The sequence below is a fragment of the Chryseobacterium sp. JUb7 genome (assembly GCF_024806495.1).
Taxonomy (GTDB): domain Bacteria; phylum Bacteroidota; class Bacteroidia; order Flavobacteriales; family Weeksellaceae; genus Chryseobacterium.
The window spans coordinates 115,344-173,014 of sequence record NZ_JANUFF010000008.1 but is presented as its reverse complement, the minus strand read 5'-3'; the positions used below and the strand labels follow the sequence as shown (position 1 = coordinate 173,014).

41 protein-coding genes and 1 CRISPR repeat array (2 of these 42 cut by a window edge) are annotated in these 57,671 nt (G+C 35.7%); of the genes, 20 read left to right on the top strand and 21 right to left on the bottom strand.

Annotated features, from left to right (window positions below; genetic code table 11):
* A protein-coding gene (locus M2373_RS15420; protein WP_259111940.1) for a type 1 glutamine amidotransferase domain-containing protein crosses the window boundary here: on the bottom strand, window positions 1-274 show its beginning. Its footprint begins 275 nt before the window's first position; the window shows 274 of its 549 coding nt (coding positions 1-274); its start codon is at window positions 272-274; its stop codon lies beyond the left edge, outside the window.
* Between the two features lie 246 nt (window positions 275-520).
* Window positions 521-796 (bottom strand): DUF1294 domain-containing protein, encoded by a 276-nt coding sequence (locus M2373_RS15415; RefSeq protein ID WP_259111939.1) that lies wholly within the window; start codon window positions 794-796, stop codon window positions 521-523.
* Between the two features lie 56 nt (window positions 797-852).
* Between M2373_RS15415 and M2373_RS15410 the strand changes: the two genes are divergently transcribed.
* Window positions 853-1,209 carry a hypothetical protein gene (locus tag M2373_RS15410; RefSeq protein WP_259111938.1) on the top strand — a complete coding sequence of 119 codons (357 nt, stop codon included), beginning with the start codon at window positions 853-855 and terminating at the stop codon, window positions 1,207-1,209.
* A 109-nt stretch (window positions 1,210-1,318) separates the two neighbouring features.
* Here M2373_RS15410 and M2373_RS15405 read toward each other — a convergent pair whose 3' ends face one another.
* Window positions 1,319-1,999: a YceI family protein gene (locus M2373_RS15405; protein WP_259111937.1), complete on the bottom strand. Its 681-nt coding sequence runs from the start codon at window positions 1,997-1,999 to the stop codon at window positions 1,319-1,321.
* Between the two features lie 322 nt (window positions 2,000-2,321).
* Here M2373_RS15405 and M2373_RS15400 point away from each other — a divergent pair, with 322 nt between their 5' ends.
* The gene (locus M2373_RS15400) at window positions 2,322-4,709 is read left to right on the top strand and encodes a hypothetical protein (RefSeq protein ID WP_259111936.1); all 2,388 of its coding nucleotides are present in this window, start codon (window positions 2,322-2,324) and stop codon (window positions 4,707-4,709) included.
* 138 nt (window positions 4,710-4,847) lie between these two features.
* A CRISPR array of direct repeats spans window positions 4,848-7,743; the repeat unit is 47 nt; unit sequence GTTGTGAATTGCTTTCAAATTTTATTATCTTCGTGATAACACACAAC.
* A gap of 57 nt (window positions 7,744-7,800) precedes the next feature.
* Here M2373_RS15400 and cas2 read toward each other — a convergent pair.
* The 4 genes from cas2 to cas9 are packed head-to-tail and all read right to left on the bottom strand — an operon-like array spanning window position 7,801 to window position 13,814.
* The gene (cas2, locus tag M2373_RS15395) at window positions 7,801-8,139 is read right to left on the bottom strand and encodes a CRISPR-associated endonuclease Cas2 (RefSeq protein WP_259111935.1); all 339 of its coding nucleotides are present in this window, start codon (window positions 8,137-8,139) and stop codon (window positions 7,801-7,803) included.
* Window positions 8,136-9,029 carry a type II CRISPR-associated endonuclease Cas1 gene (gene cas1 / locus M2373_RS15390; protein WP_259111934.1) on the bottom strand — a complete coding sequence of 298 codons (894 nt, stop codon included), beginning with the start codon at window positions 9,027-9,029 and terminating at the stop codon, window positions 8,136-8,138. The genes cas2 and cas1 overlap by 4 nt, the downstream gene beginning before the upstream one ends.
* On the bottom strand, window positions 9,026-9,436 hold the full coding sequence (locus M2373_RS15385; RefSeq protein ID WP_259111933.1) for a PIN domain-containing protein: 411 nt from the start codon (window positions 9,434-9,436) through the stop codon (window positions 9,026-9,028). Before M2373_RS15385 ends, cas1 begins: the two co-directional genes overlap by 4 nt.
* Window positions 9,423-13,814 (bottom strand): type II CRISPR RNA-guided endonuclease Cas9, encoded by a 4,392-nt coding sequence (gene cas9, locus M2373_RS15380; protein WP_259111966.1) that lies wholly within the window; start codon window positions 13,812-13,814, stop codon window positions 9,423-9,425. The genes M2373_RS15385 and cas9 overlap by 14 nt, the downstream gene beginning before the upstream one ends.
* A gap of 308 nt (window positions 13,815-14,122) precedes the next feature.
* Here cas9 and M2373_RS15375 point away from each other — a divergent pair, with 308 nt between their 5' ends.
* A complete protein-coding gene (locus tag M2373_RS15375; protein ID WP_259111932.1) occupies window positions 14,123-16,246 on the top strand; it encodes a Tex family protein in 2,124 nt (707 codons plus the stop codon).
* 10 nt (window positions 16,247-16,256) lie between these two features.
* Window positions 16,257-16,835, top strand: a complete 579-nt coding sequence (locus M2373_RS15370; protein ID WP_259111931.1) for an RDD family protein — start codon at window positions 16,257-16,259, stop codon at window positions 16,833-16,835.
* Between the two features lie 17 nt (window positions 16,836-16,852).
* Here M2373_RS15370 and M2373_RS15365 read toward each other — a convergent pair whose 3' ends face one another.
* Window positions 16,853-18,421, bottom strand: coding sequence for a M20/M25/M40 family metallo-hydrolase (locus tag M2373_RS15365; protein WP_259111930.1), 1,569 nt, complete (start codon window positions 18,419-18,421; stop codon window positions 16,853-16,855).
* Between the two features lie 139 nt (window positions 18,422-18,560).
* A complete protein-coding gene (locus M2373_RS15360; protein ID WP_042720556.1) occupies window positions 18,561-18,737 on the bottom strand; it encodes a histone H1 in 177 nt (58 codons plus the stop codon).
* A gap of 235 nt (window positions 18,738-18,972) precedes the next feature.
* Between M2373_RS15360 and M2373_RS15355 the strand changes: the two genes are divergently transcribed.
* Window positions 18,973-20,460, top strand: a complete 1,488-nt coding sequence (locus tag M2373_RS15355; RefSeq protein ID WP_259111929.1) for a M1 family aminopeptidase — start codon at window positions 18,973-18,975, stop codon at window positions 20,458-20,460.
* A 26-nt stretch (window positions 20,461-20,486) separates the two neighbouring features.
* On the opposite strand, the gene M2373_RS15350 is transcribed toward M2373_RS15355, so the two are convergent.
* Window positions 20,487-21,908: a PLP-dependent aminotransferase family protein gene (locus tag M2373_RS15350; protein WP_259111928.1), complete on the bottom strand. Its 1,422-nt coding sequence runs from the start codon at window positions 21,906-21,908 to the stop codon at window positions 20,487-20,489.
* Between the two features lie 116 nt (window positions 21,909-22,024).
* Here M2373_RS15350 and M2373_RS15345 point away from each other — a divergent pair, with 116 nt between their 5' ends.
* The 7 genes from M2373_RS15345 (at window position 22,025) to M2373_RS15315 (ending at window position 30,185) form a co-directional block, all read left to right on the top strand.
* Window positions 22,025-22,537, top strand: a complete 513-nt coding sequence (locus tag M2373_RS15345; protein ID WP_259111927.1) for a hypothetical protein — start codon at window positions 22,025-22,027, stop codon at window positions 22,535-22,537.
* A gap of 361 nt (window positions 22,538-22,898) precedes the next feature.
* Window positions 22,899-24,374, top strand: coding sequence for a response regulator (locus M2373_RS15340; RefSeq protein WP_259111926.1), 1,476 nt, complete (start codon window positions 22,899-22,901; stop codon window positions 24,372-24,374).
* A 5-nt stretch (window positions 24,375-24,379) separates the two neighbouring features.
* On the top strand, window positions 24,380-27,988 hold the full coding sequence (locus tag M2373_RS15335; RefSeq protein ID WP_259111925.1) for a response regulator: 3,609 nt from the start codon (window positions 24,380-24,382) through the stop codon (window positions 27,986-27,988).
* 15 nt (window positions 27,989-28,003) lie between these two features.
* Entirely contained in the window at window positions 28,004-28,369 is a 366-nt protein-coding gene (locus M2373_RS15330; protein ID WP_259111924.1) for a response regulator, read from the top strand.
* Window positions 28,370-29,200, top strand: a complete 831-nt coding sequence (locus tag M2373_RS15325; protein WP_259111923.1) for a protein-glutamate O-methyltransferase CheR — start codon at window positions 28,370-28,372, stop codon at window positions 29,198-29,200.
* A gap of 9 nt (window positions 29,201-29,209) precedes the next feature.
* Window positions 29,210-29,782, top strand: coding sequence for a chemotaxis protein CheB (locus M2373_RS15320; RefSeq protein ID WP_259111922.1), 573 nt, complete (start codon window positions 29,210-29,212; stop codon window positions 29,780-29,782).
* Between the two features lie 40 nt (window positions 29,783-29,822).
* Window positions 29,823-30,185 carry a response regulator gene (locus M2373_RS15315; RefSeq protein ID WP_259111921.1) on the top strand — a complete coding sequence of 121 codons (363 nt, stop codon included), beginning with the start codon at window positions 29,823-29,825 and terminating at the stop codon, window positions 30,183-30,185.
* 70 nt (window positions 30,186-30,255) lie between these two features.
* Here M2373_RS15315 and M2373_RS15310 read toward each other — a convergent pair whose 3' ends face one another.
* From M2373_RS15310 to egtD, 5 genes are all read right to left on the bottom strand, one after another.
* Complete coding sequence (locus M2373_RS15310; protein WP_259111920.1) at window positions 30,256-30,561, bottom strand: hypothetical protein; 306 nt, start codon at window positions 30,559-30,561, stop codon at window positions 30,256-30,258.
* A gap of 240 nt (window positions 30,562-30,801) precedes the next feature.
* On the bottom strand, window positions 30,802-32,358 hold the full coding sequence (locus tag M2373_RS15305; RefSeq protein WP_259111919.1) for an ABC transporter permease/substrate-binding protein: 1,557 nt from the start codon (window positions 32,356-32,358) through the stop codon (window positions 30,802-30,804).
* Window positions 32,355-33,275, bottom strand: a complete 921-nt coding sequence (locus M2373_RS15300; protein ID WP_259111918.1) for an ABC transporter ATP-binding protein — start codon at window positions 33,273-33,275, stop codon at window positions 32,355-32,357. Before M2373_RS15300 ends, M2373_RS15305 begins: the two co-directional genes overlap by 4 nt.
* A gap of 7 nt (window positions 33,276-33,282) precedes the next feature.
* Window positions 33,283-34,455: an ergothioneine biosynthesis protein EgtB gene (gene egtB / locus M2373_RS15295; RefSeq protein ID WP_259111917.1), complete on the bottom strand. Its 1,173-nt coding sequence runs from the start codon at window positions 34,453-34,455 to the stop codon at window positions 33,283-33,285.
* Between the two features lie 20 nt (window positions 34,456-34,475).
* Window positions 34,476-35,459 carry an L-histidine N(alpha)-methyltransferase gene (gene egtD, locus M2373_RS15290; protein ID WP_259111916.1) on the bottom strand — a complete coding sequence of 328 codons (984 nt, stop codon included), beginning with the start codon at window positions 35,457-35,459 and terminating at the stop codon, window positions 34,476-34,478.
* Window positions 35,460-35,842: 383 nt separating this feature from the next.
* Here egtD and M2373_RS15285 point away from each other — a divergent pair, with 383 nt between their 5' ends.
* Window positions 35,843-39,025 (top strand): TonB-dependent receptor, encoded by a 3,183-nt coding sequence (locus M2373_RS15285; RefSeq protein ID WP_259111915.1) that lies wholly within the window; start codon window positions 35,843-35,845, stop codon window positions 39,023-39,025.
* 162 nt (window positions 39,026-39,187) lie between these two features.
* Here the strand turns inward: M2373_RS15285 and M2373_RS15280 are convergent, their stop codons facing one another.
* Window positions 39,188-41,128, bottom strand: coding sequence for an oleate hydratase (locus tag M2373_RS15280; protein WP_259111914.1), 1,941 nt, complete (start codon window positions 41,126-41,128; stop codon window positions 39,188-39,190).
* Between the two features lie 87 nt (window positions 41,129-41,215).
* Complete coding sequence (locus M2373_RS15275; RefSeq protein WP_259111913.1) at window positions 41,216-42,091, bottom strand: AraC family transcriptional regulator; 876 nt, start codon at window positions 42,089-42,091, stop codon at window positions 41,216-41,218.
* Window positions 42,092-42,521: 430 nt separating this feature from the next.
* On the opposite strand from M2373_RS15275, the gene M2373_RS15270 reads away from it, so the two are divergent.
* Entirely contained in the window at window positions 42,522-43,115 is a 594-nt protein-coding gene (locus M2373_RS15270) for a DUF4468 domain-containing protein (protein WP_259111912.1), read from the top strand.
* A 308-nt stretch (window positions 43,116-43,423) separates the two neighbouring features.
* Here the strand turns inward: M2373_RS15270 and M2373_RS15265 are convergent, their stop codons facing one another.
* A complete protein-coding gene (locus tag M2373_RS15265) occupies window positions 43,424-44,167 on the bottom strand; it encodes a LuxR C-terminal-related transcriptional regulator (protein ID WP_259111911.1) in 744 nt (247 codons plus the stop codon).
* 520 nt (window positions 44,168-44,687) lie between these two features.
* Here M2373_RS15265 and M2373_RS15260 point away from each other — a divergent pair.
* Window positions 44,688-49,193: a fibronectin type III domain-containing protein gene (locus M2373_RS15260; protein WP_259111910.1), complete on the top strand. Its 4,506-nt coding sequence runs from the start codon at window positions 44,688-44,690 to the stop codon at window positions 49,191-49,193.
* Between the two features lie 27 nt (window positions 49,194-49,220).
* Here the strand turns inward: M2373_RS15260 and M2373_RS15255 are convergent, their stop codons facing one another.
* Both M2373_RS15255 and M2373_RS15250 read right to left on the bottom strand, forming a co-directional pair.
* Window positions 49,221-50,654: an MFS transporter gene (locus M2373_RS15255; protein ID WP_259111909.1), complete on the bottom strand. Its 1,434-nt coding sequence runs from the start codon at window positions 50,652-50,654 to the stop codon at window positions 49,221-49,223.
* Between the two features lie 36 nt (window positions 50,655-50,690).
* The gene (locus M2373_RS15250) at window positions 50,691-51,257 is read right to left on the bottom strand and encodes a TetR/AcrR family transcriptional regulator (protein WP_259111908.1); all 567 of its coding nucleotides are present in this window, start codon (window positions 51,255-51,257) and stop codon (window positions 50,691-50,693) included.
* Between the two features lie 200 nt (window positions 51,258-51,457).
* On the opposite strand from M2373_RS15250, the gene M2373_RS15245 reads away from it, so the two are divergent.
* On the top strand, window positions 51,458-51,868 hold the full coding sequence (locus M2373_RS15245) for a VOC family protein (RefSeq protein ID WP_259111907.1): 411 nt from the start codon (window positions 51,458-51,460) through the stop codon (window positions 51,866-51,868).
* 325 nt (window positions 51,869-52,193) lie between these two features.
* A complete protein-coding gene (locus M2373_RS15240) occupies window positions 52,194-52,415 on the top strand; it encodes a hypothetical protein (RefSeq protein ID WP_259111906.1) in 222 nt (73 codons plus the stop codon).
* Between the two features lie 73 nt (window positions 52,416-52,488).
* On the opposite strand, the gene M2373_RS15235 is transcribed toward M2373_RS15240, so the two are convergent.
* Window positions 52,489-53,622, bottom strand: coding sequence for a 1-acyl-sn-glycerol-3-phosphate acyltransferase (locus M2373_RS15235; RefSeq protein WP_259111905.1), 1,134 nt, complete (start codon window positions 53,620-53,622; stop codon window positions 52,489-52,491).
* Between the two features lie 208 nt (window positions 53,623-53,830).
* Here M2373_RS15235 and M2373_RS15230 point away from each other — a divergent pair, with 208 nt between their 5' ends.
* The 3 genes from M2373_RS15230 to M2373_RS15220 form a co-directional block, all read left to right on the top strand.
* A complete protein-coding gene (locus M2373_RS15230) occupies window positions 53,831-54,091 on the top strand; it encodes an SWEET family sugar transporter (RefSeq protein WP_259111904.1) in 261 nt (86 codons plus the stop codon).
* 644 nt (window positions 54,092-54,735) lie between these two features.
* Window positions 54,736-57,069, top strand: a complete 2,334-nt coding sequence (locus M2373_RS15225) for a TonB-dependent siderophore receptor (RefSeq protein ID WP_259111903.1) — start codon at window positions 54,736-54,738, stop codon at window positions 57,067-57,069.
* Window positions 57,070-57,072: 3 nt separating this feature from the next.
* Window positions 57,073-57,671: the beginning of a DUF3526 domain-containing protein gene (locus M2373_RS15220; protein WP_259111902.1), read on the top strand. Its footprint extends 847 nt past the window's final position; only the first 599 of its 1,446 coding nucleotides appear in the window; its start codon is at window positions 57,073-57,075; the stop codon falls past the right edge of the window.

Sequence of the window (57,671 nt, the reverse complement as noted above, 5' to 3'; positions counted from 1 at the left end):
AATCCAATGCTTTTTCGTTGGTTCTCAACTGGTCTGGGTTGATTACTCCACCCGGCAAAACCAATGCATGATATTCAGAAGCTGAAACTTCGTCTAATGTTTTGTCTACGTTGTAGTCTTTGCCCCAGTCTTTTTCGGTCCAAGCTTTAATCGTTCCTGATTCCGGACTGATGATATGTGCTGTCCAGCCCTGCTGCTCCAGATACTCTTTTGGTGATGATAATTCACTTTCTTCGAAACCGTGTGTTGCCAGAATGGCGATTTTTTTTGACATAATATTGATATTTTGGTGTTTCTAAGTATTATCAAAAGAAAATATGATGCCGAGCGAGTTTAATGTGGTATATAAATTTTGTTAAATACTCAAAAAGTCGTCAATCTCAAACTTCGTAAGTTCGGGTAGAAATTGGCTGCAATATGGCTGAAAAGAATTTTGCATCGAGAAACCAGGCATCTTAACGATAGGATACGCTACGCTACCCGAATCTATAAACAGGCAACCTTCTCAGACTCATAAATTTCAAAGAAAAGAACTTATTTTGAACTTCTCTTTTAGAAAATAAAAAACAACAAGCTGTATCAAAATAACCACCCCAAATTTCCACAAAAAAGATTTTTTCGATACTTTATGCCTGAAAATAAGCATTGCCAAAACAGCTCCAAATGTCCCTCCAAGAAATGTCACCGTCAATAAAAATGACTCTGAAATTCTTCTCTGATGTTGGATGGCTTTTCTTTTGTCTAAACCAAAAATGATAAAACTGATAAGATTGACTACAATTAATAAATAAAACATATGAACAAATCTAAAACAAGATTCCATAACTTTGCAAATTCATTAAAATAAAATCAATGACAGTACAGGATCTGGCAGGAAGCTATTCTATTCAGGGCAGCAATCAGGAAGAAGGAGACTATATTTCTTATCATGGGATATTAACTTTATCTCTCGATGAAAATAACCGTATTATCGCACAATGGATAATCGGTGATCACTTGCAAAACGGCACCGGATTTTACAAAGACCAGATTTTAGTCCTTAACTTTAACTATGAAGGTGATGATCACAAAGTCTATAAAGGCGTAGCTGTATATCGATGTTTAAATAAGGATATTCTGGATGGATTCTGGTCTGAAAAGCATGGTAATCCTTTGTATTTAGGGAGCGAATATTGTGTAAGGGTGAAAGGGACGGAGTTTTTGAATTGAGATTTAAATTATTAAATCTAAAGATTATATGAATAAAAAACACATCTGTTGCATGAAAAAAGCTGCCTTCAAAAGAAAGCAGCCCTGTAGATTAGTTATAATCTAACAATTATTTTTTAGCTTTTACATCTACTGCAATTTCGATGTCTTTGCTGATCATCCATTCTGCAGGATCTGTTTCGTCAGTTCCGAATTTGATTCCCCAGTCGGCTCTGTTTACGGTAAATTTAGCCTGAATAGCAGCCGAGTTTTCTGTAACATCTACTTTTGCAGGGAAAGTTACATTTACTGTTTTTCCTGATAATGTTAAGTTTCCGCTTACTGTTTTATTGGCTCCTGCAATTGCGCCCTCTTTTGGTGCATCTTTAAGATCAGTAACACTTGTAATCTTGAAATCAGAAGTTGGATTTTTTGCTACGTCAAAGAAGTCTGGATTTTTAAGGTGAGCCTCAAGATCTGCCGGTTTTTTATCTTTTTCAGTAACTGAAGCAGGATCTACTTTAATAGATGTCATATCAATAACGAAGCTTCCTGCAGAAAGTTGTCCACCTTCAACATTTAAATCTCCGGATTTAACATTGATGGTTCCCCAACGTGGTGCAAAACCTCCTTTATGGAAAGCTTTCCAGTTAACAACAGAAGCAGCTACATCTACCGGTAAAACTTCACCTTTACCTTCTGCAACAGTCTGCTCTGAAGATGTTGCAGCTGTATCTGCAGATTTTTCTTTGTTACATGATGCTGCCAATAATCCTACAGCCACTAACGCAATTACACTAAGTTTTTTCATATTTTTTGAATTGTAAAAAGTTTATTAATTCAATCTAAGATATTGAAATTTTAATAAAAACATCAATATCTCAGGTTTTCGACAGGTCAAAAGTAAAAAAATTAATAGTCTACCAACTTAACATAGATCAAGAAAATAAAAAGTCTTTCAGGTTTATTTTTTAAACTATTTTCAACTAATACCTCGTAATGTCCTTAAATTTTCAACACAACACCACTTAATACCCCTAAATATGTAACTATACAGCATAAACAGTTGTTATGATTAGTCTAAAAATGTATTTTTGCCCTTTCAAATTTTAAAACACAATTTCTAAACTACCATGTCAAAAAAACTCATTCTATTATTTGTTTTAGGCTGTCTTACATCTTTTAATGCCCAGGAGAAAGCTGAACAGGCTCTTAAAACATTTGAACAAAAGTACCCGCAGGAAAAAATACATTTGCTGTTTAATAAAAATAATTTTGTAGCAGGAGAAAACTTATGGTTTAAATCTTTTGTATTCGAAGGCTACAGTTCATCAACGATTTCAACATCTTTATTTGTTGAATTATATGACAGTAACAAAAAACAAATCGGGAAAAAAATAGTTCCTCTTCTTAACGGTGAAGGAAGCGGAAGCATCAGTCTTCCGGAAACATTAAAAGAAGACGTTTATTACGTGAGAGCTTACACCACCTGGATGACTAATTTTAGTGAAGATTTTCAGGTGATAAAACCTATTGCAGTGTACAATCCTTCATCACCACAAAAGTTAATTATTGACACTTCTGCAAACTGGAGCGCTGCCGTATATCCGGAAAGCGGTTCATTTATAGACGGTATTAACACAAAATTTGCCGTACGTTTACAGTCAAAAGGCGCTACTCCGTCAATTTGGGATGGATATATAGTCGATTCGGAAAATCCTGACACAAAAATTGCCACCTTTAAAGGATATGATCAAAATGCAGGATCATTCAGTATTACTCCAAAAACAGGTAAGAAATACAAACTGATCGTTCAGGATGATAAAGGACAGAAACAAAATATTGATCTGCCTGAAGTTTCAGCCTCAGGTATAAACCTTCAGGTAACAAGTAACCCTGATCATATTAAATACACACTTAAAACGAATAATTTACCACAAGGATCTCCGTCTTATAAAATATTAGGAACGATAAACAATCAGCTTGTTTACAAAGCCCGGGTCGCTAAGATTAATAACGACACTTCTTATTCTATTCCAAATAACCAACTGGTTAACGGCATCCTCCAACTGACTGTTTTTGATGATAAAGAAAATATCGTTGTTCAAAGGCTCTCTTTTGTTCAACCACAATCTCTGCAAATAAAACAGCCAAATTTACAGCCTTTATCTATTAATGATATTCCAAGAGGACAAAATTCATTTACCATTACCAAAGACCCTAACTATTCAGACTATACTGTTGTCGTGATGGACGCCAATACAGAAAGTACGGAAGATCAGGAAAGTCTTTTAAGCTCGTTATGGCTTACCGGCGATATTACATCTCAAATTGTAAATCCCGCACAGTATTTTGTTAAAAACAGAAATATAGAGGCATTAGATGCCATTCTTATTTCAGAAAAATGGAAACGTTTCGAATGGAAAACAATAATGTCGGGAAACTACCCTATGATCAGAAATACACCGGTAAATTATCTCTCTTATAAAGGAAAAGTCAATATCAAAGGACAACCCGCTCCCAACACAGATCTTAATCTGATCTTTGATTCCGGTTCAGGAACTAAGTTTTTTCAGGTGAAAACGGATAGTAATGGATTTTTTGCTTTAAATAATCTATTATTTGAAGATTCTATGAAATTTTCTTATCAATTAAACTCTGATCAAAAAGGATTAAAAAATGAATCATCTGTTTTTTTTCAGCCTAATTTTGATTTTATACCCTATAGAAAAGCTTTACCTACAAGTATTTTTAAGCTTACTGAACGTACATCCGAGGATAAGATCCCTACAGAAGTTTCCCGTTCACTCACTACAATCAGTACTCAAAAAATCATTAATGATAAGCTGACCGATATTGAGGAAATAAAACTGAAAGGAGAACGAAAAAACAGTACAAAAAAATTAAATGCTCAGCTAAGCAGCGCACTATTCAGAAGTGCCAATGAAGAAGTTTTTGATTTTGTGAATAATCCTCAGGCATTAGGCTCGTCCAATGTTCTACAATGGCTGCAGGGAAGAGTTGCCGGACTACAGGTGCGATTGCAAGACGGAACTTATACCCCTTATTTGAGAGGCGATAAAGTAGGGTTATATCTTGATGAAATGCCAGCTGATGCTAATCAGATTTCAAGTATTTCCATTTCAGATATTGCCATGGTCAAAGTGATTAAAGGAATTTTTGCCGGAGGCGGTGGAAACGGAGCTATCGCTATTTACACCCGCAGAGGTGGAGGAACTGTATCCGACACCAGCAAGCCTTCTCAATTAAGACAAATAACACTGAATGGTTACGATAAAGAAGTTCCTTTCAACAATCCTTCTTACGATAACGAAAGCTTTAAAGCACTCCCTAGCGACACCCGCAGTGTTTTATATTGGAATCCATACTTAGAAGTGCAACCCAATGAACCGACAAAAGTAGAATTCTTCAATAATGATGATGCCAAACATTATAAAATAATTATTATGGGATATGACAGAAATAACGATACTCCTCTTTATTATTATGAAATCAAATAATTATTAATAAAATACATTTATCAGCACAGTCAACCGATTGTGCTGATTTCATTTTAAAAGAGGATAATATTCCCTCTAATTATTGATAATCTTGAATAACTGCAACTTCAGAAAATTTCAATATAATTTCTACTTTCTTATCTTAATTGTTTTCAAATTTTGTTATCTTCGTGATAACACACAACTTTTATGTCTGAATATGGAGATTATTATTTGTTGTGAATTGCTTTCAAATTTTATTATCTTCGTGATAACACACAACTTTGTACTATTATCCGCTTTTGTTACAGTAGTTGTGAATTGCTTTCAAATTTTATTATCTTCGTGATAACACACAACAGCCGGATTATCTTTTCTGTCATAGAGTCTGTTGTGAATTGCTTTCAAATTTTATTATCTTCGTGATAACACACAACATTTTTTTTTATGTGATGGTAGTCGTTATTGTTGTGAATTGCTTTCAAATTTTATTATCTTCGTGATAACACACAACATGATAAAACATAAGTTACACGAAGCTTACGTTGTGAATTGCTTTCAAATTTTATTATCTTCGTGATAACACACAACCCACCAGAATTACATCCTGAACCTGTGCCGGTTGTGAATTGCTTTCAAATTTTATTATCTTCGTGATAACACACAACATTCAATGAACGGTAACCCGTTAAGCTTAGGTTGTGAATTGCTTTCAAATTTTATTATCTTCGTGATAACACACAACATTGTGCATTCAATAATGATAAGTCCTCGTGTTGTGAATTGCTTTCAAATTTTATTATCTTCGTGATAACACACAACAAAGATATTACAAGGCATTTATTAAAATGCGTTGTGAATTGCTTTCAAATTTTATTATCTTCGTGATAACACACAACCGCAAGCAAAGGCGAGACTTCAGATAGCTTGTTGTGAATTGCTTTCAAATTTTATTATCTTCGTGATAACACACAACCGAAAATTATCTATTACTAAATGATATTCCGTTGTGAATTGCTTTCAAATTTTATTATCTTCGTGATAACACACAACCGGGTCTATCGAAGACAACGTAGTAGAGCAGTTGTGAATTGCTTTCAAATTTTATTATCTTCGTGATAACACACAACACCAGTTTTTTATTCCATTGACATAATCACGTTGTGAATTGCTTTCAAATTTTATTATCTTCGTGATAACACACAACTGGGAAAATGGAAGCCCTCCATTCACATGCGTTGTGAATTGCTTTCAAATTTTATTATCTTCGTGATAACACACAACAGTTGCGTTCTCAAGTTATAGCAAGAATTGGTTGTGAATTGCTTTCAAATTTTATTATCTTCGTGATAACACACAACTGTACAGGCACCTTTACCCTTCCAAGGGCAGTTGTGAATTGCTTTCAAATTTTATTATCTTCGTGATAACACACAACGATGGATAATGATAATTATATTTTGCTTTAGTTGTGAATTGCTTTCAAATTTTATTATCTTCGTGATAACACACAACAAGGCCTTCCAAAGCCGTTGACCGAAAACCGTTGTGAATTGCTTTCAAATTTTATTATCTTCGTGATAACACACAACTAAAAAATAATACATAACAAATGTTATATAGTTGTGAATTGCTTTCAAATTTTATTATCTTCGTGATAACACACAACTACTTTTGTTTTGATCCAAAACCTGCTGTAGTTGTGAATTGCTTTCAAATTTTATTATCTTCGTGATAACACACAACGACGCGTAAACCGATAGATTTAGCCTATCCGTTGTGAATTGCTTTCAAATTTTATTATCTTCGTGATAACACACAACTCGTAAAGCGGAATTAATGCGCTCGCATTAGTTGTGAATTGCTTTCAAATTTTATTATCTTCGTGATAACACACAACGTAAAAGCTTACGCCGACATCGAGGCTCTTGTTGTGAATTGCTTTCAAATTTTATTATCTTCGTGATAACACACAACGTTTAAGTTATTTGATAAAGTGGAACTTTAGTTGTGAATTGCTTTCAAATTTTATTATCTTCGTGATAACACACAACAAAGATCGTGTAAACATTCAGGCAGAATTTGTTGTGAATTGCTTTCAAATTTTATTATCTTCGTGATAACACACAACATGATTTTAAACAAAGAAGTTGAGGTATCAGTTGTGAATTGCTTTCAAATTTTATTATCTTCGTGATAACACACAACGACGGCTTTAACACGGCGCTCGGCTTTAACGTTGTGAATTGCTTTCAAATTTTATTATCTTCGTGATAACACACAACTAGGGGGCTTTAAGAATGCTAAGGGAGGTAGTTGTGAATTGCTTTCAAATTTTATTATCTTCGTGATAACACACAACAAATAGGAAGAGATAGTGCAACGGGAAACAGTTGTGAATTGCTTTCAAATTTTATTATCTTCGTGATAACACACAACGCCAAATGCCTCCTAAAGGAGATAAAGGCGGTTGTGAATTGCTTTCAAATTTTATTATCTTCGTGATAACACACAACATTCCGACACACCAACTTTAAACTGGTATCGTTGTGAATTGCTTTCAAATTTTATTATCTTCGTGATAACACACAACGAGAAAAGGCAATTCAATTACTTTCCGAGTGTTGTGAATTGCTTTCAAATTTTATTATCTTCGTGATAACACACAACGTCCGAAAGGCGACACTGGATTAACTGGCGGTTGTGAATTGCTTTCAAATTTTATTATCTTCGTGATAACACACAACACTTGAAACTAATAACAGACCATATCAAGAGTTGTGAATTGCTTTCAAATTTTATTATCTTCGTGATAACACACAACTTTAGTTATAGACATTGCTTTTTCTAATATGTTGTGAATTGCTTTCAAATTTTATTATCTTCGTGATAACACACAACTCTCAGGAAATGTATCAGGTGTAGCTATGCGTTGTGAATTGCTTTCAAATTTTATTATCTTCGTGATAACACACAACACGATCCTAAATTAAGATTGCGTGTTTTTAGTTGTGAATTGCTTTCAAATTTTATTATCTTCGTGATAACACACAACCTCAAAAAATAATCTACTGGTTTTCAGTAGATTATTTTTGTATTTAGAATTGAAAAATTAGAATAATTCAAGCTGCTGGAATGTGGGTGGAGGCTCTTCTCTATTTCTGGCAAAGAAAATTTCAATATCTCCAAACTGCTTGTCGGTAATACACATAATGGCTACTTTCCCGGCTTTGGGAAGCATAAATTTCACTCTTTTAATATGAACCTCAGCATTTTCACGACTTGGGCAATGTCTTACATACATGGAAAATTGAAACAGAGTAAATCCGTCATCAATCAAACTTTTGCGAAAACGATTGGCATCCTTCATGTTCGCCTTCGTTTCAGTCGGTAAATCATATAGTACTAAAACCCACATAATCCGGTATGCATTAAACCTTTCGGCATTCATATCAGTTCAGGATAAGAAATCAACCTTTTTTCACCGGTATAACATTTATACAGAGAAGTTACCGTTGTTTTTACGGCAACCAGTAACGGTCTCGTTTTATCATCAATTCTTACATCTCTAGTAGCTATCTGAAGGATATGTGCTTTAAATTCTTTAGTAAGTTCTTCAGAAACGGGATTTTCAGACAGCCACTGCATCACCAAAAGATCTACAAACGGTCGATAAGGCTCCATAAGGTCATCTGCCAGGCAGTAAGGATTGTATTTGTTTTTATGAAAAATACCGAGTACCGGGAGCAATCCCGTTTCTACAATTGCTCTTGCTACAATACTTCGAAGTACCGCATAACCGAAATTGAAAAACTGATTCGGTGAGTCTCCAAAACGTTGCCTGAGAAAATCTAAACTGATAAGATATTTCCAGTAATGCTGAGCCGCAATACCTTCCATATTGGTAATATCACCACTTTTTACATTATTTTGATAATCAATCATGGGTTCATAGTAATTCCCCAACCTCATCAATACATTTTTTTGATTTTCAATTTTGCATTCTATGGTCTGTTTCCAAAGTTGTTTTTTTAGAGGTTCACTTGCTTCCAGCTGATCTTTTATCCGGTCAGAATGCTCCGTATGCCCGTAAAGTGGCAACATGATTCCGTGTGGTAAATGTTGTGCATCACAGCTAATCATTACGACATTATTTCCCATCATTTTCTGAATAAGGTTATGTGAAATGGTAATCTGAAAATGATCTAACATCAGTAAGCCCAAATCTTCCACTGGAATACTTCCCTTTTCCGATTTGGTTTCCGGGCATAGGATTTTCATCTGCTCATCTTTTAGTTTGAGGTAAGCTGGATTGCCAATGTAGATGGAGCGGGTGATCATAAAAAGGGATTAACAATTTTCAATTTTTTGTCTACAACCATTCCGTCACACATATCTTCTGATAGCAAAACAGAACAGTTATTAAGTATTGAATCTGAAAGTATTAAAATATCACTTAACCCATAGTTATATCTTCGAACTAAAAAGTGAGCATAATTATGAATATCACTGTGTTGAACAAGTGGATAAACTAATTCCTCAAGCACTTTTAGAGTAAGTTTCATAATATCTTTTTTGTCCATTTTAAATTTTCTTTCAAGAACTTTTATAAATTCGAAAATAACTAATTGACTAGCAAATGGTTTTTGGAGCAATATCTCTATAGCTTTATCTTGCTTGTTTATATTACTATTATCATAAGCATATAAAAGTACATTTGCATCAATTGCTATTTTATCTGTATTCATCAAACATTTTTTTTACTTTTTCTTTTGTTAAAAAACTGATATTTCCTAACCTGTCACAATTTATTTTCAGGCATACATCTGCAATTTTAATTCTATCATCTGTCATAGTTACCTGTAATTTATTTTGACTTTCTAATTCTCCAATTTTTGTTTTCGAATCATACTGTTTTATTAAATAAGCAATATCTTGACGAACAAAATAACATTCAGTTCCAGAAGTTTTTTCAACTTTATAAATTCTACTGATTTGCTCTTTGTTCAAAATAGATAATGTAAAATTATTGTCTATACTCTCATCTGCTTCTGGTACATAAACTAAATCATTTGGAGATAAATCAAATAATAATTGGTTACCCTTTTCATTGTCTAATGGGACAGATGTTAATCCCTGCTTTTGCCTTTCAACCACTTCATTTAAAGGAATAGTCTCATAACTTCTCTTCCCATTTTTATCTTCATAAATTGCAAAAAACAAATTAGTTCCTTTTGCAGCTTCTACATATTTATCTTTTTTGTTTCCAGATTGACCCACCTGAAATTTACTCCCCAATTCAAAAACCCTAACTTTTGTTATTGGTTGGTGAGGTTTATTATCATTAAATTTCTCGATATTTTTATTCATATCTTCGATTCCTTCAGGAGAAAAAGCCAACTCAGGACTGCCTTTAAATTCCAAATAATTTCTAAGAATTTTCTGGATTCCCGTGTCAGTAATAGAATTTATTGACTTTAGATCGAAAGATGCATCAAGACTTTTTCTAGTTGCTGTCAGTATTTTTCCTTTCGGAACTTTTAGCCAAGGTAAATCTACTTTACCAGAAACAGTATCTTTGTGCATAGATTTTCTTATCGCCCAATTCATTCCGGTCTGCTCTACCCTTTCTTTTCTTTTCAATCCATCTCTCTCTACATATTTTTCATAGTAATTGGTAGCCTTATTAATAACACGAAGGTTTTGTTTAAAACTGACAATAATCTTCTCTAAACTATTTTTTGCATCTAATGTGAAATTATCCCAAGGTTTTAAAAATTGTTTTGGAACTTCTCTTTCAATTGTATCGCCAGAGTGTGAATGCTTATAGACTACCTTCTCAAACTTCATCAATTTCTTTTTCAAATCATACCGTTTCGTTTCTGACTTTGCAGATTGATTATTCAGTAAATTTATATGGTCTTTTGTTGCACAGGCAATCACAAGAGCATCTAAAGCATGATGGCGATGGTCTATTCTTTTTTTTGAAAATCCTTTTGAAAATTCAATAGGTACGGTAGGCAAAAATTTTTGATAGTTTTCATTCCAAGTAGTGAAATCTGTTGAACCGGTTAGTTGATTCATTCTTTCAAAACGTGGAAGTATTAAATCATTCCAAACATCATTCATTCCCCAATCCTGCTTAAGTTGTGTTGTTATTTTTCCGTTTCCGGGAACAATATTTTTAGAATTAATGCCTTCATCTGTTCCGTCTTCTACTCTCACTATATTAGAAAGTACTCCGGAAATATATTTACTTATATGTCTGGTATCATTCAACTGTCGCTCAATCATTTTTTCAGGAATTTCTTCCAAAAGGAGTTTATTTCTTTTGCCTCGATTATTAGCATACGTTTTTTTTATAAAATCTTCGTATTCATCTTGTTTTAAAACAGCTAAAGGTTTTTGATTTCCTCGTTCTATAATTGTTCCTCCGAATTTTTTAATAAATTCAAGACCAATATAATTGTCCTTCAATTTATTTACTGCGGATTCACAAATGATTTTATTACTGAAACTATCATCAAAGTAACGGCTTTGAGGGATAATATGTTCTATTTCATATTCTGGTGTAAATAATTTATTTAACGGAATAATTTGCCCCGTATAAGGTGACTTATATTTCTGTTCCAACCAAAGTTTATATCTTTTTAAGTCTGATGGAGAAGGCTGAGCTGTTTTGCTGATTTTAAGAATATCATCTTCAATTTCTATGTCAGATTTTAAAATTCCATCTTCGTAAATTTTCAAAATTTCCTGTTGCATTGGAGAATATGGACGAACATTCTCTACCGCAGCATCATTTATCATTTCAGCCAATAAAGCTTTGATACGCAAATTGGTATTTTCATTTTCAGAAATCTTGCGAGTAAGGTCTTCTCTTTCTTGGGCAGGAAGCTTCATTTCTCTTCCTAATTCAATATGAATTTCATTGAAAAAATCTTTAGCACCATTTCCATATTTAAGCCAAATATCTTTTACAACACGAAGTGTTTCTGTTATAACTTGCTCCACAATAGGATTACGTAAAGAATGTTGCTTAAAGCCTTTCAAAAACTCTTCCAGATCATCAGCAGAATTCCATTTACCAATCATGGATGCTTCTGAATGTCTACCATAAATAATATATTGAGCCAACCACAATTGCAGTCCTTGAAAATCATTTTCGGACGTGAAATGTATTGCTTTGTCTCTTACTTTGTCTTTGATATTTTCATCATATTCTCCGGTAATAATTTTTTGAATCCTTTCTTTTGAATCTTGAATGATATCTTTATAACTCCAATATCTTCCTATTCTCATCAAAGGCAGTATTTTTTTAATAGCTTTTTCAGAGAAAGAACCATATTCACTTTTGAACGGTGGGAATTTTTTGAAAGCTTCAAAAAAAGAGTTTTCATTCAGATTATTTTTATGGGCAAAAGATTTTAATGCTTTTTCATATTCAATTTTATCATTTACAGAATAGATAATATGCCAAATATTTTGCTCAACTTCTCTCGTCAGAAATTCATCAGAAATTCCTTCGACTTTATCTAATCTTGATGAAATCATTGTTTTGGTTTCGTTACAAGGATATTTTTTATCTTCAATGAAATTCCAGCGGAATTTTTCAGCTTCAGCATTTAAAAATTTTCCTTTAAAATCTTTTTGCTCTAAAAGAAATTTGATTAACTGCTTTTGCTCAACATCTTTTCTGTTATTTAAAAATTCAAACAGATTTTCGAAATCTTTCGTACTGCCTAAAAATTCTTTGGTAACGTTCTCATCACTATCTTTTTTATAGATATTAAGATTAAAAATCCATTGCCAAATCCTAAATTCCTGATAATAAGGATTTGATTTTGGAATCGCTTTTAAATATTGAATATGCTCTACCCCATTTTCATCCTTATATTTTCTAAATTCCAAAGTACAATTTGAAATAGAGGATTTCTGACTTCTCAACGGCCTTTGATAGAAAATTATATCATCCATAAAAAGATGAACAATATCTTTTTTGCTTAAGGTTAATTGATGCGCTTCATTATTTCGATACAGTTCACGAACACAATCAATATACAGATCATCATTCTGCAATTCAGAATGAAATTTTTTCTGTTTTTCTAAGATTTGCTTTAACTCCTCTTTATAAAACTTTCTTTCAATGGTACGAACCAGCTTTCCTTTGATTTTTTGTTTCGGATTTTGAAGAAGCGTTTCATAAATGTAAGCTCCTACCGTTTTATGAGATTTTTCAACTTCCTGCTCTGTTTTTTTCTTTACAAGAGTCCAATCATTCTCGCTTGGAGAACGGAAACTTCTTTTCTCATTTCCTTCCTTATCGATTTTAATACTTCCATCATCATTCAAATCAGTAGTTACAATAAAGTCTTTTATTTTATCTTTCCAATCAAATAAAGGCGTTTTGCTGGAACGTCTGTAGATCCAACCATTTTCTAAAATTAAAGAATACCAAATATCAGATTTTCCTTTTTGAAGCTCATCTGCCAAAACATTAACAATTTTTAATGAATAAAATTCCACTAATTTGTTTGGGTTCTCTTCTTCCTCTTCTCCACGCAATTGATAATAACCACGTTTTTGATTAAAATTCAAAATAAGCCAAGCCAACTCTTCTTTCTCTATTTTTTGAGTTAAAGCTTTTTTACGCAGATAATATATGGTCCAATCATAAGGAATTTTTTTATCATTTTCTAAAAGCTGAGGCTGATGATTCTTAAAATCGGAAATCATTTCTTGAAAAGGCTTTTTAAAAATAAATTCACCATTATGATAAACCAACTTTGGCTCTGTTTCAGTCTTAAACTTTCCAAATCTTTTTTCAAAATCTATTTGAGAAGCATAATGTTCTGGAAGAAAATTTAAAACATTTAAAATCCTGTGAAGTCTTTCTCTTCGTAATAAAAATCTTTCACGAAGCCTCCTTACACTTCTATAATCCGTTCTTGCAGCAGTCTGGGATACAGAATTTCCTTTTCCAAAATCACCCAGAATATCCTGAGACATTGGGATAATTCTACTTCCCATTCCTAGAATAACACCCTGCTTATTTTGAAAATCCTGCTGTATTAATGCCCAGCCAATAGAATTCGTTCCTAAATCTAATCCTAAAATATTTTTCATCATGATTATCCGTTTTTTGAAATTACTCTAAAAATAGAAAGAAAAAAATAATGTAAAATACGGTTTCCCTTATTTCGTATAAAAAAATAATTTCTATCTTTGAAAACGAAAGCAATTCACAATAAGGATTATTCCGTTGTGAAAACATTTGGGTCACCTCTTGTCCATAATCAGGAGGTTTTTTTATGTCCAAATGTTTCGTGAATTTTTTTTAAGCAGATAAAAATTAATGTACAAAACATTTAAGGCGGGGCAACTCATCTTTTTTTTATTTCAAAACACTATTTTAGCACTTCCAAAAAAATTCAATGAACACCATTAGCTATATCAAGCAAACCCTCCATATATCTGAAAAAAGCATTCAGGCAACGCTGGAATTACTTTCTGAAGACTGTACGATTCCTTTTATTTCCCGTTACCGAAAAGATAGAACCGGAAATTTGGATGAAATTCAGATCGAACAGATTTCAAAGCTTAACAAACAGTTTGAGGACATTGTAAAAAGAAAAGAATCTATTGTAAAATCTATAGAAGAGCAAAATTCTTTAACTCCCGAATTGAAACAGAGAATTGAAGAAAGCTTCGATATTCAGGAGCTTGAAGATTTATATCTACCTTTTAAAAAACGAAGAAAAACAAAAGCAGACACCGCAAAAGAAAAAGGATTGGAACCTTTGGCCAAAATCATCATGAGTCAGAAAGCTCAAGATATGCAGTTTTTGGCCTCAAAATATCTGAATGATCAGGTTCCCAGTGAAGAAGAGGCACTACAGGGAGCACGCGATATCATGGCAGAATGGGTCAACGAAAATATGTATGTCAGAAAAAATCTTCGCCGTTTGTTCCAGAGAAAAGCCGTCGTAACTTCAAAAGTGGTAAAAGCAAAAAAAGAGGAAGAAGCCGCTCAGAAATTCTCTCAGTATTTTGAATGGGAAGAAAGCCTGAACCGAACTCCATCCCACAGGCTTTTAGCGATGTTGAGAGCTGAAGCTGAAGGCTTTGTAAAAACAAGTATTGACATCAGCAAAGAAGAAGCCATCGACTTTATCGAAAATGCAATTATCAAATCAAATAATGAGTCGGCAGAACAGATTTCATTGGCTATAAAAGACAGCTACAAAAGATTATTGGAGCCTGCTATTTCAAACGAAACATTACAGGAAGCCAAAGAAAAAGCAGATAAAAAAGCAATAGAAATCTTTTCCGAGAATTTAAGCCAGCTGCTGCTTGCTCCACCTTTGGGTGAAAAGAGAATTCTGGCCATCGATCCCGGCTATAAAAGCGGTTGTAAAATTGTGTGTCTCGATGAAAAAGGAGATTTACTTCACAACGAAACCATTTATCCTCATGCGCCACAAAATGAATCGGGAATGGCCATGAAGAAAATCCGTTCTATGGTGAATGCATATAGCATAGAAGCTATTTCTATTGGAAACGGAACTGCGAGTCGTGAAACTGAGTTTTTTATTAAAAAAATTGCATTTGATAAGCCGTTACAGGTTTTTGTGGTTTCGGAAGCCGGAGCTTCGGTATATTCTGCAAGCAAAATTGCAAGAGATGAATTCCCAAGTTATGATGTAACTGTTCGTGGCGCCGTTTCCATCGGAAGAAGACTAGCTGATCCTCTGGCAGAATTGGTTAAAATTGATGCCAAATCAATCGGAGTCGGACAGTATCAGCATGATGTTGACCAGACACAGCTGAAAAACGAGCTGGATTCCACCGTGATGAAATGTGTAAATTCTGTGGGAATTAACCTGAACACAGCAAGCAAATCATTATTAAGCTATGTTTCCGGAATCGGAGAAAAGATGGCTGAAAACATTGTTAATTACCGTGCTGAAAACGGAGCTTTCGAAGACCGTAAACAGTTAAAAAAAGTTCCGAGACTTGGTGAAAAGGCTTTTCAGCAGGCTGCAGCATTTATCAGAATCACCAATAGCAAAAATCCATTGGACAATTCAGCAGTTCATCCTGAAGCCTATGGAATTATTGAAAAAATGGTTAAAGACCTGGGCATAAAAACCAATGAACTGATCGCCAATAAAGAAAAAATAGCTCAGATAGATCCCGAAAAATATATTACGGAAGATATTGGAATTTTAAGCATCAGAGATATTTTAAAAGAACTTGAAAAACCTGGCTTAGATCCCCGAAAGGCAGCAAAAGTTTTCGAATTTGATCCAAATGTAAAAAAGATCACCGACTTGAAAACAGGAATGATTTTACCGGGAATCGTGAATAATATTACAGCTTTCGGATGCTTTGTTGATTTAGGAATAAAAGAAAGCGGACTGGTGCACATTTCCCAGTTGAAAGATGGTTTTGTATCCGATGTCAATGAAGTGGTAAAATTACATCAGCATGTTCAGGTGAGAGTAACTGAGGTGGATGAAGCAAGAAAAAGAGTGCAGCTGAGTATGATTCTTTAAAAAAATTATCTTGAAAATATCAGAAATTAAAGAAAGAAAAATCATTCACAGACCGACTCTGGATTTTGACGAGTATGGAAAGAGAATCTATCATACTTACGAATACCATTTGCCGTATAACCCTGGTTTTAAAGATAGTGAAACCCAAAGATTATTTGCAAAATGGATTGACCTGGCTATATTTTCTTTAATTTTTCATTTTATCTTCAATCAGATTCTTATTTTCAGTATTCTTTTTTCTATTCCATGTGTTATCATTTCAGGAGCAATCACTGAGTTTTATTTTGGAACTACCCTGGGAAAGAAAGTATTTCGAATGAAAGTGATTGATGATGAAGGAAATTATCCGGGATTTTTGAAATCTTTATGGCGAAATTTTTTATGCCTTGCCAATTTTTTTCCTGTTTTTTCAGAATATAGGTATAAAACAATGGCTATGGGAACCCGCAACGGGACAAAAATGAATTTCAGCATGCATCTCAATAATAAAATCTGTGTTACTTATATTGTAAAAGAAAGCAAAATTGCTGAAATCAGAAATTTACTTGACATAGAGCAACCTAAAAATAACGAGCGGCTTATTGATTAAACCGCTCATTATTTTATTTAAAACCCTTTAGAATCTCTTCTAGATTGTTTCACTTCAGGCCATTTTGCCACTTCTCCTTTATCATTAGCCGGCATTGTTCTTCGTTCCCTGTTGGTAAATTCGGGATCTTCAGAAGCCATATAGGCTAAAGCCGCGGTAAGAATGACATTATTTTTAACCTCATCAAAAACGATTTTATCATACGTATCTTTTGTAGTATGCCACGTGTATCCGAAATACCCCCAGTTCAATGAACTTAAAGAGAATCCCGGAACTCCTGCTGCTACAAACGAAGCATGATCAGAACCACCGCCGCCAGGCATTCCCGGAAAATCTGTTTTAATTTGGTCTCTCACGTTTTTAGGAACAGCATTCAGCCACTTTCCGATGTAATCATAGGCATTAACAAATCCTTGTCCGCTGATATTGACTACACGTCCGGTTCCGTTATCCTGATTAAAAACAGCCTGTACTCCTTTAATGATTTCCGGATTATCTGCCACAAAACCTCTTGAACCGTTCAGTCCCTGTTCTTCACTTCCCCAAAGTCCAACAACAATTGTCCTTTTGTTATCCGGGTAATATTTTTTCAGGATTCTCATGGTCTCAAGCATCGTTAAAACCCCCGTTCCGTTGTCTGTAGCTCCCTGAGCTCCATCCCAGGAATCAAGATGGGCAGAAAGCACAACATATTCGTTTGGTTTTTCTTTCCCTCTGATCATTCCGATGGTGTTAAACGTTTTGGCATCAGGAAGAGCTTTTGACTGAGTTTCTACTTTAATTTTAGGTTTTGCTCCTTTCTCAGCCATCCTGTACAACATTCCGTAATCTTCAACATCGATATCAATCATCGGAATTTTGCTTGTTTTGGCCCCGAAAATTCTGTTCGCTCCCATAATACCCGTCCAGTTTGAAATTGCCACTCCAGCAGCTCCTGCTTTTTCCAGTGCTTCAGGGAGACTTGTATTATCGTACCCTATATTTTTGACATAATTCTGGAAATCTTTTGTCGCCTGCTCTTTTTCTTTTTTAAGTTTCTCATAAAGTTCAGGTGTTGCAAATTCTTTGATCTGCTCATCCGAACGACCGATTTTCTGATATTGAGCAATCAGAACAATTTTACCTTTCGCAGAGGGCAGCCATTGATCAAACTCAGCCTTGGAAGATACTTTCGGAAGAATTACCACTTCTGCCTCGACTGCTTTTTTAGTCGCCGGGCTCCATGCCAGTTGTGTTGCTGACAAAGATTTCACTCTCGGATACGTCATATCTACATGTGTGATTCCCCGCTGCCAGCCTTTCCATGTTCCAAACTGCTGTAAGTTGGCTTCTATCCCCCAAGAACGCAGTTTACCGGCTGTCCATTCGTTGGCAGCCAACATTTCCGGAGTTCCTACTAAACGTGGACCTACTCCATCTAGAAGTTCATAGGCCATATCCTCTAACTGAGAATTGGTATTAACTTCATTTACAAAACTTTGTATAATTGGATTTTGCTGATTTTGGGAGTTCGAAGTTCCCTGAGCTAAAGAAAATTGCGTTGCCAGCACTACTGCAGGCATTGCAAAAAATCTATTTATCTTCATAACGTATATTGATTGGCTTAAAGATAATAGAATTTAAAGGAAAATTAAAAGGAATGAAAGAGAAAAATTATCAGAAATAAAAGCTCCCCAAATAAATTTTAATAAAAAAACCGGCTACAAGTAACCGGTTTAAAATACATTATTTTTTAGATTCTTCAACAGAAACTTTTCTGAATTCTTTGAACAACTTGCTCAATTCCAAAGCTGATTTACGAGCTCTAGTTCCAGCAGCTTTATTTCCTTTTTCTGCTTGTTGGTTTGCCTCAGTTGCGAATGCTTCAAATTCCGCGTTGATTTTTTCAATTAGTTCTTTCATTATTTTTAAAATTTAGGCTGCAAATATAGGTTTTATGGTGATTCCAGCCAACTTTGATGTAAAAACTTTACTATAATTATTGAAATTTATAAGCTTATTTTCATTTCCTTATCAATTTTGGGACAAAAAAGTGATTTTTGGCTTTCAAGAAATGATAAAAAACCTACCACAGCTCTTGTTTGTACGCTACTTTTAATTAAATTTGATCATCACTAATAGCTCACCAATATATTAAATGTTCAAAAAATTTCTTTTTATCTTTATACTGCTGCCCTTTTATTCATTTTCTCAGAATAAAATTAATTATAAAGTTTTCTATGACAAAAATCTTGAGGAAAATGGTTTAAAAATACAAGTGGAATACACAGTTCCTGATTCTGCAAAAACCGCTTATTTTCATTACAGCAACAGCAATTGGGGTGAAGAAAATCTTTTTAAAAGCCTCATTATAAAACAGGAAGACAATCCGCAAAATACTTTCGAAACCCATCCTGAAAAAGATGAAATCAAAATCCGTCCGCAAAAAGGCGGTAAAATCTCATTTATATATCACATAAAGCAGGATTTTTCAGAACCTAGCCATCATGTTTTTAACCGTCCGAGGGTAAAAAATAATTTCTTCCATGTTTTGGGTAAAAACTTATTTATTGTACCTAAAAGCTTCACAGAAATGCCGGAAAATGAAACTATCGATATCTCTATTGAATGGGTCAATTTTCCTGAAAAATTTAAAGTTCATAATACTTTTGGAACTCAGATAAAAAAACAGAGGATAAAGACAAGTCTCTGGCAAGGCTTTTATCATTCCCTTTTTGTAGGTGGAGATTATAGAATTTATGGCTTCAGATTTCATGAAAAGCAAATATATTTCGCCATCAGAGATCAATGGCACAATGGCTTTACAGATGATTTTCTGTTTTCAAATCTGAAAAAAGCAATACAGTCTCAGAGGGATTTCTGGAAAGATTATAGTCAGGATTATTTTACAGTAATCATGACTCCCACTGTTTCACAAGATGACGAGCTGTTTAAAGGATACAGCACAAAAGGTTCCGCCATTCAGAATGCGTTTATGATTCATGGAACCAATAATCTGTTTAACAATAAAAACTCTTATCTATACCTTTTGCATCATGAGCTGATGCATGATTGGATCGGTAATAAAATCCAGAATAAAAATGAAGAACTGAATTACTGGTTCAGCGAAGGCTTTACCGACTATTATACCTATAAAAACAGATTGCGAATTAAAGACATTTCCTTTGATGAATGGGTTTCTCTATTCAACACTGAAATTCTTGCCGGTCACTGGAAAAATCCATCGAGAAATATTCCCAATTATAAAATCAAAGATGATTTCTGGAAAAACAGAAATATTGAAAAAATTCCCTACCGGCTCGGGGCTATTTTTGCTTTCTGGCTGGATAACCAGATTATGATAAAGAGCAATTATACCAAATCTCTGGATAATCTAATGCGTGAACTTTTGGTATACTGTACCAAAAATAAGATAAAATTTTCTGATGAAATATTTCTGGATTTGGTTGCTAAATACCTGAATCAGGATATTAGTTACTTTTTTCAAAAACACATCATCAGCGGCGAAGATATAGAACTCGTGAGTGAAAAATGGATTGATTGTTTTATGTTCAAAATAATTGATAACATTCCTCAGTTAGAATTAAAAGAGAATAGTGAGGTAAAATATCCTATAAATAACTGATTAGTTGAAATCTAAGAAGTAAATATTTATTCTCCCAACAACATTTTGGCTTTAATACCCGCTTTTTCGATCAACATCAGACTTTCCTGAGTAATGTGATCTGCAAAAACAATTCTGAAATTCCGGTGATATACTTCTGTCGTGGAAAATGTACTTCCGGGAGTGAATAAAATTCTATTTTTTTCACAATAATCGTAAAATGTTGTCATATCAATTCCTTTAGGTAACTCACCCCAAATGCTATATCCGCCTTCAGGTTTGTGAAAATAAGAATCCTTCGGAAAGTAAATTCTTAACGCATCTAATACCGAAATAGCCTGCTGCTGAAGCTTTTTGCGAAAAACATAAAGATGACGGTCATAGCTGTTTCTCTGAAGAAGTTTTACCATCAGTTCCTGATATATTGGGGAGACCGATCTTCCCAAATTAAATTTTATTTTTTCGGCCCTGGCATAAAATCTACCGGCATCCAAAAATCCAAGACGAATTCCCGGAGCCAGCGTTTTTGAATAGGATGAAAAAGTCATTACCCAACCATTCACATCAAATTTTTTAATACAGGCAGGTCTTTGATCTGAGAAATATAAATCACCATAAATATCATTTTCAATAACAGGAATTTCAAATGTTTCAGAAACCTCCAGTAACTTTTTTTTCTGATGATCTTTCATGCAAATGCCTGTAGGATTATGAAAATTAGGAGTCAGTACTACCGCCCGGATATTGTTTTCCATACAGACCTTTTCAAAATAATTTACATCAAATCCCTCGTGATAAGAAACCGGAATTTCAATGATTTTCAGTTTAAGACCGGCAATCACTTCAAGTACAGAAAAAACACATGGACTTTCTACCGCGATCACATCCCCTTCCTCGGTTACCGAACGTAAGGCAATAAATAATGCCTGCAAAGCTCCGTCAGTAATGATTAACTCTTCAGAATTAGTGACACATCCATGCTTTACCAACCGCTTAGAGATCAGTTCTCGTAATTCCGGAGAACCATTCGAAGGATAGTAACGGAGAAGTGCAGCTCCTTTTTCCCTTATCACTTCCTGCATGGTACGAAGAATGAGTTTTTGGGGAATCAGCAGATCCCCGGGAACCGCAGTATTAAAGGCACTGGACTCAAAAGGTTTATTTCTTGCGGAAGTCAGTGAAATATTTCTGCTGAATTCAATATCTCTTGAAACCGGTAATAATTTAGTAGGAATCACCGGAATCATTTCCTCCTGATCGTCTGAAACAAAATATCCTGAACGAGGCTGACTTTTTATCAATCCTTTTATCATCAGATACTCATAACCGCTCTGCACCGAGCTACCACTTAATCCATATTTATTTTTAATCTCCCGAACCGAAGGCAGGCGATCTCCTTTACGAAGAATCCCTTTGCCGATTTGCTGTTCGATGACTGAAGTGAAAATTTCATATTTGTAGAATCCCATAATCTTACATCAACTGTACTCTGTAAATTTACAAAATAAACATCTGTACCGATTGCATTTTATGAAACTGTATCGAAACGGGTCGGAATAATTAAAATACATTTGATAAAAAATTCATGGAAATAGTTTCAAAATTCGTCGTAGGCTCAGATGAGGGAGTTGCTGATTTTTTTGCAGTAGAAAAACCTTCATTTCTTAACTTATATAAAGAATTCGTATCTGAAAAAGATATGCAGTGTTATATTGATGAGCATTTTGATGTAAGGGAAAAAATCAATGAGCTTAATAATCTTTCCAATCAGCTGATCATTACTTACCAAGACAACACTCCTGTTGGCTATGGTTTATTAAAAGGAGGCTCGCGACATCCTAAGTTCTCAGAGGAAAAGAGAACAACAGAAATGGTTTTTGCCATCCTTCCTCAATATCATTTTCCGGAAATACAACAGTCACTTTGGAATAAATGCTTTTCAGCGGCAAAACTTACAGATGTGATCTGGACGAACGTATTAAAGCATGATCCTTTACTTCATTTTCTGAAAAAAATGGGCTTTAATGATGTTGAAGATTCTCATACAAATCCTTTCTCGCTACCCTCTTCCACTTTAGTTTTAGAACTTAAAAAGTAAAGTATACTGCTCTGATTAAAATAAAAAAATAAACTCCTGAGAATTTCAGGAGTTTAAAGTTTGAAAATATATCTAAGTGAAAAGTGTGTTGCCTGGTTTTATTCAAACTTTATGCCGTGAATAGAAATTTTTCCTTTATCTGTAGTATTTTTAAGCAATTTTACGTTAACCCACTGAGTCTCTGTCAGTTTTTTTACACTAGAAATTTATTTACTGAAAATTTTCCTAAAATAACCTTAAAAATATTTATAAACGTGGTACATAGATGCAAAACAATTAAAAAATAGCTGTTTTTTTCGAAATTTGTGAGTATTTTTGAAACAATAAGAATTACAAATCCAATTACTTATTTTCAAAATTTATGATCTTAATTGTTGATGATAACCAAAATAATCTTTACTCCCTAAAAAAATTATTGGAATCTAAAGATTTTCAGGTTGATATAGCCAGCTCCGGTGAAGAAGCATTGGGAAAAGCATTGAAAAATAATTATGCTTTAATCATTCTGGATGTGCAAATGCCCGATATGGATGGCTTTGAAGTAGCGGAAACACTGGCTGATTATAGTAAAACAAAGGAAATTCCGATTATTTTTTTATCTGCCGTAAGTACCGAAAAAAAGTTCATAACACGAGGATATGCCTCAGGGGGAAAGGACTATGTTACCAAGCCTATTGATCCTGAAATTCTTCTGCTTAAAGTAAAAACCTTCTATAATCTTCAGGAGCAAAGTCTTGCAATGAAGAAAACGCAGCAAAGTCTTGAACTGGAAGTCAAAGGAAGAAGAGAGTCTCAGGTTACGATGAAATCTCAGATTGATCATTTTCATCTGATGCTTGAGTCTCTGCCACAGATTGCTTTTACGCTGAATGAAGAAGGAGAGGTAGATTTTGTGAATGCCAAATGGCATGAATATTCCAATTCTGAACAGGAGTTTCCGGAAACACATCCGGATGATTTTTGTATTAAAGAGGAGCTTGAACGTTGCAAAAAGAAGGGTAAAGCCCTCGAACTGGAAATCAGAATTAAGAATGTAAAAACCGGAGATTTCCGGTACCATCTGCTGCGTGTCACTCCTGTATATGATGAAAACATCGTTAAAAACTGGGTGGGAAGCTTTACTGATATTGATGATCAGAAGAAAGTTGAAAAAGAAAAGGATGAGTTCCTGAGTATTGCCAGTCATGAGCTTAAAACGCCTTTAACAAGTATTAAAGCTTATGTTCAATTACTGGACCGCAAGCTGAAGCTTGAAAAAGAAAGTGCAGAAGCCGGTTTTATGGTGAAAGTTCAGGACCAGATTGAAAAACTGAACAGTCTGATTACCGATTTACTGGATGTTTCCAAAATTGAAAACGGAAAACTTAAAATCAATAAGAAACCCACCAACCTGGAAAGCGTTATTCATAACTCGATAGAAACGATATTGCAGACGCATGAAACCCGCCAGATAAAAATTGAGCGTCACGGTATCAAACCGGATGTTTTAATTCCTTTAGATGAAATTCGTATTGAGCAGGTTTTAATCAATTTCTTAACCAATGCCATTAAATATTCTCCTCAAAATAATCAGGTTATCGTTACCACTTTTGTTGATGAAGAAGAACAGGAAGTAAAAGTGAATGTTACCGACTTCGGAATTGGAATTCCCGACTTTAAACAGGATGCTGTTTTTCATAAATTTTACCGTGTAGAAGAATCTTCACTTCAGTTTCAGGGAATGGGAATCGGATTATTCATATGCTCCGAAATTATTAAGCAGCACCACGGAAATATCGGTGTATCGAGTAAAGTAGATGAAGGATCTACATTTTATTTCACCTTACCTTTAAATTAATTTTCATGCCGAAAAAAATCATAAGAAATCTTCAGTTTGGAGTTGGTTTATCGCTATTGATTCTTATAGCGAGTTCAATAGCCTCCTATTTAAGCATTCAAAATCAAATGGAGCACAGGGAAAGTTTATCCCAAAGCCGCCGTTCTGTTACCGCAGTAAAGGATGTGCTGATTGCTCTTTTGGATGCAGAAACAGGAAACAGAGGCTACCAGCTAACAGGAAAAGAAAGCTTTCTGGAACCTTATGAAAGAAGCCTTGTAGACTATCCTAAAGCGATTGAACGTGCAAAATCTTTGGATATTAAAGATAAAGTACAGTTGGATCGTCTTAATAATTTAGAAAAAAACGTCAACAGCAATATCAGCAATCTGAAATACTTTGTTGAAAACAGACATAAAGGCATTGTGATGACTCAGCAACAGGTGTTATTGAGCAAAACTTACATGGACAAATGCCGCCAGCTGGTCCGTGATTTTGTGCAATACGAAGAAACACAGCTTGCTATTAAAAATAAAGATCTTAACCGCTCGTCCAATACAACGGTTTTATTCATTATTTTTTCAGCTATTGCAGCTATTGTTGTAACTACGTTCTTTTACATCAAATTAAGAGCTGATTTAATTCGCAGAGACAAGCTAGAAAAACAGTTAAAGGCAAAAGATCTTGAGATCAGCAGACGTGTAAGTGCTATTCAGCAGATTGCCAACAGAGTAGCCAACGGGGATTACAGTCAGAAAGTCGTCGACAATTCACAGGATGACCTCGGAGATCTGGTAGATTCTCTGAATCATATGACGGATTCTCTCAAAAAATCTTTCGATAAAATCAATAAAAGTGACTGGCGTCAGAAAGGCCTTGCTTTATTAAATGAATCCTTGGTTGGCAATAAATCAGTCAAAAAAGTATCGGAAGAATCTCTGAATCAACTGGTAGAATACGGAAGCTGCATCAATGGATCATTATATCTTTATGATGAAGGTGTTTTAAAACTGAATACCGCTTTCGGATTGGAAAGCAATATGAAAAAAACTTTTGAACCTGGAGAAGGAATGGTAGGTCAGGCCTTTAACAGCGGAAAGACTCAGGTTTATAATAATCTTCATGAAGATGATTTTGTAGTTACTTTTGCCAGCAGCACTATACAGATCTATGGAATCATACTAATTCCGATTTTTGCAGATGGTCATAACATCGGGGTTCTGGAATTGGGATCAACTTCGAATTTTGAAGAAGACAGAATAGATTATTTCACAGAATGCAGCAGAAATATCGGAATTGCTTTAAGTGCAGCCAAGGGTCGTGAAAAAGAGCAGCAGTTATTGGAAGAAACTCAGGCTCAGTCTGAAGAATTACAGGTACAGCACTCCGAATTGGAAAATCTTAATACCGAACTGGAAGCTCAAACCCAAAAACTGCAGGCTTCAGAAGAAGAGCTTAAAGTTCAGCAGGAAGAATTAATGCAGGCCAATGCTGAGCTTGAGGAACGTTCACGATTACTGGAAGATAAAAATCATATGATTGCCGAGCGTAACAACGAAATTCAGAAAAAAGTTGAAGAACTCGCGTTAAGCACAAAATATAAGTCTGAGTTCCTCGCTAACATGTCTCATGAACTTCGTACTCCTTTAAATTCCATTCTTCTTCTTTCAAGATTAATGGCTGAAAATCCTGATGAAAATTTAAATGAGGATCAGATTGAATCGGCGAAAGTTATTCAGAGCTCAGGAAGCAGCTTATTAACCTTAATTGATGAAATTTTAGATCTTGCAAAAATTGAATCCGGAAAAATGACACTGGAATATCAGGAAGTAGTGATCGAGGATGTTGTAAAAGATTTAAAAAACTTATTCAACCCTGTTTTTCAGGAAAAAAGACTTCAATTCAATATCCAGATAGATCATGATGTTGAAACAGAGATCGAAACAGACAGACTCCGCGTAGATCAGGTTTTACGTAATCTGTTATCCAATGCCCTGAAATTTACGGAAGAAGGAAGCATTAATTTAAATATTCAAAAAGACCCTAAAAATAAAAACTTCCTTGTTTTCAGTGTAAAAGACACTGGAATAGGAATAGCAGAAGAAAAGCAAAAAATTATTTTTGAAGCTTTCCAGCAGGCCGACGGCTCTACCCGCAGAAAATTCGGAGGAACTGGTCTTGGACTTTCAATAAGCAGAGAGATTGCACGCCTTTTAGGAGGAGAACTGATCCTGAAAAGTAAAGTCAATGAAGGAAGTGAGTTCAGTTTGATCATACCGATCAAAGCGATTCCTGAAACACCACATCATGAAACAGATCAGAATCTGGTAGAAACTATTCGCGAAGATGTTGAAGAAATTCAGAATATTCTGGGGGAAGGTGAAATACAGCATTTAGTGGCAGAAAACACTCTGGAAATCCCTGAAGATGTGGCAGATGACCGCGACACTATTACTGAAGATGATAAAGTGATCTTAATTGTTGAAGATGATACGAATTTCGCAAAAGCACTGTTAAAATATTCACGTTTACAGAATTATAAAGGAGTCGTTGCTGTAAGAGGAGATCATGCTGTTTCAGCAGCCATTCAATATCATCCATCGGCTATTTTACTGGATGTTCAGCTTCCTGTGAAAGATGGATGGCAAGTGATGGATGAATTAAAATCAACTCCTGAGACCAAGCACATACCTGTTCACATGATGTCTGTTCTTCATGTAAAAAAGGAAAGTTTAATGAAAGGAGCTATTGATTTCATCAACAAACCTGTTGCTCTGGATCAGATGACCGACGTATTCAGGAAAATTGAAGAAGCTCTCAAAAAATCACCTCAAAAAGTTTTAATTGTTGAAGAAAATGCGAAGCATGCAAGTGCCCTCTCCTATTTCCTGAGCAATTTTAACATCTCTTTATCGGTAGAAAATAATGTGGAAGACAGCGTAAATGCCTTAACAGGAGATCACGTAGATTGTGTAATTCTAGACATCGGCGCTTCAAAAGGTAATGAATACCAGATTATTGAATCTATTAAAAGCTATGAAGGACTGGAGAATTTACCTATTATTATTTTTACAGAAAGAAACTTATCTAAATCTGAAGAACTTAAAATTAAGCAATACGCTGATTCTATTGTCGTTAAAACAGCACATTCTTATCAGAGAATTTTAGATGAGGTAGGTTTATTTTTGCATCTGGTTGAAGAAAAAAACAATACAGAAACCGTAAAAAACAAAGTTTTAGGCTCATTAACCGAAGTATTAAGCGGTAAAAAAATCTTAATTACAGACGATGATGTACGAAACATTTTCTCGTTGACAAAAGCACTTGAAAAATATAAAGTAGAAGTTGTTCTGGCTATGGATGGCAAGCAGGCATTGGAAAGGATGAAAGAAAATCCGGATATCGATGTAGTCCTGATGGACATGATGATGCCGGAAATGGATGGGTATGAAACCATTAAAGAGATCAGGAAAACACCGGTATATGCCCGACTTCCGATTATTGCCATCACAGCAAAATCAATGATTGGCGAACGAGAAAAATGTATCGCAGCCGGAGCTTCTGATTATATTTCAAAGCCTGTAGATATCGATCAATTACTATCTTTGCTGCGCGTTTGGCTTTATGAAAATTAAACAGCTAGAATTCTGATGAATAAGAAAATTTTAATCGTGGACGATGATCCGCGTAATATATTTGCATTAAAACTGACACTGAAATCACGAGGTTTTCAGATAGTAAGCAGCACGATGGCTCAGGAAGCTATTGAAATGCTGCAAAAAGATGATCAGATCAATGTCATTTTGATGGATATGATGATGCCGGAAATGGACGGGTATGAAGCCACTAAAATTATTAGAAACACTCCGGCTATCAGTCAGATTCCCGTTATTGCCGTGACTGCACAGGCAATGCCGGAAGACCGTCAGAAATGTCTGGATGCCGGCGCTCAGGACTACATATCAAAACCAATCGATGTGGATCAATTAATAACTGCTATAGAAAAATTATCATAAATGCTGGAACCAAGTGTCGTAAAAGATGAAGAGGTAGAATACTTGATCAAAGATGTTTATGATATGTACGGATATGATTTCTCCGAGTACAGCAGGGCTTCTTTTAAACGTAGGGTGAATAGAATTTGTCTGATTGACCGATTTACAAGTTTCGCAGAGCTCAGATACACCATCCTGAATGATCCTGAATACTTAAAACGTTTTGTAGAAGAAATTACAGTGAATGTAACAGAAATGTTCCGTGATCCCCAGTTTTTTAAAACGTTAAGAGAAAAAATTTTACCGCAATTAGGTACTTATCCCCTGATCAGAATCTGGATTGCAGGATGTTCTACAGGAGAAGAAGCTTATTCAATGGCTATTTTGCTGAAAGAAGCTAATCTTTACCATAAATCGCTGATTTACGGAACAGATCTTAATCCATCCGTTCTGGAAACAGCAAGAGCAGGCGTTTTTCCTTTGCAGCAAATGAAATTATACTCTGAAAACTATATGTTATCAGGTGGTAAAAAGGATTTTTCAGATTATTACACTGCCAATTATGACAGTGTAAGGTTTGATAAAAGTTTGCAGGAAAAATTAATTTTATCAACCCATAATCTTGTTTCTGACAGCTCTTTCAACAGTTTTCAGCTTATTGTATGCCGAAATGTGCTGATCTATTTTGACAGAGGCCTGCAGGAACGCGTTTTTAAGCTTTTTGACAACAGTCTGGAAAATCTGGGATTTTTGGCTTTAGGATCTAAAGAAACATTGAGGTTTTCGAAATTAGATAAAAATTATCATCAGGTTGAAGATCAGAAAATATGGAAGAAAATAGAGCATAATTAAAATATTCCCATGAAAACACAAAACACAAATACTGAAATGGTCGTGATAGGAGGATCTGCGGGAAGCCTGCAGGTTATTCTTGAAATGATTAAAAATGTACATCTTGAAATAGCATTCCCGATTTTGCTGGTCGTGCATCGTAAGGCACATTCAGCCAGTATTCTTCCGGTTTTGCTGCAACAGTTTTCGGCAATGGAAGTGATTGAAATAGAAGATAAAACAGAGATTAAAAACAATAAATTATACATTGTTCCCGCAGATTATCATTTGCTGTTTGAAGATAAAAAAATAATGTCGCTGGACAGTTCGGAGAAAATGAATTATTCACGACCGTCGATTGATGTTACCTTTAAATCTGCTGCAGAAATTTATGGTGAAAATCTGGTCGGCGTATTATTGTCAGGAGCAAATGCTGATGGTGTTGAAGGTCTACACTACATAAAAAAAAACAAAGGAAAAGTCTGGATTCAGGATCCCGAAACGGCTGAAGTAGACTATATGCCGAAACATGCTGCAGATGAAATTGAATATGATTTATTGATTAAACCAGATAATCTGGCTAATTTTATCAATCAATTATAAAAAATAAAAGAAACAAATTAAGAATTAAATAGTACTAATTATGAGTAAGAAGAAAATTTTGATTTTTGATGATGACACTACTATTTTAGAGGTGATCACTATCATTTTTGAAGAAAATGGTTATCAGGTCGAAATTTCAGAAACATCCCATGACATACTGGAGAGGGTTTCCAGTTTTCAGCCGGATGTTATCCTGATGGATAATTGGATCCCGAAAATCGGAGGAGTGGAAGCGACAAAGCTTTTAAAAAGCCATGAAGAGTTCAAAACAATTCCGGTAATCTATGTGACGGCAAATAATGATATCGTTGCTCTCGCAGAACAGGCTCAGGCAGATGATTACGTTGCCAAACCGTTTAATCTGGACGACCTTGAAGAAAAGGTTGCTAAATATTTAAACTAAATCATTCTAATACAGTAAAAGTCCCTGATTGCAGGGACTTTTTATGTTTAGTTATATTCGTTTTTGTCTTTCAAACGGCAGTTCTTCCCTCCAGTTCCGAATCCCTGTTTCTTAAGTAATTTAATTCTCTTTCCAGATCTTCAAGGTTGTATTCAATGCTGTTGAGCTGAAAAATAAGGGTTGATAAAAAGACTTTTAAATTAGGATGTACAGTAATTTTATCTGAAAATGTAGGAACAATAATCATTGTTTTTGAAACAATATTTTTAACCAGAATATATTCATTTAAAAGGTTGATATCCAGATTAAAATTCTTTCTGATATTTAAAATTAAATATTCATATACCAGATCTCTATTTTCTTTGTGGTCGATCATCTTTGTGAGTTTTAGGGTAATAAAATCTGAGCCAGAAGATATTAAGATATTGTGGCCAGGAAGTTGAAAAGTGTTCGTTATTATTAATTTTAATTTTGCTTAAAAATATTGATAACATCTGCCGTCCCCCACTTCCCTCTTTTGGCTTTGTTTTCCCAGCCAATTTATATTTCCGCCTCAGGCTCAGGTTTATATAAGTAATATTTATGCCATAGTGAATATTCTGAGATTTAATTTGAATCAAAATATTTTTTTAAGATCTGATATACTTTTAATATTGAGTTCAGCAGCCTGTTTCCTGCGCATCATCAATGCATAAGAATTATTAAAACCTAATGGTTTCAGCCATTGGATGCCATACTGTTTTTGAAAGGCAGAATTGACATACCGATAGGTCTTGTCCGGACTTTGGGTAACCTTTTTAAGTTCTTCCTGTGATGGTTTAAGTAATACCAACAGGCCGGTTCCTGTATATTCAGGGTAAAAATCTATCGCATCGTTCATTAATGCATCAAAACAAATCTTCGTTCCCCCAAGTCCGGTTTTGGTCTGCACCTGATAATTGGTATAGCCTTCGATCAGCATTTTATACATTTCTGCAAGAATATACTGTTCTCCAAATATTTTAGAGCCAATGCGTACCGTTTGTCCGGTTCCATGAGTGGAATTTTTGTACAGTTTATTTTTTATTAAAAAATCTTTTGCAATTTTTTCAGGAGTCTGATTGAGATAATCGGATTTGTAATTCAGATCCGTCATGATGGAATCATTAAACTTCCCCTCCAGCAGATTCAGTGTTTTTTCCAATTCCGGAAATTTTTCCAGTGTTTTTGTTTTAATAACCGGAGCCGCATAATAGGGCGGAAATATTTTTTTGTCATCATTCAGAACATACAGGTCAAAAGCCTTAATTCGTCCATCCGTTGAATATCCGCTGATCAGATCAAGTTCTTTTTCATAAGCCGCTTTATACATAATAGCATCACTTACAACGACAGGATTTACATTCAGTCCATAAACAGAACGTAAACCGAGATCGCCATCCTGCCTTCCCATAAATTCCGGTGTAAAACCTGCTTTAATTTTTTGGTGAGAAACAGAAGTCAGTCCATAAGCCACCCCTACTATAATCACTATTGCAGGAACAATATATTTCACCTTTTGAAATAACCTGTATCCCGATTTTTGTAAAACAGCAATCGTCTGATCCAGCAAAATCGCCAGTAATGCAGCCGGAATCGCACCCGCTAAGATCATATTGGTGTTATTCAGAGAAATTCCGCCAAAGATAAATTCACCAAGCCCTCCTGCCGCAACAAATGAAGCCAGGGTTGCCACTCCGACATTAATAACTGCGGCTGTTCTTATCCCCGCAATGATAACAGGCATTGCCAGAGGAAGTTCTACCCTGAACAAAAGCTGGCTTCTATTCATTCCCAAAGCTTTTGCAGCTTCAACAACAGTCGGATTTACCTCTGTAATTCCCGTATATGTATTTCGGATAATAGGTAACAGCGCATAAATCAGCAATGCTATAATAGCAGGCTTAGCTCCGATTCCAAAAGCAGGAATCATGAAACCTAATAAGGCAATACTTGGAATTGTCTGTAAAATTCCGGCCAGACCGAGAACAGGAGTTGATAATTTTCTTTTTCGTGCGATCAATATTCCCAAAGGCACACCGATTACAATCGCCAGAATCAATGAAAGAAAAGTCAGCCCCAGATGCTGTACAATCTGAGTCAGCAGCTTTTCCTGCTGCTCCATAATAAACTGCCAAAGACTTTGCTGTGTCATACAATCTGTAATTTTCTATAATCATTAAATGCTTTGATCAGATTTTCATAATGTGCGGTATTTTTATGATCTGAGCTTAATTTTTGCAGGGCGTTCCAGACACTTGTTGTTTCTTCGAAATTAAACTCATCATCCTTATTTTCAGGATTTATAAAACTAGAAATATCTTTTAAAGTCGCTATTTTATATTCCAGCAAAAGACGGTTTTCCGCAAAAAAATCATTGACAAAATCATTTTCAGAATGGTACAACATTTCTTTTGGTGTTCCTGTCTGCACAATTTTTCCTTTATCCATAAGACAAATCCGATGTCCCAGTTCAAATGCTTCCTGCACATCGTGAGTCACCAGAATAATGGTTTTATTCTTGAGTTCTTCCAGAGATTTAAATTCTGTATGAATATCTGCTTTCGTAATATTATCCAAAGCTCCGAAAGGCTCATCCATTAATAAAACCGGAGTATTCGCTATTAATGCTCTGGCGATCCCTACTCTTTGCTGCTGACCGCCACTCAGCTCGCCTGGAAAACGAGAAAGTACATCTTCAGAAAGATGAAGCTTATACAAAAGCTCTTCCGTTCTGCTTATGGTCTTTTTTTTCTCCCATTTTAACAATTCCGGGACAACGGCAATATTTTGTTTAACAGTATAATGAGGAAATAACCCGGAATGCTGCATGACAAAACCTATTCCCATCCTAAGTTCTTCAACTTTTTTGTCACGGATATTCTGACCATCGATTATAATATTTCCTGAATCTGCGGCAATAAGACGATTGATCATCTTAAGCGTTGTTGTTTTTCCGCAGCCGCTAGTTCCCAGAAGCACCAGAATTTCCTGATCATGGGCCTGAAAAGAAATATGGTCAACGGCAGGCTTTCCGTTAAAACTCTTCGAAACCGATTCTACTGTAATCATAGGCAAATTATTGAGCAAGTCTGATTCCTGTGAACTGCCATTTCAGGTTGGTCTGGAAGAAATTTCGATACGTATTTCTACTGTGTCCGTTTGGAGTAGCTTCTGAAGCACCACGAAGGACCATTTGGTTAACCATAAATTTCCCATTGTATTCGCCTACCGCTCCGGCTTCTTTTTTAAATCCCGGATACGGTAAATAAGCAGAATTTGTCCATTCCCAACGGCTTCCCCATTCAAAATGTTCAGATGCAGCTTCCCATTCCTCTTCAGTAGGCAAACGCATTCCTTTCCAGGATGCAAAAGCGGAAGCTTCGTAAAAATTGATATGACAAGCGGCAGCATGAAGATCTACTTCCTGCAAGCCGTTTAAAGTATAATTCATCCATTTCCCATCGATCATATGCCAGTATAATGGGGATTTTGCAGCGTTTTGTTTCACCCAGTCCCAGCCTTCTGCATGCCAGTATTTAAAATTTTGGTATCCGCCATCTTCCATAAATTCCAGGTATTCTTTATTGGTAACCAATTGACTGGCTATTTCAAAATCATTAAGATATACTTTATGCCTTCCCAACTCATTATCAAAACAAAAACCATTATCCATAAACCCTATTTCGTAAATCCCTTCAGAAAATTCAATCATTTTTCGATCTTCGAAATTATGTTTTTCTGTTTTTCCATCATTGATATAGGCAGGAAAAAGAGGGTTGTGTCCAAGAATATATTTAATATCCGTAATCAATAATTCCTGATGCTGCTGCTCATGATTGAGTCCCAGCTCCAGTAAAGATTCAACAGTTTCGGTCATAAATTCGCTTTGCAGAAATATTTCCATCTGCTGGTCAACATATTTTCGGTATCTGTAAATATCTGAAACAGACGGACGGCTCAGATTTCCTCTGTCCGTGCGGATAACTCTTGTTCCGATGGTTTCATAATAGCTGTTGAAAACGAAATTATACTGCGCATCAAAAACTTTATAATCAGGAAAATTCGGGATTAAAATAAAGGTTTCAAAAAACCAGGTCGTATGCCCCAAATGCCATTTTGGGGGACTTACATCTACAATAGGCTGTACAACGTAATCTTCAATTTCCAAAGGAGCACATATTTTTTCAGAATACTGACGTATGTCTGTATATTTTTTCACTAAATCTGCGGTAATAGTATGGGGTATCATGTTTTTCGTTTTTCAGTTTATTATTTTACTTGCCATGCGGTATCTACAAACCATTTTTTTGAATCCTTGATTTCTCCGATCGCTTTAAAACCTGATTTCATACCCAGTTCTCTTATTTTTTCAGCCGAAAATTTTTGTGAGATCTCCATGTCAATGAGTTCATTTTCTTCAAATACAAAATTTTCGTTTGCGATCTGTACATTTTGGTTCATGCGGCTTACCAGATAACTTTTGCAGGCTCCGCTTTCCGGATCATAGGTTTCATAATGCTGAAACTGATCCAGTTTAAAATTACCATTAAGTTCCCTGTTGATACGGCTCAGCAGATTCAGATTAAATGCTGCTGTGACACCTGCTTTATCATTATAGGCGTCCAAAATAAGCTGAGGATTTTTCTTTAAGTCAAATCCCATTAAAACAACATCTCCTGAAGAAAGATTTTTATTTAAATTAAAACAAAAATCTTCAGCTTCTTCGAGGCTCATATTTCCTATATTACTTCCTAAAAATAGAATCACTTTTTTCCGTGAGGATAGTGAAGCTGCTTTCTGAAGCATTTCAAAATACTCTCCTTCAAGCCCTATAATTTGTAAAGCCGGTAGCTGTGTACTTAATTTATCTTTCAATATTGAAAGAATATTTCCGGAAATATCAATGGGCATATACGTAAAATCCATTTCTTTTTCAACAAGATACTGCAGCAGAAAAGTAGACTTCATCGCATCTCCGACCCCTAATTCAATCAAGTCGAAAGGTTCATTTTCGGGAATAATGAGCTGAGCCAGTTCGGCTGTTTTATTTTTGAAAATATCCAGCTCACATTTGGTAAGGTAATATTCCGGCATAGCCATAATTTCCTGAAAAAGACGATCCCCTTTTTTATCATAAAAATATTTTGAAGATAATCGTTTGGGATTGCTTTTTAAACCTTCAAGCACATCCTTGCGAAAATTTTCTGCAGGATCATTCTTCACATGAAGGTTTTGATTTAACATTAAATTCATATGTTTTAATTTGTGTGGTTTTTACATAGCTACAACTTTCTTGCCGCCAACTATGAATTTCAAAAATCTATCTCCCAATGAGCCTGATATATGAAGTAATTCTAATGAAAATCTGTGTGTTACTCTACAAAAAACTCTTTTTGATCCTCCCTGATTACTATTGAGAAAAAGAAGATTCCTTTTCAGCTTGCACCGATATATTGACATTAAAATAATATTCAAAATCAATAAAAACATAGAACAAATTAATTCAAAATAAAAATTATTTAATTTTTTTTTAAGGAAATATTAAATATTATGTCATATAATGTTATCTGTATGTTAACGCATTTGCAATGGAGTTCGGAATAATTTTGCGATACAATTTTGAAGTATAAAAAACAATGAAAAAAATAATCTGTGCTATCGCATTATTATCTTTCAGCCTTGCTTTCTCGCAAGAAACCAGTTCTAAAATTTTTGGAAGGTTAAGAGGAACGACTTCCGAAATGACCATTAAAGTAGTTCATGTTCCTACCAACAGTACTTTTGAGACAAAAAGTAACACCAAAGGTCAGTTCAGTTTAGACAATCTTCAGCCGGGAGGTCCTTATCATATTGAAATTATGGATGGGTCCACTCTTGTGTATTCCAGCGATAATGTGCAGCTTTCACTGGGAAGCAATGATCTTCCTGTGGTAGAGCTTGGCAGCAAAGAAAAGACAATTGATGAGGTAAAACTGACTTCCAAAAAGACCATCGTAAAAAATGGTGTGGGAATAAGCCAGGCACAGATTTCCGGGCTTCCGAATATCAACAGGGGAATTCAGGATGTAACCAAACTGGTTCCTCAGAGTGCAAACAATTCTTTCAACGGAACCAATTTCAGATATAACAACGTAACGATTGACGGCTCTATCAATAATGATGCGATAGGATTCAGCCCTTCTTTGGGAGGACAAACAGGAACTTCGGGAATGCCGGGAAGCAGCACCCGTTCAAATTCCATCAGCCTTGATGCTATTCAGGATGTACAGGTTTATATCGCTCCTTATGATGTAAAATTAGGAAACTTCCTAGGTGGAAGTATCAACGCCGTAACAAGAAGCGGAAGTAATAATGTAGAAGGATCTTTATATGCTTATGGCAGAAATGCATCTATCACAGGAAGAAACAGGGTCGGTGACAATTCAAAAATGCCGAATTCTTTTGAAGATTTTATTTATGGAGGAAGAGTGGGCTTACCTGTAGTAAAAGATAAAGTTTTCTTATTCACCAATTTAGAGTATACAAAAAGAACAGATCCTGTTTTTTATAATGCCAATGATCCGAATGCATTAGTGAATGAAACTGTAGCCCAACAGATTTCTGATTTTGTACGAAATAAATATAACTTCAATGCAGGCAGTTTCAATCAGTACAATAATTTTTCCGAAAGTGCGAAACTTTTTAATAAATTAGACTGGAAAATCAACGATAAGCACACGCTATCCATTAAAAACAATACGGTATTTTCGCAGGCTTCAAACCTTGAAAGAGATGGTGCCAATTTCCGTTTTTCAAGCATGGATTTTGTTCAGAAAAACAATGCCTCTACCACTACTTTAGAATTGAAAAGCCGTTTTAATGACAAATGGAACAATAATTTGGTGGTCGGATATTCATCCATTCACGATTATAGGGATCCTACATCAGAAAATTCGATGTTTCCACAGGTTGAAATTGCCTACAACGGAGGAACTATTTTGCTAGGAAATGACAGAGAGGCTACTGTTTTCAATATGAAGCAGAAAACTTTCGAGATCACCGATAATTTAACCTACAAAACGGGACATCATACTTTCTTACTGGGCACTCATAACGAGCTTTATAATATTGATTATGGGTTTGTAAATGCTCTGAACGGAAGAATTTCATATAAAAGCCTGAATGACTTCTACAATTCAAATCCGTCAAGAATCAGAGGAACTTATCCTTTCAACGGGACCGACAGGCAGACTCTTTTTGATAATCCTTATGCGCAATATAAAGTCAATTTATTATCACTGTACTTCCAGGATGAAATCAATTTGGGAAGACTGCGACTGACTCCGGGAGTAAGAGTGGATTATACAGATTTACCGAACAAACCGGCCATGAGTCCTCAGGTAACCAATTCTCCTCAGGATCCAAGTTTTGGAAACACCTATACATACACCCCTCTAAGCCAGCTTACTAATGACTATCTTAACAAGCCTACTCTATCTCCGAGATTAGGATTTACATTGGATCTTACACAGGACAGATCTGTAGTCATGAGAGGAGGTTCGGGTATTTTTGTAGGAAGAATTCCTTTTGCATGGCTGGGTTATGCTTATTATAATGATGGAGTTGGCTTCGGAAGTTATGACTATAATGCTCCTACTGCTGCTCAGCTGGCTGCCAACGGCGATCCTCTGGTAAGCGGAAATTTCCCGAAATGGCAAAATTCTTCAAAAGTACAGGTAGATTTAATTGATAATAATTTTAAAATGCCTAGAGTCTGGAGAAGTTCATTAGCGTTCGATTATACTTTTTCAGGATATAAACTGACACTGGAAGGTATCTACACAAAAGTTCTTTATGATCTTAAATTCCAGCAGGTGAACAAAACAGACAACGTTACCTACTTCAGCTACGATACCAACCATGAAATGCCAATTTATACGACCAATATCAATTCCAACTTCTCAAATGCCTATATGCTTTCGAATACCAAAGAAGGATACAGATATAATTTAACGGCTCAACTTGCCAAGTCTTATAACTTCGGTTTCAATTTCTTCGTGGCCTATACCTATGGTGATGCAAAAGATATTACCAACGGAATCAGAAATTCCATGGAAAGCAACTGGCAGATGAATCAGTCTCTGACTCCTAATGATCCTCAGCTGTCTACCTCCAACTTTGCAATCAAAAACAGAATTGTAGCGAACCTTGGCTACTCTTTAAATCTATCAAAATCCAACAGGCTTTCTGCCAATGTGTATTTTAATGCGCAATCAGGAAATCCGTTTTCTTGGGGATTCATCAACAGTACCATCGCCAATACGGGACAGGCAGCAGGTTTGGCCTATGTCTTCAAAGATGCGGCTGAAGCTGCAAAATATCTTGCGCCTATCAAAGATGCGGCCGGTAATATTACAGTAACCACGGCTCAGCAGGTGGCTGATTATGAAAAATTTGTCAGCGGTAATGAATATCTGAACAGCAGAAGAGGAAAATTCACCGAAAGAAACGGAGATGTTACCCCTTGGAATATTCAGGCAGATTTCAAAATCATGGATGAGATCAGATTAAGTGAAAAATCTAAAAATACCATTCAGATTTCATTAAGTATCATTAACCTTACTAATTTACTGAATAAAGATTGGGGGAAGGTTTATTTTGTTCCGAACACCTTTAACTCAACCGCGAGTGTAGGCTTAACAAAAGTTGGAAATATCGCTTCAGGACAGCCGTCTGCAGGTGACCCGACCTATAATTTCACAACCCCTACTTTACCCTATACTATTGATCAGTTTGCATCAAGATTCCAGGCTCAGCTTGGTATCCGATACAATTTTTAATTATTGTCTTTCATTTATACTTACTATAGATTCTTTCAGAAGAAGTCCGGATTTTCTTTCCAGGCTTCTTCGTTTTTTTTTATATTAAAACTGATTAAAAATAAAAAGAGAAAATGCAGGGACTACAAATTCTCTTTTTAATAATAGGTGACAGGTAAGATGTTATGCCTTAATTCCTTTTACCCAATCCTGTACTTTACCGATCTGCTCCATAAAGAAAGATTCATGCTCTTCTTTTTCTTCAGGACGATTGACAAGTATATGTTCAAAGTAGGTTCCTTTCAGTACTTTTCTCAAAATACCTTCTCCTAAAAACGGTTTATAATCGTTCAGAGCCTGAGTAGCTTTCAGTAAATGTCGGATATCATATTGCAACGGGTTGATGTCTGGAACCTGTTTATTAAGGTTCAAAAGACTGTAAACTGCTATTCTTGCAGTTCTCACAGAACTTTCCATTGTGAATACTACATCATTATTGGTTTCTATAAACTGTCCCACCAACCCTAAATTGGTACATCCTTCCGGAACCACTCTCGGGCGGTCTCCCTGTGCTCTCGGCATAAACATAGACGTAATATAAGGCATGAAAGAAGTACGTACAATCGTATTTTCAACCACATTATCCAGCTGATCTGTGATGCCGAGATGATAGCTCAATTCTGCAAGAATTTCATTTCCTGTACATTCCGGCATTGTTTTTTTAATGTGGTTTCCTTCTTTATCCATCAGAAGAGCATATACCCAAACCACCAGAATATCATCCGGCTGAGTAGGAAAATGGGGCTGTCTGTTGCAGGTAAAACTCATGACCCAATTGGAGTCCGTAATGGTAACAATACCTCCGGTCGCCGTTCTTCCGGAATAAGGATCATTGACACACAATTCTTTTAATTTCTCTGTAAATGCAGAAGGTCGACAGGTCAGTGTAGCAGATTCCCAGGCGGATTTTTTGATATTGCCACAGAATTTTTCAGGTTTACCGAAAACTTCAGATTTTGCCGCAAGATTTTTCCAGAGTTTCCATCCGGCGCTTTCTCCGGCACTGCCATTGCTCAAAGTGATTTCCGGAGCTGTAGTATTATCTCCATAGAAAGTACTTTCGGTCATAGAACCGGTGGTAATAATTACATAATCATCTTTTCCGACAGGTATTTTAACTTCTTCACCATTCTGTTCGGTAATAATTCCTTCTACTTTTTTTCCTTCGGTATTGATTTGAATATCAAGATCTTTAACCAGTGTATTAAACTGTATCTGTACACCTTTTTCCACTAAGAAGTTTTTTAAAGGAGTAACAAACGTATCATATTGATTGTATTTTGGGAAAACAAGACATGAGAAATCCTTCATTCCGTCAATTGCATGTAAAAATCGGTGCATATATAACTTCAGTTCCAGCAAAGAATGCCAGTTTTCAAAAGCAAACATAGAACGCCAGAAAAACCAGAAATTACTGTTCAGAAATGATTCTGCAAAATAATCTTCAATGCTGAGGTCGTCGAGCTCTTCTTTTTTCTTCAGCAGAAGTTTAATAATAGCCAACTGATCTTTTTTCTCAAGTCCGAATTTACTGAAATCCTGAATCTGTCCCTGATTATGAATCAGTCTGGCTTTAGAATAATTAGGATCATTATCATTTACCAGACGGTATTCATCCAATACACTGTATGGCGCAGGAAGTTCCAGTGCCGGAATATCCTGAAATATATCCCAAAGATTTTCATAGGTCATATCCATTTCTCTTCCCCCACGGATAATATAGCCTTCTTCTGCATTACCGGCGCCATCCAGCGAACCTCCTTCTATATTAAGCTGATCCAGAAATATGATGTTTTTTCCGGGTACATGACCGTCGCGGATAAAATAATAGGCGGCCGACATTCCGGCAATTCCACTGCCCACAATATAAATTTTGGAATTGTCATAAGATTGTACAGGAATCCCTTTGTTTCGCTGATAGTTGCCTATCTGATCGGAGAAGGGCATTGTTTTTTCGGGAGTATTAATCTGAACCTCTTTGCTTGAATCGGGTTCATGATTTATTTTTCCAAACTGCTCAGAAGCATTTAAAACATTTTCGAATTTTGAATTGATCGTACTCATTTTGTTTTGTTTTTTGAACAATATAAAGGTACTCGTATTCATAAGGCGATATATATCCCCAATGTCAGAATTATCATCCCCAAATTCTCAACTCTGAATATTTTCTCTGATCCGGTATTCCGAAGGAGAAATGAGCGTATGTTTTTTAAAAAAACGTCCGAAAGCAGAGGCAGAGTTGAACTGAAGTTCAAAAGCTATTTCGGATATCGTGACCTCAGGGTTTCCAAGCATGACAAAAGCTTCTTTCAAAAGGGTTTCGTCAATCACCTGATGAGGGGTTTTACCGCTTGCTTTCTTAATGATTTCGATAAGATATTTATTGGACACAAAAAGCTGATCAGCATAATACTGAACGGTTTTCTGATGTCTTATATTTTCTCGGATCAATTTTGTAAATTTTAGAAAAATATCTTTATTACCATCTTTTTCCAGACTATTTTCACTTTCTTTTTCGACAATTTCTGCTGTCTCCAACAGAATATTAAAAATAATGGTCCGAATAATTTCCTCTGTAAATTTCCCCTGTTTTTCAGATTTTTCTTTAAGGTAATCCAATAAATTCTGTAGCAATAAGGAATTCTTAGCCGCTGTTTTAATGATACTGTAGGAACCTTTGCAAAATAGGTTCATTTTTTCGATAATAAAAGGATTTGAAATATTTTTGATCAGAAAATTTTTATCAAAAAACAGCAGTTTCATTTTAAAATCATCGCTTGTTTTCAGAAATCTGACGATCGTGGATGGTGCAGCAATAAGAAAACTGTGTGTTTTCAGCTGATAGGTTTCTAGATCGATCTTAATTTCTATTTCGCCTGCCGTACAAATACATAAGGCGTAATAATCCATCCTGAAAGAGGTTCTGGGAAATTCAAAAATATGTTTTCCGGATGATATGTAATAAGACTGCCGGCAATCGATGTTGTAAAAAGATAGCGTATCATGCAAATTTTCGTAGGTGATCATGCTGATGATTTGGTGAGAAAATTTTACTGTGTTTTGAAAAAATCAATGATTAAAATTCTCGTTATTACTGCAATTTACAAATTTTATAAATATTATTTGTTTTATAACTGATGATAATTGTTCATTAAAGAATACAATTCAAAGCGAGTATAGAAAGTCTATATTTTACTTTAGATAAAATCTTTAAACTTAGGGAAGCTCTAAGTCTTCATCATTTTTCACCTTAATGATTTTCCAGCTGTAAAAATTAAATAACTCCTGAAACTATTTGTATAAATTTTATCATTTTTAACGAAAACAAGTTAATTTAATACCTGTTTTTAGGTAATTTGAAGCTTATTTTTCATTAATCCATCAAATGGTATGCTTTGTGTTCATCAAATTTAAATTTTATTTACTTCAAAAATTAATAACCAAAGTCCGTTTATTCATGAAAAAACTATTAAATATCATCGCCCTGATGATTTTTTCTCAATCATTTTTTTCTCAATATTTTATATTAACGCCCAAGGGGTTTGTATCTAATGACAACACTGATTATGTTGTGATTGATGTTCCTAACACAAAGCAAAAAGATTTGTACAGAAATGTATTAAATGCTCTATCCACCATGTATAAAGATCCTAAAAATGTTTTAAGTCTGGTAGAAGGTGAAAGTATTACCGTAAAAGGTTACGAAGAAAAAGTGATCCCTCACAAGTATAAGCTCAACCCTCTTCTGATAGGAAAAGCAACCATGAAGTACGATGTATCTTACACCATAAATATTCTCTTTAAAGATAATAAGATACGCATTAACAGTCCTACTTTTGAATGCAGAAGATGGTATCAGGGTGATTATAAATCCGGATGGGATGAAGGCTGGGCCTATTTGAAACTAAGCAAAGAAAAAAATGCCAGAACTTCGATTTTTGAGAAGAATGGAGAAGTAACTTCGGAAGAATCTTATAATGCACTCAATACTCATTTTAACTCATTGATTAATGAGATTCTTGAGAAATCAAAGAAGGTAAATGACTGGTAATATATTCATAAAGTAAAAACCCGTTGTGCATTTTGCGAAATTTTGGTATTAGATTAGTCGGTTCGAGTGTTTTTTCATAACAAAGTGGATAAAAAATGTATCTAGAACAAATTCATCTTCAAAATTACAAACTTCTCGATACGATTTTTTTCAAAAATCGTATCGAAGTGACGAAAACAAATTAAAATGCACAACGGGTTAATTGAAAGTATATTTATACATAATGATCAGATTTGTCCAAACTAACTTCAGATATACACTTAGTTTTTTGAGAATTATTGGTTTAATGATAACGATTGTAGTAATTCTCAAATTAATTTATTCTCTACAACATACGATATTGCTTCTGTTATATTATTCACTCCTATTTTTTCAAATAACTTACTTCTGTGAAACTTAACTGTACTGGCAGAAACAAAAAGTTCTTCAGCAATCTCTTCGATGGTTAACCCCCGAAGATAAAGTCTGATAATCTCTCTTTCTCGTGGCTTTAGTGAAACTTTAAATTCTTCCTGCCATTTTCCGGTACTCAGATTATAATGCCACAAAACATCTGATGTCTCCGACACAATACGAATATTTCCAGCCGTACGTTTAAGAGAATAAGAAACGACACATACAATTTTGGAAATATTTCCTTCTTCACACAATTCTATAGGTGTAAGCTTATGGTTGATCAGTACATCGATATTATTCGTATTTTTAATATGGAAATCATAAGTAATCGTGTGGGATGTTTTTTCTTCAGCGGGAAGGCATTCAAAGAATTTGAATCCTGAAGTATTCACTTTTCTGAGAATTTCAAGATCCTCTGTTTTGGTGTATTGACGATAAAAATTATATCCTAATTTTTCGACCTCCACAGATTTTAATCCTGAAAAAAGGTATGGGTTTTGTGAAATAAATTCGATTTTTTCTTTTTTCAGATCCACTATGTAAATACAGCCAAAACTGCTTCTGGCAAGCACTTTAAGTACTTCAAGGTATTGTTTTGAAACATTTTTTCCTTTTGAATGGCTATCTTTCCAAAGTGAATTTATAATCTCATTCATACAAATTTTGATCTGATAAAACTTAGTATCAAAACTATACAAAAGTATAGTAATATTAAAATTTTATTAAATTATTTTTACCTTTATATTAGTAATTATATAAAATTTTAAAAAAATCCAATTCCAAAATGAAAAAATTCCACAATCAATTAGGCTATTACGTTATACTCAGACTATAACTTTATTACAAATTTCAATGATTTTAAAATTGCTATAAAATCATCTTTAATATAGAATATCCTTACTGCAAGAAAATTTAAAGTCTTGTGGCATTTGTTTTTAATTGTACTTCAACCAATTTAAACGAATAACCTACTTTATTCATCATATTAAATTAAAACTTAAAAAGTTTAATTATCATAAAATTGGTTCAAATAATCGCTGCGGTTTAATATCACCATATAGTGATATTTTATACGCGATAATATTCTGAAAAACAGGGTATATTTTATCTGCGCTTAACAATATTACAAATTGCTAAGTGGTTTATATTTTTTGACTATCCTTAAATAAATAATATATGAGAAAAACTTTACTTATTATCAGTTTTTTAATGGCTTTTGCCTTATCTGTCTCAGGACAGACATGCGCCCCACTGCCGGTACCGTTTTTACAGTCATTCAGTACCGGCGGACTTCCAGCATGCTGGGTCAATCAGAATCCCACTTCCACATCTACCAGTACGAATGTAAAATGGAAATTTACAGGAGCTGCAGGATATGGAGCAACCGGAAATGGCGGCAAGCCGGCAGGAACTTTTGCATGGGTTGATGCGTCTACCCCACTTGCTAACGAACACACTGTAGAGCTAATCAGCCCACAGATTAATTTAACAGGACTGGCAAATCCTTATGTTAAATTCGAATGGTTTAAAGATCATTTAACAGGACTTAACGGAACAGTACCCGCAGCAGAAAACAATCAACTGAAGCTTGAAGTGAATAACGGCAGCGGATGGGTGCAGATCTGGTCCAGCAATACCAATCACCCCGAATGGAGAACCGTAGGAATTCCTCTGGCGGCAAGCTATGTAGGAACCACCATTCAGTTAAAATTCACGGTTGATAAAGATGTTGCCGGCGGTGGGGATTTTTATGATGATATTCTGCTGGATGAAGTACAGGTGATTCAGGCACCTTCATGCTTTGAACCTACTACTCTACCGGCGACCAATATTGCGCCTAATTCAGGAACGATAAACTGGACCGCACCACTTGCCCCGGCTCCTGCTCCAGCCAATGGATATGAATATTATTACACCACCACGAATACTCCTCCTGTTGCGGCAACTCCCGGAACAGCGGCATCCGGAACAACAGCTAACCTAAGCTTACTTATTGCCGGAACAACCTATTACTGGTGGGTAAGATCGGTCTGTTCGGCTACCGACAAATCACTTTGGGTTGCCGGAGCTCCGTTTACACCCGGACAAATCGGTGGCGGTACTGCTACTCATGCCTTTTTGCCTGTTTATTCGTGCTCTGCATTTAATTATTCACAACAGATTTATCTGGCACCGGAAATTGCAGCCGCAGTAGGAACCAACAATTCGATAACATCCGTTAAATTTTTTGTATCCACGACGACTACCCAGGCCACTTACAACCAATGGGTAGTGTATATGGGGAATACTTCACAAACCGATTTTGCAAACACGACAAGCTGGGTACCTTCTGCAAATTTAACCCAGGTGTATTCCGGGACTCTACCGGCAATGACTGCGGGAACATGGGTGGAAGTACCTTTAAGCACACCATTCCTATGGGACGGAGTAAGCAATATAGTGATCGGTGTGGATGAAAATGCTGCGGGATCATCCTGTACAGCCAATTGGGGAAGTTATTCTGCGGGGGCAAACCGAGGAATGATTTATTACAATGCCACAACAAATCCGGATCCTGTAGATCCACCTACCGCAATAAGCAGATATAATGTTCTTCCGAAAGTACAGCTAGTCGGCACCGCTTTACCACCATGTACCAATACTCCTCCAGCTAATATTACGGTTAATAATATGACCACAACATCAGCGAATGTCTCGTGGGCAGCTACGGCAAATGCCACCTATGTCGTGAGATATAGAGTATTACCTTCCGGAGCATGGCAGACTATTAATGTCAATACTCCTTTTACTAATAATGTCACCCTTCCCGGTCTTACAGAAACCACTCAGTACGAAGTAGAGATCGCTACCATCTGTGGAACGCAGGGTGCATTTTCTGGTCCTGTGAGCTTTACAACTCCGGCCTTGACTTACTGTAACTCAGGGACTGCAACTGTTACCAATGGATATATCAGTAATATCACCATGATCGGTACCAATGTCCCTTTAACCAGTAATACTTCCGGACCAACGACCTATACCGATTATTCTACAGACCCGGCCAAAACCATTACGCTGTTGCGGGGTTCTGCGAATAATGTACTGTCTGTCGGACGTTCCATTGCTACAGGAACTTATACTACAAATGCATGGATCGATTTTAACGGTGACGGAATCTTTAACAACAACCCATCAACGACACCGGGCGGTGAAAGGATTATGAATTTAGGATATTCCAGTACAACTCCGGTTACTGCCAATTTTAATGTTCCTGCTAATGCCTATACAGGAAACAGTAAAATCAAAATGCGTGTGATGGTTTATTCTTTAACGCCTGCCAATGCCTGTACAGCGTTAACCGGTAATGGTGAAGTTGAAGATTATTACGTTAAATTCATAGATTTACAACCTTGTACAACTGTACCGCCTACCAATATCGCAGTCAATAATCTTACCCACAGCACAGCTTATGTTTCATGGATGCCTGCTGCCAGCGCAACCTATGTTATCCGATGGAGACAGGGAACAGCAGGAGCATGGCTTCCGAATGCTGCCGGTCTGACATTACCAGCAGGACAGAGTTTTCATACCATTACGATGCTTACTGAGCAAACGGCTTATCAGGTGCAGGTGGCAACGATTTGCGGAGGTGTTCAGGGAGCTTTCTCTCCTAGTTTGAGCTTTACAACACCTGCATTAAGTTATTGTAATATGAATGGTACAGGAACTAATGATCATATTTCGAATGTAAAAGTCACTCCGGTTAATTTTCCGATAATGGACAATACATCGGTTCAGACTAATTATATCAGTTATAATACTCCTGCCACATTGATTAACTTAGAAATAGGTTCTCTGAACAATCAGTTGTCTGTTTCAAAATCATGGACAGGAACTTCATTTGCAGATGCTGTCTATGCATGGATCGACTGGGACAGAGACGGAATCTTCACTGATGCTGAAAGAATAATGACTTCAGCCTCAAGTATTACGACTCCTGTAACAGCTTCCTTTAATGTACCTTCATCAGGAGTGTATACAGGTCCGTTAAAAACAACAATGCGGGTCGTATTAAAACGCGGAAGTGCTCCCGTTATGTGCGCCGATGCTGCAAACGGTGAGGTTGAAGATTATGCAGTACAACTAAGACTATGTAACAATACGACACCCGGAAATCCTGCATTTTCAGCCATAACCCATAATTCGGTTATCATAGGATGGGCTGTTTCTCCGAATAATAACTCTTTTGTTCTGGAATACAGACCCGTGACAACACCGGCATCTGCCTGGACTACTTTAAACCTGTCTGTTTTGGGAGGAAATCCTCCGGTAACAATCAACAGTCTGACACCGGCTACAACGTATGAAGTGAGAGTTGCTGCTGTTTGCGGAAGCACAGGAATCGGTGTCTATACTCCGATACAAACATTTAAGACAAGATGTGATCCTACTCCACCAACGGTAACGATAAGTAATATCACTTCTAATTCAGCAGTTGTGACATGGAATCCTGTTGTACCAAGTGCCAATTACATTTTAAGATGGCGGGAAGTAGGAACAATCCCATGGAATCAGCCTGCCATTCCCCAGCCGCCAGCTAACTCGTATACCATCCAGAATCTGAGTTCATTCAAAACTTATGAAGTACAGGTAGCCAATATCTGTGTGGGTGAAACAACTCCGAATGCATGGTCGAATCCTAAAGTATTTACGACGATCAGAGTTTGTGAAATTCCGCCTCCGGGACTTACTATCACTGCACTTACGCCTACAACGGCTGAAGTAATCTGGGATGCATTTCCGGGAACTTCTTATATCTTAAGATACAGAAAAGTAGGAATTCCGAGCTGGACAACAATTCCGGTAAATACCAATACCTATATCATCACCGGATTATTAGAACTTAATAAATATGAAATGCAGGTAACGAATGTTTGTAGCGGAACAGGTACCCATTACACGGAGCCTTACTATTTTACAACACCTACTGTCATTTACTGTCAGATGTCATCCACAAATTCTGCAACAGAATTTATTTCAAAAGTCACTGTAAAACCAGATGGCAAGCCTGAAATGATAAATGAAACTTCAGCAACGAGTTATTCTGATTTTACAGGAAATCCGTTAAAATTCATTGAAGTGATTCAGGGGTCTTCGGGAAATCAAATCAGCATTGACAAAACTTTAAGCTCAGGAGCTAATGCAGGAGTGGCTATATGGATTGACTTCAACAGAAACGGATATTTCGACATCGATGAAAGAATTATGGCTGACGGTCCTAATACCAATCCGACAGCAAGCACTTCATTTTCTGTACCTTCGAATGCCTTTATCAGCATGACAGATCACCAGTATGTAGTCATGAGAGTCGCTTTACAGAAAGATGGAATTCCGGTCAACTGTGTAAACTTCCAGAATGGTGAAGTTGAAGACTATACAGTCAGAATTTCTAAACAAAAAGTTGCGAATTCAATCAATGAGACAGATATTGTAATTTATCCTAATCCTGTAAGTACTGTATTGAATGTTAAAAATATCAGCAAGAAAGCCAATTATAAGATCTATAGCGCTGTAGGAAGAATGGTATCCTCCGGAGTTATATTGAATAATGCAATCAATGTAAGTAATCTTATCAACGGCATGTATATTATAGAAATTGAAGATATGCAGAAAACCGTAACCCATAAATTTATTAAAGAATAATAATTTTTACTGAAAATTAAGGCTGTATCATTGTGATACAGCCTTTTTTATGGATGTTTGAGCTGGAAGTATGGATTTGGGCAAACAGATCAGAATTATAAATACACCTGTAAGACACAGCAGGTGAACATACGTACTGTATAAAAGACCGGTATATACTGATTTATAATCATAATTCTGTCCTGAGAAATGATAAAAAATTCTACCTGTACATGCTATTCCCAATGCTCCAAACAATTGCTGTAATGTAGAATAAACTCCTGATGCATTTCCTGTCAATTTTTCAGGCAGACCTTTAAGAGCTATATTAGCAAATGACGGCAGTACCAAAGCGACTCCAAATCCGTGTAATGCTATGACCAGATATCCTGCTGCATCAATTCTGTGACAATAAAATAATCCTAACTGAATGATAAGCGTCAACATAATCAAAAGAACGCCGAAAATCAAGACCTTTTTTCCAAAATACAGCACCAGCCTGGCTGAAAACAAAGAAGCAAGAATAAATCCGGCTCCCTGAAATACAACAAAATAACCTGCATGACCGGGAGATAAGCCCAATCCTTTTTGTAAAAAAACAGCAAGAACAAAAAAATAAGCGTCCAACATCAGCATAAAAAGAGCAGCTGCTGAAATCGCCAGATTAAAATTCCGGTTCTTAAAGAGATCCATATCCAAAAGAGGTTCTTTATTTTTTGATTTCCTTATTTTTTGCCTGAATATAAAAATCAGAAGAAATCCAATCGACAGTATTAAGGGAATGACGATGAGGTAAGTATTCTGCTCAATGCCCACTGTTAAGGAAAATATCAGCATAACCAGTCCCAGACTCACAATACAAGCACTTGTATAATCCATTTGTGATGCAGAAATATCTTTAGAAGGAGTAAGATAATATTTTGCAAGAATTATCGTAATAATGCAAATCGGAATATTAATAAGAAAAATATACTGCCATGGCTGCGCGACAAATACAGGCTTCAGTTCAACCAAAAAACCGCCGAGAAATTGTCCCAACATTGTTCCTATCCCAATAGCAATCCCGTACCAGCCCATAGCATAGGTCCGGTTTCTGTGATCTTTAAACAGAATCTGTATGTAAGATAATACCTGTGGAGACATAAAGCCTGCACTGATTCCCTGAATAAATCTTAAAAAAATAAGCTGTCCGGATGTTTCCGCAAAACCACATCCCGCAGAGCTGATCATAAAAAATAACAGCCCCAGAATAAATGTCTGTTTTCGCCCGTAATAGTCTCCCGTTTTCCCACCGATTATTAAAAATGAAGCAAATCCTATCATATACATCACTACAACCAGCTGAGTTATACTGTTAGAAGATCCCATGCCCTTTTGAATAGAAGGGATGGCAACATTGACAATAAATATATCAACAATAGTCATCAGATGAACCAGTAAAAGGATGACCAGCTGAATCCATTTTTTATTTTTATTTTTCATTATATAGAGTGATCTATCTATTCTAGGTAAAAAAAATCAGAACATCTGATTTATTAATTTTCTTGTTGTTTTCAGATCATCAGTGTTTCCGTTAATACTTGCAGAAACCACCGCACCTTCGATCATCAGAAAGACAGTATCTATGAAATTCTGTTTTTTTATGGGAAGTTTCTGAGTGGTTTCGATTTCAGAAATGATTTTTCCAAGGTATTCGCGCTGTTTCTGTTTATGTCCGCTTACCAATTGTTCAACCTGCTTATCCTGACGTCCTGTTTCTGCATTTATTTTGATAAAATGGCAGCCCAGACAGTTAGTTTGCTCCTGAATTCTAATACGATAATCTATTAATTTCAAAAGTTTTTGCACAGGATTTTTCTCATTTTTAAGATCATCATCAAGCTGAGCAAAATACTCCGTTTCCTGATGCAGCAGATAGTGATATAATAAATCATTTTTGGATGGATAATGTTTGTATAACGATCCAATAGCAATACCTGCTTCAGCTATAATCTGATTAATTCCGGTGCTGTTGAATCCCTGCTGATAAAATAAACGGGAGGCCGTTTCCAGTATACGCTCCTTTACACTATTACTCTTATTCATGATTTTATCTTTATGCAAAGATATAAAAATAGATAGATCTATCTATTTTTTAATTTGAAAATTTCCAGTCTTTTATTTAAAGTCCTTTCCCACTTTTGTATTTGTTATTATTAATTAAAATTTAAAATAATGCGTAATCTACTGACATACTCTTGTCACAACACTGATCTATTTTTGTTGAAAATTTAAATCTTTATCCTATGAATGCCGTTTCAATCCGTATTATAACTGCTCATGTAAGCCGTTTAACCGAGTTTTATGAACACATAACAAAAATTAATGTGATACAATACACCCCGGATTTCGCTGAACTGCAAACACCTTCAGCGACTATTGCCATCGGAAGCACAAGAACATTGCAGTTTTTTGGTCCAAAAGCAGAAACTGCCCTTGCAGAAAGCCGCTCGGCGATTATTGAATTTTTAGTTGATGATGTAGATCAGGAGTTTCAACAATTAAGAGATTTTCTGTCAACCCTCATGATACAGGAACCTACTACAATGCCTTGGGGTAATAAATCGATGTTGTTTAAAGATCCTGATGGTAACCTGATTAATTTTTTCACCCCAGTAAGTGAAGAATCAATCAGCAAATTTGCTGGTAAAATGTGATCAATAATGAGTTAAAAAAAGAGAAAATCTGAACTCGTTTATTCTTAATAAATGCATCACACGGAATAGTAAAATTCCCTTTGAAAATCAAAGGGAATTCAGAAAAGTTACTAAATATAAAGTGGTGTGGAGGGTAATTATACGTTTTTTTTGAGAATTCTAAATTACTAATAATCTCATTTTAAATGATATGATTCAAATCATGATACATGGATTCTTTCATTATCCGGTAAAAAAATACCACATTTTATAATTTACTATAGAATTGGTAAAGAAATTGTATATCTACTCAAAGAACTAATTTAATCTTATAAAATTAATAGCTATGAACATTTCCTATTACGATTTTCAGAATTTACCGGACCAGCAGACCCAATATAACCTTGTTATCAACCAAGGCCGTATCATGAATGAAAAAATTATAGATAATTTAAAGTATGCTCTTTACGAAGTATCCTACTTTTCGGTCGAAATCATTTATAATACAAAAAGCAACAAAATAGCAGGAATGAATATTTTTCAAAACAGATCTGTCTACTCCACTTAAACCAAATATTTATACCGTATTTCAAAAATAATTTGATGGGTACAAGTTTTTGTACAAAGGAGAGAGAATTAGTTTACAGGCAACACGGTCTCATTTTATTAACGACAGGATTGGCATACATAGCTAAAAAACTGTTTTTCAGCAAAGTATCCGAACTATCGATGCGCATTTCCATTCTTCTTTCGAATAGCTGTTTTTCATCCTCCGTATAATTTTCGGAATATTGTGCAGTGTTATGAAGTAAGTCAAAAGCGATAAAATTGGTAGGCCAAAGCTTATAATTTTTAATAATAGAATCATCAATAATCTGAGATATAGCCTGCAGCTGTTTATTTTTATTGTCAGATTCAAGTACAATGGCATCAAGCTCTTTATCCAGCAGACCTCCTGCATGCAGATGAATACGCTTTTTTTGCCCCAATACGCCACTCAGAATGGTTGTAAAATCTTCATTCTTATCTTTAATATAAACTTCATTTCTGGATTTTGCCATAAGCTGCGGCATTTTAAGAACATCCGTAGGATCGTATTCATATGAAATAGACAGCGGAATTATTTTCAGACCCTTAAAAAAGTCAACCAGAGGCTGATCACCGGCTGCCATAGCAAGCATTTTTAAAACTCCCTGTTGGGTGGTATCGTTCCCATCTTTGGTTCTGCCCTCACGCTGCGCAATCCATACCGAACGGTTTTCGTTCTGAAGAAGGCTGCCAATATATTCAGACATTATTTTTGAACTGTTCAGCTGTTCCCGAAGCGGTAATCCTCTCTGAACCAAAAAATTTCGATTCAGTTTTGCAAGTATATTCAGAAAAGGCTTCTGCACAAGATTATCCCCTATTGCCGAAGAAGTCATGATCAGGCCATTATCCAACAACACCAAATTGAGAAGAGAAGTATCCAGTACAATATCTCTGTGATTGGATATAAATAAATAAGAGCTGTCTTTTTCAAGTTTGTCAAATCCGGAGATGCTTAAATTTTCAGAACTCTGTTTCAGAATCTGACGGATCGTGTGTGAGATATAATGATGCTGAAAATCACTTGTCGAATGAATATTCTGAAATCCCTCAAACCAAAAATTCTCATCCTTATCGGGAAAAGTAAAATTCATCAACGACTTCATCATAGGGTGTTTGGCAATACTCATCAGAGCATCATTAACTTCGTGATCATCAAACGGCCTTATATCATCAAACTTCGACATACTTTTATTTAAAATTAAACGCAGTGCAAAAGAACAAAAAATTATTGATCAAAAAGAGTGTTTGGAGGCTCAATTCCATTTATCATGATCAAAATCTAAACATAATAATTATGCTACAAATATAATTCTGCAATATATAGGGGTTATTATCAACCCCGTAAATGACCTTTTTTTTATATTTTACTATATTGTAGAGAAATTAGTTATAATGAATAATAATTTTTTATCAATTTTAGGATGGGTTGCAACCATAACGGCAATGGCAATGTACGTTTCATATATTCCACAGATCAGCAATAATATCAAAGGACAGAAAGGAGACTGGATACAGCCGCTGGTTGCTGCAATTAACTGTACATTATGGGTGACCTACGGTATTTTTAAGAAACCGAAACGTGACTGGCCTGTTGCTATTGCTAATTTCCCGGGGGTCGTTTTCGGGCTTATCGCATTCATTACTGCTCTTTAAAACAATCTAGCTACCGAGCATTTATTTAATAAGGTTATCATTTAATTTTTCCTGAGAAAACTATTAAAAATCCGGTATCGTTTCTTCTGATATAATCCGCAATTTTAAATTTTTTCAACTACAAAAATTTAAAATTTTAAACAAGTTCAATAATTAAATTGTACTTTTGCGACTCCGGTTATGCAAAAATCTCTCAGAGCCTTTTTTGTTTTTTCATTATTGCTGATATTTGTTTCTAATATCAGTGGGATCAGCGTTTGTCTGGATCATGCGAAGCATAATACTTCCAAATTATTCCCTAAAAAAGACTCAAAAAAAGAGAATGTACCTACCTTTTCTCAGGATGACGAATGCCAGTGTGCCCTTCATATGCACATGAATAACACCCTTATACCTGAGGCGCTAACAATAGATTTTACTCTAAGTACTTTAAATGACAGTGAGATGCCTCAACCGAAGGCAATTACATACCGCTGTCTGCTCGACTTTTTCAGTTCACGAGCTCCCCCTGCTGCCTTTGTTGCTGTAGTATAAAACCATTATACTCTATTTTCAATGCAGATTATTCTTTAATCTGTAGTCTGATGTCGTGAATATTTGTACTGCATAGTTACAGATATTCAATTATTAATAAGGCATATACAATGTCTATTTCAACAAATTCCATGTATACCCATAATTTTTATTATTCGGGAGTAATTCATTTTATTTCCAGCTTACCCGGCAGATATTTTGCGCTGGGGATCATTATCTCATCATCTCTGAATGCACAAAAAACAGAAGATTCTGCTGCAGCAACCATACAAACGGTAGAAATTATCGGCAGAAAATCAAAAGATTATACTTCGGATTATTCTTTTGCCGCCACTAAAACAGCAATGAAGAATAAGGATCTTCCCCTAACCTTAAATACGGTGACGAAAGAGCTCATCAATGACCGGCAGGCTTTTCAGCTTGGAGACGTCATGAAAAATGTAAGCGGAGTCTCCCCTTCCAGCTACTATAATCAATATAACATCCGGGGAATCAGTCAGAATGAAGAAGGACAGATCATCAATGGAATGCGTACCAGACAATATTATTTTCTACAGCCTATGACCTCCAATATAGAACGTGTTGAAATTTTCAAAGGTCCGGCAAGTATTACAATGTCCAGTGTAGATCCGGGAGGAACAATCAATATGGTGACTAAAAAACCATTGTTAAAACCCCGTCATGAAATCAGTGCTTCAGGCGGAAGTTTTGACACCTACCGTATCACGACGGATCTTACAGGTCCTTTAAATAAAAGTAAAACTTTACTGTATCGTTTTAACGGAGCTTATCAAAAGGCTAAATCATTCAGAGATTATGTGAATAACAGTGGGATTTTAATTTCTCCGTCCATTACCTTCATTCCGAATGAGAAAACCTCAGTAAATGTTGAAATGATCTTCAATGATCTTCACGGAAATCTCGACAGAGGGCAGCCTATTTTTGGAGCTGTTGCCGGAAAAACAGACCTCAACAGCACCCCAAAAACATTAAACTTAGGCGCTCCCGATGATTTTTTTAAAACAAAAGAGCTTATTTTAATGGGAAGCTTTGCCCATCATTTTAACAAACACATAAGCTTCAATGCCTCTTATATGAAGCAGTTTTGGAAAGAAAATCTACAGGAACACCGTACCACCAATGCTTTTGCTCCGGATATAAACAACAACCCTGTTTCCAGCCTGGCGATGATGCAGTTTATCCAAAGACAGCAGAGATGGGAAGTGGATAATATAAATGCTTATTTTAACTTTAATTTTAAAACAGGACAGGTCGAGCATCAGGCTTTGATCGGCTATGACAGTCAGATTTGGGAAAAACGAAAAGGAGGTCAGCAGAATGCTGCAAGAGGATATTTATTAAAGGATGGTTCCGCTGTTTCTTCCTATAATCCTGCCAATGCAAATCTTTATCAAACAATAGATTACAATGGAATCACTCTTCCTAAACCGAATGTAGATCCATTTGACTTAAATCCCGGTGCACAAAATCATCAGGGTGCTGATTTTAATCAACTTAATGTCATTACTCCTTTACCTTCGGCCCTTACAACAACCCATGCAGCATATATCCAGCATCTGCTCACCTGGAAGAAATTCAAAATATTATCCGGAATACGTCAGGAATGGTTTCAGGATATCACCCATTTTAAAGAATCTGACGAATCTTCATTCCGCAACAGTAAACTGCTGTACAGATTGGGGATTACCTATAGTTTAACGGAGAATATCAATCTGTACGGAACCTATCTTACAGGTTATCAGCCGCAGTCCAATACTGTAACACTAATGCCCAACACAGCCAGTTTTACAGGCTCGGTCTCAGCGGCAAGATTCAAACCTTTAACATCCGATTTAAAAGAGATCGGGATGAAAGCAAAAATTTTCGGGAATATTTTCGTGAGCATGGCATTGTATGAGATTAATCAGAAAAATATTTTAATCAATGCCAATAATCCGGCTCAGCCTGACGAGCTGATACAGAGGGGTGCCGACCGAAGCCGTGGTTTTGAAGCCGAGTTTACAGGTTATATTCTTCCTCAATGGCATATATACGGCGGCTACAGCTATATCGATGCTAAAATTACTGATGATGCAGATCCCAGTCTCATTGGAAAAAGAAAAGAAAATACCTCTAGAAACTCTGTGAACTTCTGGACACGCTACAATTTTTCAAAAATAAAGGCGATCAAAGATTTCGGAATTGGTACAGGCATATTGTATCAGAGTTCAAAAATCCCCTGGTTCACAAGAAGTTTTGAACTTCCTGCTTATGCAACGATAGATGCAGCATTGTATTATGCTCCTGCAAAATCTCCGGTTCAGCTGGCTTTTAACATTAATAATCTGACCAATAAAACCTATTGGATCGGAGCTCAAAACTATCTCAGACTATTTCCCGGAACCCCTAGAAATTATTTAATAACGGTTACTTATAAATTTTAAATTATGACTACTTCAAACCTACATCTGATCATACGAAAAACACGGCATGATCTCGTAAAAAGCAGGCAAAACCTTGTCATTATTGTCATTGTGCTCTTATTCTGTATGCTCAGCATTGGAATAGGATTCACAAAATATACAGACACCTTTTCAAAAGTAAAAGAATATAGGAAAGAAGTTCGTGAAAGCTGGGAGCACAGACCCGATAAGCATCCGCATCGCATGGCGCATTATGGTTATCTTGTGTTTAGAAATGGGCATCCTCTGAGTATTTTCGATAACGGGCTGGATAATTATCTTGGAAATGTCATCTTTCTTGAAGCACACAAACAGAATACAGCCAACCTTTCAGAAGCAGGAAGTTCAGGAGCTCTGGTAAGATTTGGAGCTTTCACCGGCGCATTTATTCTGCAGGCTATTGTTCCTCTCATCATTTTATTCTTAGGATTTGGATTAATTGTTCAGGAGCGTGAAAATGCCACCTTAAAAATAATAAGTGTTCAGGGAGCCTCAGGAAGAGCTATTATCTGGGGGAAGATTCTTGGAATCTGGCAGTTTTCTTTACTGTTTCTGCTTCCGGTCATTCCCGTTGTTTTTCTGGC

Bases quoted from the DNA above. Each gene is read 5' to 3' on its own strand.
- M2373_RS15260 (WP_259111910.1), top strand. From the start codon at position 44,688: ATGAGAAAAACTTTACTTATTATCAGTTTTTTAATGGCTTTTGCCTTA.
- M2373_RS15415 (WP_259111939.1), bottom strand. From the start codon at position 796: ATGTTTTATTTATTAATTGTAGTCAATCTTATCAGTTTTATCATTTTT.
- M2373_RS15340 (WP_259111926.1), top strand. From the start codon at position 22,899: ATGATCTTAATTGTTGATGATAACCAAAATAATCTTTACTCCCTAAAA.
- M2373_RS15345 (WP_259111927.1), top strand. From the start codon at position 22,025: ATGGAAATAGTTTCAAAATTCGTCGTAGGCTCAGATGAGGGAGTTGCT.
- M2373_RS15285 (WP_259111915.1), top strand. From the start codon at position 35,843: ATGAAAAAAATAATCTGTGCTATCGCATTATTATCTTTCAGCCTTGCT.
- M2373_RS15375 (WP_259111932.1), top strand. From the start codon at position 14,123: ATGAACACCATTAGCTATATCAAGCAAACCCTCCATATATCTGAAAAA.
- M2373_RS15265 (WP_259111911.1), bottom strand. From the start codon at position 44,167: ATGAATGAGATTATAAATTCACTTTGGAAAGATAGCCATTCAAAAGGA.
- M2373_RS15255 (WP_259111909.1), bottom strand. From the start codon at position 50,654: ATGAAAAATAAAAATAAAAAATGGATTCAGCTGGTCATCCTTTTACTG.
- M2373_RS15355 (WP_259111929.1), top strand. From the start codon at position 18,973: ATGTTCAAAAAATTTCTTTTTATCTTTATACTGCTGCCCTTTTATTCA.
- M2373_RS15350 (WP_259111928.1), bottom strand. From the start codon at position 21,908: ATGGGATTCTACAAATATGAAATTTTCACTTCAGTCATCGAACAGCAA.
- M2373_RS15385 (WP_259111933.1), bottom strand. From the start codon at position 9,436: ATGAATACAGATAAAATAGCAATTGATGCAAATGTACTTTTATATGCT.
- cas1 (WP_259111934.1), bottom strand. From the start codon at position 9,029: ATGATCACCCGCTCCATCTACATTGGCAATCCAGCTTACCTCAAACTA.
- M2373_RS15360 (WP_042720556.1), bottom strand. From the start codon at position 18,737: ATGAAAGAACTAATTGAAAAAATCAACGCGGAATTTGAAGCATTCGCA.
- M2373_RS15405 (WP_259111937.1), bottom strand. From the start codon at position 1,999: ATGAAAAAACTTAGTGTAATTGCGTTAGTGGCTGTAGGATTATTGGCA.
- egtB (WP_259111917.1), bottom strand. From the start codon at position 34,455: ATGATACCCCATACTATTACCGCAGATTTAGTGAAAAAATATACAGAC.
- M2373_RS15400 (WP_259111936.1), top strand. From the start codon at position 2,322: ATGTCAAAAAAACTCATTCTATTATTTGTTTTAGGCTGTCTTACATCT.
- M2373_RS15335 (WP_259111925.1), top strand. From the start codon at position 24,380: ATGCCGAAAAAAATCATAAGAAATCTTCAGTTTGGAGTTGGTTTATCG.
- M2373_RS15410 (WP_259111938.1), top strand. From the start codon at position 853: ATGACAGTACAGGATCTGGCAGGAAGCTATTCTATTCAGGGCAGCAAT.
- M2373_RS15315 (WP_259111921.1), top strand. From the start codon at position 29,823: ATGAGTAAGAAGAAAATTTTGATTTTTGATGATGACACTACTATTTTA.
- M2373_RS15305 (WP_259111919.1), bottom strand. From the start codon at position 32,358: ATGACACAGCAAAGTCTTTGGCAGTTTATTATGGAGCAGCAGGAAAAG.
- M2373_RS15320 (WP_259111922.1), top strand. From the start codon at position 29,210: ATGAAAACACAAAACACAAATACTGAAATGGTCGTGATAGGAGGATCT.
- cas9 (WP_259111966.1), bottom strand. From the start codon at position 13,814: ATGAAAAATATTTTAGGATTAGATTTAGGAACGAATTCTATTGGCTGG.
- M2373_RS15250 (WP_259111908.1), bottom strand. From the start codon at position 51,257: ATGAATAAGAGTAATAGTGTAAAGGAGCGTATACTGGAAACGGCCTCC.
- M2373_RS15245 (WP_259111907.1), top strand. From the start codon at position 51,458: ATGAATGCCGTTTCAATCCGTATTATAACTGCTCATGTAAGCCGTTTA.
- M2373_RS15270 (WP_259111912.1), top strand. From the start codon at position 42,522: ATGAAAAAACTATTAAATATCATCGCCCTGATGATTTTTTCTCAATCA.
- M2373_RS15235 (WP_259111905.1), bottom strand. From the start codon at position 53,622: ATGTCGAAGTTTGATGATATAAGGCCGTTTGATGATCACGAAGTTAAT.
- M2373_RS15280 (WP_259111914.1), bottom strand. From the start codon at position 41,128: ATGAGTACGATCAATTCAAAATTCGAAAATGTTTTAAATGCTTCTGAG.
- M2373_RS15230 (WP_259111904.1), top strand. From the start codon at position 53,831: ATGAATAATAATTTTTTATCAATTTTAGGATGGGTTGCAACCATAACG.
- cas2 (WP_259111935.1), bottom strand. From the start codon at position 8,139: ATGAATGCCGAAAGGTTTAATGCATACCGGATTATGTGGGTTTTAGTA.
- M2373_RS15225 (WP_259111903.1), top strand. From the start codon at position 54,736: ATGTCTATTTCAACAAATTCCATGTATACCCATAATTTTTATTATTCG.
- M2373_RS15275 (WP_259111913.1), bottom strand. From the start codon at position 42,091: ATGATCACCTACGAAAATTTGCATGATACGCTATCTTTTTACAACATC.
- M2373_RS15240 (WP_259111906.1), top strand. From the start codon at position 52,194: ATGAACATTTCCTATTACGATTTTCAGAATTTACCGGACCAGCAGACC.
- egtD (WP_259111916.1), bottom strand. From the start codon at position 35,459: ATGAATTTAATGTTAAATCAAAACCTTCATGTGAAGAATGATCCTGCA.
- M2373_RS15310 (WP_259111920.1), bottom strand. From the start codon at position 30,561: ATGATCGACCACAAAGAAAATAGAGATCTGGTATATGAATATTTAATT.
- M2373_RS15330 (WP_259111924.1), top strand. From the start codon at position 28,004: ATGAATAAGAAAATTTTAATCGTGGACGATGATCCGCGTAATATATTT.
- M2373_RS15325 (WP_259111923.1), top strand. From the start codon at position 28,370: ATGCTGGAACCAAGTGTCGTAAAAGATGAAGAGGTAGAATACTTGATC.
- M2373_RS15300 (WP_259111918.1), bottom strand. From the start codon at position 33,275: ATGATTACAGTAGAATCGGTTTCGAAGAGTTTTAACGGAAAGCCTGCC.
- M2373_RS15365 (WP_259111930.1), bottom strand. From the start codon at position 18,421: ATGAAGATAAATAGATTTTTTGCAATGCCTGCAGTAGTGCTGGCAACG.